This is a genomic window from Methanosarcina sp. (assembly GCF_028693135.1).
Taxonomy (GTDB): Archaea; Halobacteriota; Methanosarcinia; order Methanosarcinales; family Methanosarcinaceae; genus Methanosarcina.
Map to the genome: position 1 here is coordinate 21,296 of NZ_JAQUVZ010000011.1, position 57,671 is coordinate 78,966.

Genomic DNA, 57,671 nt, shown 5'->3' on the forward strand with positions numbered 1-57,671 from the left:
AACTACAGAAAATAAAAACTGTGAAGATGCTGCACCAAAAGCTCCAGAAGCTCCAGCAACTACAGAAAATAAAAACTGTGAAGATGCTGCACCAAAAGCTCCAGAAGCCCCAGCAACTACAGAAAATAAAAACTGTGAAGATGCTGCACCAAAAGCTCCAGAAGCTCCAGCAACTACAGAAAATAAAAACTGTGAAGATGCTGCACCAAAAGCTCCAGAAGCCCCAGCAACTACAGAAAATGAAAACTGTGAACAGTGAATATCAGGACAGGGAAGTCCTGAGAATATTATACAAGACCAGTGAATGAGTAGAGTCAATTGGCCAAAAAAATAACTTATGTGCCGGAGAGTTACACACTCTCCGCACAAAAAGTTAAAATGAAACCATTGAATACACTATTTTGCCGATAATTTTTCCAATATTTTTAAAATCGCAGATTTACCTGATTTTTGGATAATTATGTAATAATAATTCGAATTCAATATACAGCGCGCTATTTTTTAGAATATCTCTTTCCCCAGGTTCCCATGTTTTAACCAGTGGACTCTAATTCTCAAATCTATTATGTTAATTGATTGATGTCAATTGATTGCTGATTTGAGAAAAATTGGAGGGATATTAGCATCGGCCCCATGAACATTAGCCTTAAGTGAATATGCGCTACCAATTTATATTAGCTACAATTATGTATTATAGCAGATGAAACATATCGCTATTAGATATTCTTTTTAGCCATTATACTTTTGATCATTGCACTTTTGATAATTCTAGATGATCAAATTAGAATTCTACCAAAAAATATTATTACCTCGATAATATAAATACGCCAGAGAAATATGAAGGACAACAATTCAGGGAAAAATTCCCTGCTTCCGGAAAAAAAAGAAAAAGAAATCCTGGTTGACCCTTACGGACGCAAAGTAACCGGGCTCCGCATATCCATTACCGAAAGGTGTAACCTTTCCTGTATGTATTGCCATAACGAAGGAGCAGACTGTTGCACCTGTGGCCCCGTAGGGCACGAGATGAGCCCGGAACTGATCGGTGGGATTGTCCGGGAAGCAGCGAAATTAGGAGTCCGCAAAGTGAAGTTCTCGGGAGGGGAACCTCTTTTCAGAAAAGACTTTGAAGAAATCCTTGCCTGTCTCCCCCCCCTTCAAGAAGTCTCGGCAACCACAAACGGCATCCTGCTTGAAAAGCGTGCAAAAACCCTGAAAGCTGCGGGCCTGGACAGGATAAATGTGAGCCTGGATTCCCTTGTTCCCGAAAAGTATGAAGCGATTACCAGAGCCCCCAAGGGCTCTCTTGAGAAGGTCATAAAAGGCATCGACAGCGCAGTTGAAGCTGGACTGACACCGGTAAAGCTGAATATGGTGCTCCTGAAAGGTATAAACGACAATGAGATCGATGCAATGATGGACTTTATCCGGCCTTATAAAGGTAAAGTCATCCTCCAGTTGATCGAACTCATGGATATTGACCCTCAACTTTCAAAGTATACTATTGACTCAAAAGCCCTTGAAAAAAGCCTTGATGAACGGGCAAGCGAGGTAAGAGTCCGGCACCTGCACCACCGGAAAAAGTATATTATCGACGGGGTGGAAGTAGAATTTGTGCGGCCAATGGACAATTCAGAGTTCTGCGCCCACTGCAGCAGGCTCAGGATCACAGCCGATGGAAAGTTAAAACCCTGCCTGCTTGTACACGATAACCTTGTTGATGCCCGGGAAGCAAAGAGCTCCGAAGAGATCGAAAAACTACTCAGGCTTGCAGTAAGCCGGAGGAAACCTTACTGTACTCCTACAATAGAAATCGAAATAAGGAAAAAAACAAAAGAAGACATAAAAAAGTAGTCAACTACCCCTGAGCTAAAGACTCAGGGGTTTCCTGCTGAAGTTTTATGAAAGAAAAGAAGGAAACCCTGGAAAATAAGGAGGAGAAAAAGTGAAAGTAGAACTTTTAGTAGATGACAGAAAAATTCCCACGAACGAGTTTATCCAGAAAATCTTAGGAAACGTGATCAAAGCGATGGTTGAGTCACTCCACACCATTGACGACGAATGGAAGGAAATTTCCATAAAAATAGAAAAAGAATAAAACAAAAAACAAAACGGAAAAAACGGAAAAAAGAATGAAACAAAAAACAAACCGGGGAAAAAGAAGAAAATAAAAGAAAAAACAGGGTTCCCGGCTGAGATGGGAAAAACCAGTATTTTCACCGGAAAGATCTTCTCCTACTTTTTTGAAAGTTATTTTATTCTTTTTTCAGTGAGCCTGTCCTTCTATTTCAGAGACTATTAAGGGCTCAAAGGCTCAGAGATATTTTTCGATCTCCGAAAATTCTATTCTTGCCGTCGAGTCCAGGGAGATCGGAGTTATTGAAACGTACCCTTTCTGCATGATTGCGTGCACATCAGTCCCTTCCTCTTCTTCGCGGATAAGGTCCCCTGCAATCCAATAATAAGGCCTGCCCCGGGGGTCACGCCGCTCTTCCACGTCAGTTTTAAAGACCTTCCTCGCAAGGCGGGTTATCTCTATCGGAGTATCTTCTTCAGCGTGATAGGGAATATTAATGTTCAGGAGATCCACATTTTCGGGCATGCCGTACCTGAGGACGTTTCGAGCCACTCTGTTTACGATTTTGATTCCGGCTTCGAAGCGTTCCCTGTGGTAGTCCCTGGGATCGTCGAATTTCTGCCCTTCGTCAAGCACCTGCATGGAAGCGGCAATTGCCGGAACGCCATAGCTTGCAGCTTCAAGGGCTCCTCCGATAGTCCCGGAGGTGGTGATCGTATCCGTGCTGATATTCTCTCCAATGTTAAAGCCCGAGAGCACCAGGTCTGGCATTTGCTTGAGAATGGTAAAGATGCCCAGAATTACAGAATCCGTTGGAGTCCCGCCCACGGCATAAGCAGGTATGCCTCCAACGTCGGTTTTTGTAATCCGGAGAGGCTCAAAGATAGAAATCGAACGTCCGACCCCACTCTGCTGGACAGCAGGAGCCGAAATTGTAACTTCCCCCAGGTCTGAAACGCTATCAAAAGCCGCTTTCAGGCCTGTGGAATAAACACCGTCATCATTGGTAACAAGAATTTTTGGGGTCATCTGTTTTCCCATAAGTTTCAGGATGATTTAAAATTAATGGAAAAGGCTTCATGGAATGAAAAGCCGGAAGAAAAATATTATATGTCAAGAATATTATAAAAATAAGAATAATATATACGGAGCAATATATTTTAGAATAATATGTCTTCGGAGGTGGAACAAACCGGAAGGTTCCGACTCAAAAGGAATAACAAAAGGAATAAGAAAGGGCACTGTCCCTAATTGTTTTTCTTTTCATCGTATTCGCGAATCAAAAGATCCTTTACAGGGTCTTTCAGTACTGTTGATGTTTATTATATTAACGTTCGAATTAAAAAATCAGGTTTCAGAATCAGCAATAAACCGTATTCATTCAACCCGTATTCAATCAAACATTTCATTCAACCCGTATTCAATCAAACCTTATTCAAATTAAATCTGTATCAAAACGGTATGAAGAAAAAGAATGGAATTTCCATTAAAATTCCGGAGAAATCCGGGGAGTGGTATTGATGGTAGAAGCACAGGAAATGGTAACAGATATAAAGGACAAGACCGCAAATCCGACCCCTTTGGGATTTACGGGGCTCGGTCTTTCGGCAGTTCTCCTTAGCCTCAGTTATATAGGACTTTTCCCTGTTGATTCGATGATTGTGGCCATGGCAATTTTCCTTGGAGGTTTTGCCCAGGTCTTTGCAGGCTTAATGGCCTGGAAAAAAGGAAGTGTTTTTGGAGGCACCGCATTTTGCGCATTCGGACTGTTCTGGTTCTCCCTTGCAGGTCTTATACTCATGCCTGCAATTGGCTGGGTTGAAGCCCCGACTCCCATATCGCTTGCATCCTACCTCTTCCTCTGGGGAGTTTACACCTTCGTTATGCTCATAGCTACCCTGAAACTAGGCAGTAAAGCCATAATGTTCGTATTCGTGACCCTCTTCCTGCTGTTCATCCTCCTGGCTATCGTAAACGCCACGGGAAACGCAGGCCTGCTCGTCATAGCCGGTTATGATGGACTTATCATGGGTCTTGCAGCCCTGTACACCGGCCTTGGAGAAGTGCTTAATGACGCATACGGAAGGAAAGTTGTTCCTATCTGATGATAGAAAGCCTAAAAGGTGACAAAGGAAAAGAAATTAAACAAGAGCATAAAATTAAGAACAAAAATAAGAACAAAAAAATGCAACGGCACAAGTACCGAAGCAAAAAATAAATCACAGGGCTGTTTGTTTAGTATTTGCTGAGCCCTGGTTCTTTTTAATCTGAGATTCTGCTTTTTGATTTGAAAATGCTTCTTTTTGATCTGAGAATATTTCTTTTTGATTTGAGAATGCTTCCTTTTCTGGCTATTAACCGGTTATTTGAATTCCGATTAGCTTTTTTAACCTGAGGTTTTTTGAAACAGGTGGGATATTAAGAAGGGCGCTTGAGCCACCCTATTAAGATTATTTCTCCCTCAGGTGTTTTGAAGCCATGCTTGAAGCAAAACTCCCATTTCTACGGATACGAGTTTCAGTAGAGCACACCCGTATTGTAATGCACACCTGACGCAGAGATCGAGCTTTCAAAAAGTATTTATCACAATTCAAAACATTATTTTCATGAAAAACGGAACCTTTGCCCGTCCCTTTTCATTAAAAGTCTATTTGCTAATTATCTTTGCTCTTTCATGGCCTTTTCAGATTGCCTACCCATTTTTAGGGGAAGCCTTCAAACCTCTCCTTTTAGTATCAATGATCATGGTTGCTGTCGGCAGTTATATTGCCGGCAAGTTTGTATTCAGGGATGGGTTTGAAAATGCCGGTTGGCAATGGGGCAGACCCAGGCATTGTGTATATGCTTTTATACTGGCATTATTTTTGTGGGTTTTCCCGAGAGTAATTGAACAGCTGTTGGGAATATATAAAGCTCCTCAAGAAGTAAGCCCCGCAACTATTCTGGCTGGGTTTTTACTTAGCTTTACAATCACGCTTATTCCGGCTTTTGGGGAAGAGTTCGGTTGGCGTGGATATTTGCTGCCCCGCTTATTTGCTCGATACAGTACCCGCCGCGCACTACTTTTGCATGGCTTTATCACCTGGGTCTGGCACCTGCCAGTTTTAGTTGTGATGGGACTGAAAATGACGGGTAATCCTCTGGTTTCAGTGCCACTTGTTATGCTTATCAGTTTAATACCGACAGTTATGCACGCAGTTGTATTTGCCTACATCTGGTCAAGCACGCAAAGTTTAGCTGTAGCGACTGTGTATCACGCCGCATTTGATGAAGTCCGTGATACCCTTGAAGGGTCGGTTGGTTTAGGCCCGCTTTCACAAAACTGGCAAATGCTAATTCTTACTATTTTAGGAATTGCACTATTATGGAAAGCAAAATGGAAAACGAGGCAGCTTCAATAGCTGTCTCAAACCGGTCATGTCTCACACCTCAGCACGACCAGAGCGCAAAACCCCTGAAAAAACAAAAAACAGAGAAATAACCCTCTTTTTTTAGAACCAAGACACGAATCCAGCCGGATTTTTACAACTTAATTTTTATCTTTATTCCAATCTGCCAATAGAGTTGTCCTGTTAATTCATTCTGAGAACTTCTTAGTGATGACTTCTTAGTGGTAGGAAGGATTAAAAAAGTAGAAAAGTATATAATTATATTTGAAAAATATATAATCTGTTATTATAGAAAAGGTGGATATGAAACCTGAGAACCTGCTAAAAAACAGAGATGGACTTTCCCCGGTGATAGGGACTGTTCTGATGCTTTTAATTGTTATTCTTATTGGAGCTGCCCTTGCTGTTTCGTTATTAGGAGGAGAGAATGAAGAGAAATTAACTCCAGCCCCGCTTGCAAACCTCAGAGTAAGTGAATATAACAACACTACCTTGAAAATCGACCATAATGGGGGAGATGTTATCGAGTTTGATAATTCAAGAACGTCGGTAATTCTGAATGTTGCCGAAAAAAATTATCTCCTTAATGTGTCAACTCTTGGATCTTTTAGGGCAGGTGAGAATAAACTGCTGCCCCTGAAGGACAGAGAAGGAAATTCGGTTCCTACAAAGGCAGAAGATGCCGCCACTGTTAAAGTTATTGACCTTGGAACCCAAAAACCAATTTTTACCCAGGAAATAAGGTTTACGGAAGGATATGAGCCAGAAACAATAAACCAGTCTGAACCAGCAGTAGAATACCAGTCAGGAATTACTGGTTACTACTATCAAGGTGTAAGTTTTAGTGGCACTGCGATTAACCATACGGATTCAAGGCTGAAGCTTGCAGAAAATACATATGCATCCGCCAGTCTTTATGGCACAGATATCGAAAACTGGCCTTATGGGATCCTGGCTACAACAGATAGTTTCAGCGTCGTTTATGAAGGTTTAATTAAAATCGAACAGGACTCCAGCTATACATTTTATCTGACTTCAGATGATTGGGCGCAGCTTTATATTGACGGCAATCCGGTCATTACGGAATCGAGCTCTTCAGTAAGACACTCCAAAACCACAAATACAGGTACCTTATCTCTCCCTGCCGGTTATCATCAGATAAGAGTTGAAATGAAAGAATATGCGGGAACCTCAATCCTGCGCCTTGAATGGACTTCAGAGTCCTTTTCAAGATGTTTTGTTGAGAACTTTTACCACGAGGTTTCTTCCATGTAACCCGGAATAAAGACAGCCCGCTCAGATTATTACAACTTTATTTTTATTTTTCTGCCGGGCTCCCCGGAAAATCCAGCTCTATTTTTTCAACAACCCGCCTGCAAACCTCATCCATCAGTTTCCAGTAATCCTTTATTTTGCGATAGATTTCTTCCGCGACGTCCTCATGGTAAGTGTGAGATGTGAGATTTCTGTCATCCACCATTTCAAGAATTTTGACGGTTTCCTCTTCAGAAAGAAGGCCAACCTTGAAAGCTTCCTTGAAACAGGACTTGGGAGAGTTGCAGATGATTCCTTCTTGAATATCAAGGTAGCCCTTAACGACCTTCCAGAAGACCTCAGAAGTATATTCAAACCTCTGGATAGCCGCATCCCTAACTATTACTGAAAAAGGTTCTTCTGTGATAGCTTTTAAAGTTCTGAGTGCTTTTTCGGCGTATTCGATCCTGAGCTTTAACGTGTCCATACGACCCCTTCTCTTAGCGCTTTGTTTTTAAAAACTTCCGAAACCCGGGAAAGATCTACAACATCAACTGTATATGGAATATTAAGGTCCTCAATTCTTTCTTTTAAGAAAACCAATTTTCTCCGGTCAAAATGTTTCCCGGGAATGATCCCAATGTCTATATCAGAGACCCGACTAAAATCCCCCCTTGCCCTGGAACCGAAAAGTACGACAATAACATTTTCTTCTTTTAAAGTTTCAAAAACAAGGAATTTCAGATCCTTAATGCTTTTTTGATAGATAGGGGAAAGATTGCTCATCTAGTATTCATTTAAGGGTTTTCAATACTTGAATTTAATGTTAGTCACAGACAATTTTCAAGTCCAACTCAGAATGTACATAAGCGACTCGCAGACAAATCCCTCATGGACACAGAGATAGTCTTTCAGGAGCTTCCAGAAGATTTCGACGCTGCGCTGGAATCTGAGCAGAGTGGCTCACAGATAATTGGGGAGTAAGGTTCGGAGAGGATTTCGCGGAGAGAGGTCAGGGATTTTGTTGTGAGTTCGAGTTTGAGGTTCAGGTTTTGCATTAATATTTCTTGATGTTTATTTCCTTAAAAGTATCTGAACTCCCTACAATCACGGCCTAATCATCACTCTGGTTAAAGTAACCAAAAACAAACTTAGAGTCAGCCAACCCAAAAGTCGTTCAAGCATAGTCCATTTTCTGAAGTTATCTTTTGGATACCAATCATTGTTCCCAAAGGTGGTAAAGGTAATCATACTGAAATAAAAGGCTTCTGAAAAAGTTGCCTTTTGATTTGACATCTTATTATTTTTGGTGGATCGAGAAATTCCATTCCGTTTCCAATAAAACAGAGAATACAATAAAACTACTCCAGCACCTGCGAGTAACGTATTAAGTGGTTTCACACCATACCCGCATGTAAGGCACATAAATATATCCCCCAATTTCGAAAACGAAAACCAAGGCTTCAGTGCTTGACTTTCACTTCGGTACTTATAATATGCAGCATCAGCATCTTCAAACTGCTCAAGGTTTCGGAAGTTTTGTATTAATTTTACATAAATTGGTCCATCAAAGACAAGCGAACTCTCAAGGGAATCCCAATTAACCTTCATTTCTTTGAAATCAGTACCGTTTAATGAAACACTGTTGAATTTAGTGCCTGAAAAATCAACAGTATCAGTAAAAGTTGCTCCCGAGAAGGAAGTGCCATAACCAAAAGTGGAACCCTCAAAGGAGGTATATTTGCCAAAAGTGGTGATCTCTCGAAAAGGAGAGTTTGACGGCACAACATGAATATAATCTAAGATAGGGGCAAATAAGGTATAATTTCCAAAAGTGGTAAGAGTGAAGACAGTATTATCACCGAAAGTAGCACCTCCAAAATTAGTATGGTCTTTAAAAGTAGCCATACTGAAGAAAGTATTATTTGTAAACGTTGCACCAAAGAACAAAGTACCATTTCCAAAATTAGCACCAAGAAAGTCTATTTTATCACCAAAAGTAACACCCAGAAAGTTAGTACTGTCTCCAAAAGTAGCCAACTGACATGATACAGAATCACCAAAATTAGCACCTCCAAAATTAGTATGATTCCCAAAAGTAGCAATTTCAAAGTTAGTACCGTCTCCAAAAGTAGCACCCTGAAAGTTAGTATCATCTCCAAAAGTAGCACCACAAAAAACAGCTATATTTCCAAAAACAAGACCTTTAAAGGAAACTTTATTTCCTAAATTCGCACCTGCATTTCCAAAAACAGTATATTTAAAGGAAGCTTTATTTCCAAAATTAGCACCTGCAAAATTAGCAAAGGATTTGCAATTTACTTTAGTGAAGGATATCGATTTTTTAAATAGAGAATTTGAGAAATCAAGCTTATTTTCAAAAGTTGAATTATATATTGTAATGTTACTCTTAACAACTTTTAAATTTTTATTTATACGGGTTGGTTTCAAATCTTCTTCACTCACTCCTTTGTTCAAATACTCATAATACTTTGGATTTGGCACAGTTTCAAAATTAATATCATTTAAATTAAATTCTCCAATTATGCGGCAGTCTGTAAGATTTACATCTTCTCCATTCTCTATTTGTTTTAAAATTTCACTTGCCTGGATTTCTCTATATTCAGCTGCCAGACTGACCATTGACATGGAAATGAGTACTAAAAATGAAAAAAACACAAAAAAGTTGTCTTCGACGTCCCATTATCATGCCTTTTGATATAGTACCTATTAAATTTTATGAAATGATCTCATCAGGCTGTATCAAAACTACATTTGATTCTATAATTGGGCTAAAATATTCTATTTCAAGGTTAATTAACATCTGAATTTCAGAATAATTCTCTGTTTGAATTTAAACTCATTATTACTCATTATCCAATTGTAGAAATGGGTTGAGCTTTGAGACAGCCTATCATGTTGAAATTCAAAAAATTGTCGAAAATTTCGATCTTGACTTTCCCACAGATAGTATTATTTATCTCCCACCCTCCACAATCACCTTTAGAACCCCCAACCCGCCTCAGAGCAGTGCAAATTTAATATAATGATTCCCTTTATCCATCTATTATTTCTAACAAATCAAGAATTTACAATTACCCTATATCCCCCGATCAATATTACGAGGAATTATAAAATGGACAAGTACGAGAAGGTATTCGAGCTGGCAAAGCGCCGCGGCTTTTTGTGGAACTCTTTTGAGCTGTATGGCGGAAGCCGTGGGTTTTATGATTACGGGCCTCTCGGGAGCACGTTAAAGAGGCGAATTGAGCAGACCTGGAGAGAGTTTTACGTCATCCAGGAAGGGCATATGGAAATCGAATGCCCGACAATAGGGATTGAAGATGTTTTTGTCGCATCCGGGCACGTTGGAGGCTTTTCGGACCCCCTTTGCGAGTGCAAAAAATGCGGAGAGGCATTCAGGGCTGACCACCTTGTGGAAAACGTAATGAGTGCGGCAGGGACCCTGAGTGCAGAACAGCTCACACAGGTCATAAAGGAAAAGGGAATCACCTGCCCCGAATGCGGCGGAGAATTCAACGACGCCTACGAGTTTAACCTGATGTTCAAGACCACAATCGGACCCGGTACCGGAAGGCAGGGTTACCTCAGGCCGGAAACAGCGCAGGGGATGTTTGTGGACTTCCAGAGGCTGTCCCGCTTCTACAGGGATAAGCTGCCTTTTGGAGCAGTGCAGATCGGCAAGTCTTACAGGAACGAGATCGCGCCAAGGCAGGGCGTAATAAGGCTCAGGGAATTCACCCAGGCTGAGTGTGAGATCTTTGTTGACCCCAGGAATAAGAAACACCCCAACTTTGAGCGTTTTGCGGACAGGGAACTTATGCTTTATTCGCAGGAGGCACAGCAGCAGGGTGAATCTTTCAGGATGACCGTGCGGGAGGCTGTAAAGGCTGGAGTCATTGCTCATGAGGTTCTCGGCTACAACATCGCACTCACAAATGAGTTCCTGACAAAGGTAGGTATCGACCCTGCAAGGCTCAGGTTTAGACAGCACCTGAAAGACGAGATGGCACACTATGCAATCGACTGCTGGGATGCCGAGATAGAGACGGAACGCTTTGGCTGGGTAGAGATTGTGGGAATTGCAGACAGGACGGACTATGACCTCAAAGCCCATGCAAGGGTCAGCAAGACCGAGCTTGACGTTTATGTGGAATACGATGAGCCTAAAATGGTTACCCGCTTTGTCGTAAAACCAAATATGGGCAAACTCGGCCCCCTCTTCAAGGGCAAAGCAAAAGCCGTTGCAGAAGCCTTAAAACAGCTTTCAGAAGAAGAACTCTCACTCTCAAAAGATCAAATCAAAATCACCGTGGATGGGGAAGAACTGACTGTTAGCTCAGACGTGGTGGACTTTGCGGAGGAGACCGTAAAAGTCAGCGGAGAAAACGTCATTCCTCATGTGATCGAGCCTTCCTATGGTATTGACAGGATCTTTTACGGTGTAATGGAGCATGCCTTTGACGAAGAAAACGTTGCTCAGAAGGCAGCCGATTCCGGACTTAAAGGCGCAGGAGAAGCAGAAAAGACAGAAGATATAGAAAAAGGACCCGAAGTAGAAAAGGGTGAAAATGAAGGAGAAGGCGAAGAGGAAGCCCGCCTTGTAATGCACTTCCCAAGCGCAGTTGCCCCGGTACAGGTCGCAGTCCTTCCACTCATGACCCGTAAAGAGCTTGCAGACCCGGCAAAAAAGATCATTGCAAAACTCAGGGAAAAGAGCCTGCTTGTCAATTATGACGACTCAGGGACCATCGGGCGACGCTACAGGAGAAACGATGAAATCGGGACTCCTTACTCAGTTACTGTGGACTACGATACCCTTGAAGATGGGACTGTAACCATAAGGGACAGGGACGCCATGCGCCAGGTCCGGGCCCCGATCGAAGGGATTGAAAACGTGCTCTACGAACTGATCTACAGAGGCAGAAGCTTCGAATCCGCAGGCAAGCCCTTTAACTTTTAAAATAAAGGATACTGCAATTCTGCAATTCTGCAATTCTGCAATTCCTGAGCTGCGGGTTAAAAGTCCTGCAGCAAAACTTTTATTTTTTATTACAGATTAATATTACTTTTTTAGAATTGAATTAAAGCCTTGAAACAAAATAACCTTGAAACGGAATAGGCTGAAAAAAGATTTACCTGAAATAAATAAACCTGAAATAAAATAAATCTGAAATAAAATAAATCTGAAATAAAATAAATCTAAAATAAAATAAATCTAAAATAAAATAATCCTGAAGCAAAATGAACGAAAACCTTTTTCCTGAGAAACAGGTATGTATGAAGCATCCATTGATAAAGCCCGACACAGTTGAGCAGAGGCTTTACCAGCTCAACCTTGCAGGAAAAGCCCTGGAAGGATCAAGCCTGGTTGTACTCCCCACAGGACTTGGAAAAACCATTATAGCTCTTTTTGTAATTGCTTCCAGGCTCCAGCGTTTCGGGGGAAAAGCCCTGATCCTTTCTCCTACAAAACCTCTTGTAGACCAACATGCCGCTTTTTTTAAAAAGGTGATGACCCTTCCCGAAGAAGAAATTCTGGCTTTTACAGGCAGTATTGCCCCTGCTGAGCGGGAAAGGCTCTGGGCACAGGGAAAGCTGATAGTATCTACCCCCCAGGTTATTGAAAACGACCTTCTTACGAAACGGATCAGCCTTGAAGACGTAAGCCACATCACCTTTGATGAAGCCCACAGGGCAGTCGGAAATTATGCTTATACTTTTATTGCGGAAAAGTATTTTGAGAGCGCAAAAAATCCTCATGTGCTCGGAATTACTGCAAGTCCGGGCAGCTCAGACGAGAAAATCGCAGAAGTCTGTCAGGCTTTACATGTTGAAAATGTAGCTGTGAAAACCGAGAAAGACAGGGACGTTCGCCCTTATGTGCAGGAAAAAGAATTAGAGTGGCTTCAGGTCCAGCTTCCTGCCGAAATGGCTGAAATTCGGAGCTATCTGGAAAAGATCTTCGATGACCGGCTCGGAATTATAAGAGAAATGGGATTTTCTGCAGGCAGTGGAAAATACATCTCCAAAAAAGACCTCCTGCTCCTCCAGAAACAACTCCAGGATAAAATCCGTATAGGGGGAGACCCTGCGATTTTCTCTGCCATGTCTGTGGTTGCTGAGATGATGAAGGTTAACCATGCTGTGGAAATGGTGGAGACGCAGGGGCTTGAGACTCTAAGAAAGTACCTGGAAAAATTGGAGGCTGAAGCCTCTTCCAGCAGTTCGAGCAAGGCTGCAAAAAGGCTCATGGACGATATCTACATGAGAAAAGCCCTGTACAGAGTAAAGGAATGTGAGGTAGAACATCCTAAACTCGCGCTTGCACGGAAGATCGTATCCGAACAGCTGGAAGAAAACCCTGATTCCCGGGTAATTGTGTTTACCAACTACAGGGACACTGCTGAAATAGTAGCAAATGCCCTTTCTGAGGCTCCAGGAGTTATTCCGATCCGTTTTGTGGGGCAGGGTTCACGGCATAAAGACAAAGGACTTACGCAGAAACAGCAAGCTGGAATCCTCGATAAATTCAGGGCAGGGGAATACAACGTACTTGTAGCTACTTCAGTTGCTGAAGAAGGGCTTGATATCCCTTCAACGGACATGGTGTTGTTTTACGAACCTATCCCCTCGGAAATCCGCAGCATCCAGCGTAAGGGCAGGACAGGCAGACAGCAAAAAGGCAGAGTAATTGTACTTGTGACAAAGGGCACGCGGGACGAAGCCTACTACTGGAGCAGCAAAAATAAGGAAAAGAGGATGCTTAACAGCATGCACGGGCTTGAAACCATCCTTAACCCAAAGGCTTCAAAGAAGAGGGCAGAACTTTCTGATTTCGAAAGCCTATCCTGTACTTCAGACTCGAAGACGAAAATGGAAGAAATCGAGATGGAAAACGGGGATGAAAACGGGGATGAAGATGGGAATAGCTTCAATAGCAGTCCTGAAGATATTAGAAAAAACGAAGAAGATAAAGGCATATACCTGGAAACAAGCGCAGATGGTAACGGAAAGAAGGATGTAAATGAAAAAGCAGATGAAAAAGCAGATGAAAAAGCAGATGTAAACGCAAAAGAGAGGCAAAAAACCCTGGTAGACTTCGAAACTCTTTGCGGAAAGAAATCAATAAATAAACCGGAAATATCCGGAACAGAACCCGAAACCGAGCCTCTCAGAATAGTGATTGACCACAGGGAGACAAAATGCGGAGTTGCAAAAACCCTGGATAGGCTCGGGATGGAACTCAGCTTTGCGGCTCTCGAAGTAGGGGACTACGTTTTAAGTGACCGCCTTGCGGTGGAAAGAAAGCGCACGGATGACTTTGCAAGTTCTCTGATCGACGGAAAACGCAACCTTTTTGCCCAGCTCTCAGACCTTGCGCGGGTTTATGAAAAACCTGTCCTGATTATTGAAGGAGAAGACCTTTTCACTTCCAGGCAGATCAACCCTAACGCCATTTACGGCTCACTTGTATCCATTGCAATCGACTTTAGAGTAGCCATCCTTTATTCCAGGGATGAGGAAGAAACAGCTTCTATTTTGAAACTACTCGCAAAGAGAGAGCAAACAGAAAACAAACATGAAATCAATCCGCACGGGAAAAAATCTGCCAGCTCCCTTGTAGAGCAGCAAGAATACCTTATTTCTTCGATCTCGAATATCGGGCCAAAAGCCGCCAGAAACCTCCTTTTACACTTCGGCTCAGTAGAAGCTATTATGCGAGCTGATACTAAAGAGTTGAAGAAAGTAAAACTAATCGGACCTAAAGCAGCAGCCAGAATAAGAGAAGTTATCGAAAGCCCGTATAAAGGGTAACTGTACGAAAACAAAGTAAAAGAATGTAAAAGAATAAAAAATAAATTTTCCCGAGATTCAGGCTGAAAAAGATATATTATGATAATAGGAGGATATCTGGCAACAGCATTTGAGGAAAACCGCATACTAAAGCCTGAAATAACAGTGCTCAACCTGTAGTCTCCGGGAAAAAAATCGTTTTTTAATGAGGAATCCCCAGAGGAATTCCTGCGAGAAAAAAACCTGTCCTATCAATACCTTTTGACGTTGCAGAGTGTTTTTTCGAGATGCCGCCTGTGAACTGTACATTTGGGTTCAGGCAGTACACCAAGAAAGATGAAAACCCACCCTAAAGGGAAGAGAAGGATCATCGCTCCAAGCGCCCTCAAAAAGGTAATCAGACATGAAAGCAGGTCTCTGTATATATCTCGCATGCTTTCATCACCTCTCAATATACATTCATATGGTCATAAATATAAACACTCCTAAAAGAAATTTACGATAAATCATGATAGATCTGGTAAGTTTCAAAATGCCAATTTTCAAAAAAAGGGAGGAATCCTTAATGATAAATAATTATAGAAAAAACCCCATTCCAGATAACCTTGAGGAAACTAAAGAAGTTATAAATAAAAGCAGCATCATATGGCGAAAATTTCCACTTTTTTAAAATACACTTACTGTATGATTGAAATCCGAAAAGCGGTTTCCTATAATCAAAAAGTGTAAAACTATAATGAAAAATCAGGAAATATGAGCAAAATGACAGTTAATAAATATATAATTAATATATATGAAGACTATAATTAAAATAATAGTATATAAAGGGGGAAGAACCTGGAAAGATGCCACATATAGCAAAATCGACATTGTGGGAGACTTTGCCGCAGGTATGGGAAAAAAAGGTTACACCTCAAGACCAAAGTTTCCTGAGAAAAAGCTTCAGTTTTTCAGGGAAATTTCTGCCAGTCAGGGCACATCAAACTTCGTGAAGACAGAAAAGGAACAGGAAAATCCAGATTCCTCAAGCAGATCTTCATAAGAGGTGCTTTTACCATATTTTTTCCGAAAGAGCTTTTTTTGCCCTTTTTTCCCTATAAAAGCTTCATTTTCTATAACTCAGTTTTATTGTGGTCTTTTCTTCCGATTGGTATTTTATATGCAATCGTTTCTTCCTGATTTCCTCTTTCCTTTGATCTTTTTCAACAGGTCTTTAATCCTGCATATTCTTAGCAATATTTCTACCTATTGTTAATTTTAATTTATCTTACTTCTGGCTCACCCATCCCGGAATCTAACGATTTCAGCTCTGCCTGCAATTAGATTTTATACCTGCCTCAGCCGCTCTACCAGACCAATCCCTTTTTCGATCAGGTCGAACTGCTCAGCAATGCTGCGCGGGTTCTTTTCATCCTGAAGGGAAGCTGCTACACTGACCATCTTTTTAAAGAGAAGGTTTTCCAGCACTTCTCGGTCTCTATGAGCTGTAGAAACCGTGGATAGTCCCGTCCGTTTCCCTGCCCGAGCTGCGGGGACTTCAGTAACCGGTCTCCCTACCTCTTCAGCCTCATAAGGGGTCTCTGAAATCTCTTCTTCCGCAAACTGGAGAATTTCGTCTTCGCCCTCTTCAGCCTCCGGTGCTCTTTGCCCGATCCTCGATTTCGGTCTGCGTGCCTGGACTTTCTTTCTGGACTCTAAAGAGGATCTGTCTCTCTCAATAGAAGCTCTGGCTTCTGGAGCCTGGACTTCTGCCGCCGGTTCGGGAGCTGGAGTTTCTTCATTTTCTTCCCGGACATCACATATAGGGCAGATTACCGTGCCCTGGTAACGAAATTTTGGGGCTCCGCAGACTTTGCAGTGTTCGGCAAGCATTGTGCCTCCGAGTTCCAGGAAACGGGCTATTCGCTTTACTTTTTTGTCTTTGTCAGAATCCATATACCTAACCTTCCTTTTTGCACAGTTTCTCACTTATTTTATAAGATTTTTCCTGTAGCTCCCCCTATATGAAACTACCTTTGTCACGCACAAAATGTAAAACAGCCTGTACCCAGAAGCGCAAAGAGAAGACATTGACACAATCGGGCTCAAGGATCACCGATAATATTTTATATAACAAGCCTGTCTTACACTAATTTATAAGCTCTAATTTTTAATCATAATTGACTGCGAAGGTGATTCAAATGTCATCAAATGATTCAGCAGAAGTTATCAAACAATGTCTTCATGTCCTAGAAAGCATAACAAGTGACTCTTCAGTTCCAAGAAATATCAGGCGTTCCGTGAATGAAATCATAGATATCCTGAACAAAGACTCCGAACCTCTGTTCCTTAGAGCAGCATCAAGCATTTCCATTCTCGAAGATGTGAGCAACGACCCAAACCTTCCTCTGCACACAAGGACTCTGATTTGGAACCTTTCAAGCCAGCTTGAAACCATTCCAGTAGATGAGTAAAGTCAGAGAAAACAAAAGAATTGTTCTAATCCCGTAAAAAGGATTTTACCCGAGACTTCTTAAAGAAAGAATTTAGCCCTCGGGAAGAAAATACGCTCAGATTCGTTTCTTGAGACGCTTCTGTTAAAAATCCCGAACTTCATATTATTCTAAACTAAGAGCCTAAAGGAAGCGGCTTCGTAATTTATATAGTCGAATCCAACTGGTTTTAGAATAAACTTAGATAAGGGATACTGATAAGGTAAAAACCTTTTTCATTTTTTTGATATAACTGATGTGTTTTTTCGATATTGTTTCTATCTAGTCTCTACTCTATCTAGTCTCTATCTAGTCTCCATCTTTTTTCTCTGAATCGAATTTTAAAGTCATACTATGGCTATGACTTCAAAAGGGGAATAAATGTATAAAGTTTATGCGAGGAAAAAGAACCAAAAAGAGGGATAAAGATATAAATGACCTCCGAAGCATCTAATACAGACTAAAAAAATATAGAATAAAAAAATACAGAATAAAAAAATAACAAATTAAATGAGGTAACGGGTTCAGGATATAAATATAATAGAGTTAGAAGAGAATTTTGAGATAGAGGCATAAAAGCTCAAAAAAGCATATAAAAACCAAAAACACATCTAAATGCGTCAACTACCCGTCACTAAAGTGGCAGGCATGTAATAGTGCCCCGGTTGACCAGCCTGAGTCTTAATTGACTACGTTGGATATGTCATGATACATTTGGATGCTTCCTCAGTCCACTTCCCTATCGTGTAGCATTAAAAGTCCTGAGAGGTAGGGGCGGTGTGTTACACATAACAAGCATATCCAACATTGGCGAGAGGAGATACGAAAGTACGTTACCTGCGGAGGAAATTCGTTTCCAAAGCAGAGTGGAGAAATCCAAACATGAAAGGAATGCCAGAAAATTGACGGCATTCCTCTCATGACTAAAGTCAAAAGCATCCTGCCTTATTTTTTCGTGAAAAATAGAGAATAACATCAACTTCTCACGCTAAACAGGTTGTCCGACAATTCAATTTCAGGGCAAAAACATGTAAAAAATAAGGAATATAAAGCCTTTAAATCAAAAAAAAGGCATTTAGGTATTACAGAGAGTGATTGTAAGACCGCCTGTAAAGACTTGGGGGTTTTACACGTCTTTCTATAAAAATATAAAAAGCTTTCCGGGGGGCAAAAGTTATGCTGAAAGAAATTTCTATACGGATAAGGGAGAATTTCGAGGTTAAAGATAAGATCAGAGAAGAAGGACTGAAAATTTCAAGGGAAATTGTCAGGGAATGCCGGACAGCAAGCTTTGCCCTGCATGGGAAGGACTTTGAAAAAGCCGAAAACAGTATAGAGGCAGCTGGAAGAGCTTTAAAAAAGCTTGAATCCAGGTTCGAAGGACATGCTGACATTTACCACGCCGGATTTGTAGAACATGCCCAGCAGGAATATACGGAAGTTTCAATTCTCCACAGCCTTTTAAAAGACGAAGAAAAGACACAAAATATTCCGTCTCCGGATGAACTGAGAGTTGAGTATGCCGCCTATCTTAACGGGCTTGGAGATGTAGTGGGAGAACTAAGGAGGCATGTCCTTGACCTTATCAGGGAAGATTCCTTTGAAAAGGCCGAAGTATTTTTAGGGATCATGGAAAATATCCATGCAGTCCTTATGGACTTTGACTACCCTGACGCGATAACCGGCGGACTCAGGCGAAAGACCGATGTATCCCGCTCCCTTATAGAAAAAACACGTGGCGATGTGGTAAACTCAATTCAGCAGAAAAAGCTTGAGCTTGCAATGCAGAGCCTGAAATTCAGATTGTAAGACAAATTCAGATTGTAAGACAATTCTCTCCTTCAGCGTTGGCAGAGCTACAGACTGAGAAGGAGAGCTAAATAATTTTCACAATAACCACTAAAATCATTTACTATTTAGTGTAGTTACATTACAATTTAGCACTCAGATACCTGAAACCTATTATCCAATGCACTTCACCGGCCGCCAGGCAGTTCAACATGTGCATATAAACGATAAAACCTTAAGGGTCTGACAGATCCAGAATTCCAATAATCAGTTACAAGAGGATATCCATGAGATTTGATCCAGAAAAAATAAAAAAGGATGCAAAGGAGAATTTTGACCTTACCTGGAACGAGGGTAAAAAAATGGTCAAAACACCTACCCTTAACGAACGTTACCCAAGAACCACCCTGAGATACGGGAAAGCTCACCCGGTTTATGATACAATCCAGAAACTGAGGGAAGCCTATCTACGCATGGGTTTTGAAGAGATGATGAACCCTCTCATAGTTGATGAAAAAGAGGTTCACAAGCAGTTCGGAAGCGAAGCCCTCGCCGTCCTTGACCGCTGTTTCTATCTTGCAGGTCTGCCCCGCCCCAACGTAGGGATTTCTGATGAGCGGATTGCACAGGTAATAGAAATCCTTGGCGACGTAGGGGACGAAGGCATAGACAAAATCCGGAAAGTCCTGCACGCTTATAAAAAAGGGACGGTTGAAGGAGATGACCTTGTCCCAGAAATCTCAGCAGCTCTCGGAGTTTCGGATGCCCTTGTAGCCGACATGATTGAAAGGGTTTTTCCTGAATTCAAAGAGCTTATACCTCAGGCAAGCACAAAAACGCTGCGTAGCCACATGACAAGCGGCTGGTTCATTTCCCTCAGTTCCCTCCTTGAGAGAGAAGAACCACCATTCCACTTCTTCTCGATAGACCGCTGTTTCAGGCGGGAACAGCAGGAAGATGCTTCAAGGCTTATGACCTACTACTCGGCTTCCTGCGTTATCATGGACGAAGATGTGACCGTAGACCACGGAAAAGCCGTTGCTCAGGGACTCCTCTCCCAGTTCGGCTTTGAAAAGTTCCTCTTCAGGCCCGATGAAAAGCGCAGCAAGTACTATGTGCCTGACACCCAGATAGAGGTCTTTGCCTTCCACCCGAAACTGGTAGGTTCCAATTCAAAGTACTCTGACGGCTGGATCGAGGTTGCAACTTTCGGAATATACTCTCCAACAGCCCTTGCAGAATATGATATTCCATACCCTGTAATGAACCTCGGGCTTGGGGTCGAAAGGCTTGCCATGATCCTGCATGATGCCCCCGATGTACGCTCCCTTACCTATCCGCAGATTCCACAGTACAGCGAGTGGGAGATGCCTGACAGTGAACTTGCAAAGCAGGTCTTTGTAGACAGAATGCCTGAGACTCCAGAAGGGCAGGCAATTGCAGATGCCGTCGTTGCTCAGTGCGAACTGCACGGAGAAGAGCCAAGTCCCTGTGAGTTCCCTGCCTGGGAAGGGGAGGTTTGCGGGAGGAAAGTAAAAGTCTCCGTAATCGAACCAGAAGAGAATACAAAACTCTGCGGTCCTGCAGCCTTTAATGAGGTCGTTGCCTATCAGGGAGATATTCTGGGAATCCCGAATAACAAGAAATGGCAAAAAGCTTTTGAAAACCATTCTGCAAGGGCAGGCATACGTTTTATAGAGTCTTTTGCTGCCCAGGCTGCCCGGGAAATTGAAGAAGCTGCAATGTCCGGAGCAGATGAGCATATTGTCAGAGTAAGAATAGTCAAGGTTCCCTCTGAAGTCAACATTAAAATAGGCTCTACTATCCAGCGGTATATCACAGGCAAAAATAAAAAAATCGACATTAGAGGCCCGATTTTCACTTCCGTAAAAGCGAAATTCGAGTGAGATAAGCAGTGAACTACCACCAGCTAAAAAAGAGGAGAAGTTGACGGATTCATCCCACGCCTAAAAATCGTGGGTTTTCTCCTTTGTTTATCGTAAAAACAGGAATGGGCTGTATGCAAAGAAAAGAAGTACCGTTTTCAAGATACCCGGAACTTAAAAGGTTTATGGAAACTGGAGAACCTGTATGTGTAACCTTTGAGATAGAAGAAGGAAACGAAAAAGAAGAATTTCGGGGTTCAGTACCATTTCAGGATGCAGTACCATTCCGGGGAGCAGTGCCCAAAGAAAAAGTAGCCGGAAAAGGAAGTGAAGAGCTTCCTGAAAAATCCGGCTTTCTCTTTTGCGAACTTGTGCAGAAAGCGCGTATGGGAGAAAAGTTCCGAATTTCCGGACAGAGCTGTTCTCCCGGAGACTATGTCCTGGGCCTCTCTGAGAAAAGCCCTTCTGAATATTATCTTAAATCCGGAAGATACGGAAATATGCAGGCTGCAGAAAAAGCAGCCTTATCCCTTCCAAGATTTAAGAGAAAATTTTGCTCCGTAGTGATCGAACCTCTGTCCCTCAACAGAGGTAACTTTGATGTGTTGATTCTTTTCCTTAAACCTGAGAAAGCCATGCGTATTATCCAGGCAAATGCCTATTCAGAAGGAACAAGGACAGTAATAGACACAATGGGGGCAGCTTCAATCTGTGGAGATTGCACTGTACTGGCTCTTGAAAAGGGCATAGGCTTGTCTTTCGGGTGTAAGGGGTCAAGAAAACACAGCGGATATGAAGATTTTGAAGTTCCTCTTGGGATTGCTTTTGAAAAAGTCGAGGAAATTGAGGAAGGGCTTTCAAAACTTCCCGGAACAACTCATTAAGAGGCGCTGGATAAGAAATAACGAACTGAAAATTGCATACTGAAAAGTTTGGGTTGAAGAAAAAGTTAACTCTCCAGAAGGAAAAAATCAAATTCAAGGTTCAAGGTTTGCCAGGGTTCAACCTTTGCGCCTGTGCAGGTAATAAGCCAGACAAAAAACACCTAGAAAACCTGGAATACCCGGGGCTGGGGCATCCATTCCTTTCTTCTCATCCGTGATTACGGAAGATTTAACACCCTCCTGTACTCCATTGTCAACCTGCCCACTTTCAAAAGCTGATACTTTAGCAGACAGCGTATTTCCCTCAAAGAAACTATAAAAGGCAAAGATCAACAGTAAACATAAAGCAAAAATAAAAGGTTTTAGATCGGGCTTACTCATAGCCAACCCTCATTCTTGTATTTAATGGAAAGGTTTGAAAATAATTAAGGACATATTGGCATAGATAGAGATATACTTTATGGAAACAATATATTGAAGACTGGTCCGGGCAAATTACCCATAACTCTTTCCAGAGAATGTTCCGGAGAATAACTTTCAGAAAAGAGAGTAAAATAAGGCAATAAATAAGGCAATAAATAAGGCAATAAATAAGGTAATGTCTGCCGGAGATTGCATACATGCTCCGGAAACGGGTACTTGTCATCTTTTTGTTAGATTATTTTATCGAATAAGTCTACTACACTTTCCAGTCCGACAGCTTTTAATTGATCCGGAGAAACAACTGCAACGGTTCCCAGAAGAAAAATAAGGACGAGAGCAAAGACAAAAGTCTTCAGTAAAAATGATCCAGCTGAAAAACGCTTTTTATGTTTGCTGTCATCAACTTCTTCTTCCATCCCTTGATATTTTACTTTTACACTTGACCAATCAGCGATATCTTTTTTTGCTTTACCTGAAGGGTCTTCGTCCTCAGAATCCTGTTTATTTCCGGAATAAACATATTTGGACCAGTCAATAGTTTCAGATTCGGAAGAGGAATTGGGCTGGCCAGAGCTAAGGGGGTCACTGGAAGATTTGAAAGAAACAAAGGAAATAGTAGTCGATCTAAAGGGAGATTTAGAGCCTGAAGGCATATCGGGCATATCTGGAACCTGAGATTCCTGGTTAGATCCCGGAGAATTTACAGAAGTAGCAGAAAGTTCAGTTACCTTTTCCTCTGGCGGCAAGGACATATCATATTCTTTTCTTTTTAGAGGGTCTTTGAGAGTTTCGTAAGCCTCTTTGACTTTTATGAATTTTTCATGGGCATCAGGGGACTTAGCTCTGTCCGGATGATATTTTTTTGCAAAATTGTGATACTTGTCTTCTATCTCCTCAGGACTTGCACCTCGGGGGACATCAAACAACTGATAATAGTCCACTACTTTTCACCCTCTGAACCTGTCTGTCTGTTATTGAGCCGTTAACCGATTAAGCAATTAATCGTTGAGACCTTCTGGCCTTTCTATAGTAACACTTCGCATGATTCCGGTTCCAAGGTCTTTGGCTGTAGCATTTATTATTCCGTTAGCGTCAATGTCAAAAGTAACCTCTATACGCGGAACGCCCTTTGGGGCAGAGGGGATATTATCAAGAACAAGCATTCCTAAGGTAACATTTTTTGATGCAGTTCGTTCCTCTCCCTGAAGGATTTTTCCTCTAACGACCCTCTGATTATCGTAATGTGTGGTAAAGACTTTACTATTTCTTGTGGGAATTGTTGTATTCTTTGGAATTACTGGCGCCATCAAATCTCCCACGGTTTCAAACCCGAGTGTAAGAGAGGTTACGTCAAGAAGCACAAGGTTGCCCGCGTCAAGCTCTTCCCTGGTAGACTTAAGATATTCGCGTCCAAGGATTCCTGCCTGAACAGCAGCCCCCATTGCTACCACTTCGTCAGGATTAAGGTTCTGAAGAGCCTTTTTTCCCATGAACTCTTCTACAGCTTTCACTACAGCAGGTATTCTGGTAGAGCCCCCCACAAAAACAACGTCATCAATTTTTTCAGGAGTGAGCTTTGCATCCTCCAGGGTTTTTTCCATAATTGATAAAGTTTTCGTAACAAGATCCTCTGTCATTATGTCGAACTGTTCTCTTGTAATATCTATGTCCAGGGTTTTACTTTCAAAAATATAGGGCAGGTTAACATTTGAAGTTGTGAGGGTGGACAGGTCAATTTTGCAGCGTTCTGCAGCCTCCTTAATGCGCTGCATCGCCTGCGGCATATCTGAGAGGTCTTTGCCTTCAGCCTTCTGGAACTCGGCAAGTAGATATTCAACAATCCGGCTGTCGAAATCATCGCCGCCTAGTTGGGTGTCTCCGCTGGTAGCCAGTACTTCGAATATTCCGCTTTTAATCTTAAGAATTGAAACATCAAAAGTACCGCCCCCTAGATCATAAACCAGAACTTTTCGGTTATCAATCCCGTCTTTCAGACCGTAAGCGAGTGCAGCTGCGGTAGGTTCGTTTATGACTCTAAGTACTTCCAGCCCTGCAATTTCGCCTGCCTTTTTTGTTGCAAAGCGTTGAGAATCATTAAAGTAAGCAGGGACAGTAATTACCGCTTTTTCAACGGCATCCCCTAAATATTTCTCCGCGTCCTGTTTTAGTTTTAGAAGGATCTTTGCAGAAATTCCATGAGGAGTATATTGCTCATTATTCAGTGTCACCCTGTAATCGGGTTTCCCCATATGCCTCTTTATAGATTGGACAGTATTCTCATGGTTGGAAATCATCTGCCTTTTGGCAAGGTCTCCTACAAGTAACTCATTTTTCTTAGAAAAACCTACAACTGAAGGCGTAAGCCTTTTTCCTTCGGAATTGGTAATGACCTTGGGTTCACCAAGTTCAATTATCGCCATACAAGAATTGGTGGTTCCCAGATCGATGCCCAGTACTTTTCCTTTAATATTTGCCGTTGGCGCACCCCCAAATATTTCATAATGTGCCCAAGAGATATTAAGTTTGTTAACACAGTCATAATATATAGTGATTTAGATTACAGAGATAGAGAAAATATGTAAATATAATATTTAGAGAGATATAGAACAAACTCTTTCATATTATTTAGTAATACAAAGGAGATTGGATTAAAAAAAGTTTTCGCTTGAGAGAAATAATCTAGCGTCAAAATCTGAACTCATTTCAAAGAAGAAGAAGAAGCAAAGCATGAAGAAGAAGCAAAGCATTAAGAAGGACCACATAAGTCACAAAAGCATAGAAAAAATAGATGGAAGCACATTTTACCATCCCCTTCGATATTTTTTGTAGTTACCGAAAACGTAGAATTAAGTGAATTAAATATTTACACGAGATTAAATATGTATACCATGGCAAACAGTCATAGAATATGTATGAAATCGCGAGAACTAATAAATTAAAATATTTTTAAAGAAGAGTGAAGTAAGGTTGCATAAGAGTTGATGCAAAAAAGCCTAATGTTTGTGTTTGTCCAGATAGAGAAATAAATATATCTTTGCTTCCGTTTATTGTCCTTATTTATTTTTATCGTTTGGTTTTATCGTTTGGTTTTCTGCTTTATTTCCAGTTAATTTTCCGCGTTATTTGCTTCGGTAATCTGGAAAAAGATTGACTGCTAAAGTATATATTCAGTCTTTTTAACCTGGTTATCCAGTTTTTTAAATCTGGTATTTTCTGTTAAAAAAATACGGTATAAAACGAGTTCATCTCAGGCTGTTCTTTAAAGGAAACAAATACCAAAGCACACTTATTACAGAGAGACCGACGGGATGATTTTATATAGAAGTACAAACATGTAAAATGCGATTTTAATTACATAGCTATTCCAAATTCACACTAATGGAGGATTTAAATTATGGCAGGACAGCCAATATTCATTTTGAAAGAAGGAAGTAAGAGAACCAGAGGCAGAGATGCCCAGAGTAACAACATTATGGCTGCAAAGGCAGTAGCCGAAGCAGTTAGAACCACCCTTGGTCCCAAAGGTATGGACAAGATGCTCGTGGATTCCATGGGCGACGTGGTCATCACAAACGACGGGGCAACCATTCTCAAAGAGATGGACATCGAACACCCTGCAGCAAAGATGGTGGTAGAAGTAGCCAAGACCCAGGACGATGAAGTGGGAGACGGAACTACCAGTGCAGCTGTTGTCGCCGGTGAGCTCTTAAAGAAAGCTGAGGACTTAATCGAACAGGAAATTCACCCGACAATCATTGCATCCGGATACAGGCTTGCAGCCGAAAAAGCTATTGAAGTCCTTAACTCCCTGGCAATGAGTGTGGATATGTCTAACCGTAACCTGCTGGTCAGCATCGCCGAAACCGCCATGACCGGAAAAGGTGCAGAGGCCTCCAAGAGACTCCTCTCCGAAATTGCTGTAGATGCTGTTACAAGCGTTGTGGACACAAACGAAAAGAAGAAGACAGTGGACAGGGACAACATCAGCGTTGTCAAGAAAGTAGGTGGCAGAGTCGAGGATTCCGAGCTTATTAAGGGCATGATCATTGACAAGGAAAGAATCCACGCCAACATGCCTGAGAAAGTCAAGGACGCAAAGCTTCTCCTCCTTAACGCTGCAATCGAACTCAAAGACACTGAAGTAGACGCCGAAATCTCAATAACTTCTCCTGACCAGCTCCAGTCCTTCCTTGACCAGGAAGAACAGATGCTCAAAAAGATCGTCCAGAAAGTAATCGGCAGCGGTGCAAACGTTGTCTTCTGCCAGAAGGGCATTGAAGACCTTGCCCAGCACTACCTCGCAAAGGCAGGCATCTTTGCTATCCGCAGAGTCAAAAAGAGCGACATGGAAAAGCTCGCAAGAGCAACAGGCGGCAAACTCATCACCAACATGGATGAAGTCACCCCCGAAGACCTCGGATACGCAGGGCTCGTGGAAGAGAAGAAGGTTGGCGGCGACAACATGACCTTTGTCACAGGTTGCAACAACCCGAAAGCTGTTACCATCCTCCTGCGCGGCGGCACAGAACATGTGGTTGACAGCATCACCAGCGCCCTTGAAGACGCTCTCCGCGTAGTAGGCGTTGCAATCGAAGACGAAAAGCTCGTTGCAGGCGGCGGCTCCCCTGAAGTTGAGGTTGCCCTCAGACTCCAGGAATACGCAGCAACCCTCGAAGGAAGGGAACAGCTTGCGGTTAAGGCCTATGCCGAAGCCCTCGAAGTCATCCCCAGAACCCTTGCAGAAAACGCAGGTCTCGACCCCATCGACATGCTCATGGAGCTGCGCTCCCAGCACGAGAAAGGCATGAAGACCGCAGGGCTTGATGTCTATGAAGGAAAGGTCGTTGACATGTGGAAGAACTTTGTAGTCGAACCCCTCAGAGTCAAGACCCAGGTCATCAATGCAGCCACCGAGTCTGCAGTCATGATCCTCAGGATCGACGACATCATAGCTTCTACCCGTGCAGCCCCTGGACCAGAAGAAATGGGCGGAATGCCCCCAGGAATGGGCGGAATGCCCCCAGGAATGGGCGGAATGCCCCCAGGAATGATGTAAATTCCTGAAAAATAAGGTAAAACCGAAAAGTGATTGAATCAGAAAGAGGTGCAGTTTTTACTGCTCCTTTTTTAAAGTTCAATCAGGAAATATTCTAAGCCTGAAAACCTGTTTCCGGCCTCTCACCGGAAAAGCCATGTGAATCTCCGTTCACTTATTATTTTTCAGGCTTCTTTTCAGGTTTTTCAAATAATCAGACTATTTTTGCAACAAACGTCTTATAGACGAATTTATAAAAAAATTTATAAAAAAGTTTGTAAAAAAGTTTGTAAAAGAATTCGTAAAAGAATTTTTTGCGAATTAAATCTGTTTTCAGCCTTTTTTAAGGCAGTTAAGGATGTCCTCAGCCTCATATCTTGTTTTTATTATCCGTGTCCTGCCTCGTTTACCCTTTCCTGTAAAGTCAGCGTCCACATAGTTGAGAGTCTGAAGCCTGTTGACCATGCCGTAAAAACGGGTGTATCCGAGCTCTGTCAGCTCGTGGAAGGATTTGTAGAGTTCTCCGGCCTTAACATCATCTGTCCTTGCTATCAGTTCAAGCAGCTGTTTTTCAGGGCCTGAGAGGAGGCTTATACCCCTGCACAGATGGAGAAGTTTGGAAGCCTCGTAGGCTTTTTCCACATCTTCAGATAAAATCATACGGTTTCCCCTGCGTTCGGCGTTGAAACCCGAACGTCTTAGAAGATCGATTCCGACCCTCATATCTCCTGTTTTTTCCACATACGAAACAACAAGTTCCAGCACTTCGTCAGAGATTACTTTCGGGTAAAAGCCGTACCTGACCCTGTCCTTAAGGATGTCCAGAATCTCTGCCTCCCCATACCTTGGAGAGGATATTTCTTCAGGCAGGAAAACAGAGTTGACCCTTGCGTCCAGGCAATAAAGGTCAGATGCGTTGTTGACGATCCCGATAACCCCTATCTTTGCTCCGGGATACTGCTCGTGAGCCCTGAGAAGGGAATACATCACTTCATTGGCATGCCCCTCACAGCAGAGATAATTAAGGTCGTCCAGCGCCACAATCAAAACTTTTTCCGAAGAGACTAGGAAATTTACAACGGTTTCAAAGAGTTTCCGAAAAGCAATCCCGGAATTCGGAGGAGATATCCCGAAAAGCTGCCTGTAAATCCTGGAAATTACGGCAAAACGTGTGGAATCAATCTGGCAGTTGACCTTTACAGCCAAGATCCCTGAAGCATGAGCCTCAACTTCCCTGAAAACCTTCATAACCGCACTGGTCTTCCCTGTTCCTGGAGGTCCGACCAGCAAACAATTTAAAGGCCGCATGCCGCGCAGGGCCGGTTTGAGCGCAAACCTGAGCGCATTTAACTGTGAATCCCTGTGGGGGAAATATTCCGGGAGATAATCAGGCTCAAGTACCGAAAGGTCCTTAAAGAGGGTTTCGTCCCAGAGTAATATATCGTTGCCTGTCAAGGAAACTTACTCCTTTGCTATTGATGTATCCTTTATAATGTATCCTTTTGCTGCTGTATTTTTGTTACGGGATTTTTTGCAACTGCTGGATACTACTGGTTGAGTGCTGGCTTGTAAAAGTATGTTTGAATGGCTGGATCTCAATCGAATGAGGCAATAGGTCAAACTCCCGCCTTGATATAAATAAGCTAAATTTTTGGTAAATATATCGATTGCTCTGTTTAAATTTTTAATAAATATGTTTTATTACATTTTAGCTTTTTTGAATTTTTACTGGATTAATAACTACTTTTGAACCACTATTGTTTACAGTTTAAGTAATCATCCAGGAAAATTAATAATCCAGTAATATACCAACCACTCTCCGGGTAAAGAAAAAACTTATGATTTAATCCTGTTGACGGCATTTAAGATACTTTATAAAAAATCGATATAAGATTAGTTAAGGAATGATTCAAATATAATATCGAGGGGTTTTGTTGCCAAGAATGGTTATTGGGGGAAATGGAACTATAGATCAATTCCCAAACTGAAATTTAGAAGTTATATTTTTATCATTCCAAAGGAATAATTAGAGGACAACTAAAAAATATAATAGATACCTGAGTACATATTTGAATATTGGCTACATATTTGAAGAATAAGTACATATATACTTAGTATTCACAGCGGGTGGGGAGAACAAATATGGAAATAGAATCGAAATTTTTGGTCCCGGAAGAGACAGATTTTAAAGCGCTTGAAAATCTCTCCAGGCTTGCATCTTATACTATTTCTGAAGCTCGGATCCAGATAATTGAGGACACTTTTCTTGATACAGAAAATAAAGACATTATGGCTGCCGGGTATTACTTGAGAATAAGAAAAGCCGCAGGTGAAAAAGGGAAATGGGTGACAATCAAAAGCCTGGGAGGTTTTGAAGGCGGGACCCACAGGAGAGAAGAATATGTCAGTTTCTTGCCTGAAAGGCTTTCTGTGCTTGAATGTCCCAACCTCAAGATCAGAAATATGATTTTTGAGTTTACCTCAGGGCTTGACCTGTATCCACTTATTAATCTCAAACAGAAAAGGCTAATTCGCAAATTAAATCTTGAAGAAAAGCAGGTAGCTGACCTCTATCTGGACAGGGTAAATCTCAAAAGCGAAAGCAGGAAAAAACTCTACAATGAGTTTGAGGTTGAACTTAAAAGCGGAGGGACTGTAAAAGACCTCGAGACTATCCGGGATTTCCTCCTCAATAATTACAGTCTTGTAGAGAGCCCTTTTTCCAAGTTTGAAAGAGCATGTATTTTCAGAGAAAATCTTCCGGAAAAAACCTTCCTGGACCTGAAGGAAAGAGCTGTTTGCACACAGCTTGCAGATCACAAAAACATATACGGAAAGCAAGCCCAGATTCTTCTTTTAATTGACAGGGGAAGTAATCCTGCAGAACTAAGCCTTCTACTTAAAGTTCCGGAACCTGAGATCGAAGCTCTGCTCTCGAGGTTTGAAAAAGAAAGGCTTTCGGTCTTTCCATTTACAGGAACTAAAGAAAAAACCCCTGGAAAAAGCCTGGCATTTCATTTCCAGTCCGGAAGAGGGGAACCCCATAAAGGCTGGACTGAGATGGGCATCGAAGAATGGACCCCTGAAGCCCTTATGGAACTGTATGGAGTTAACAGAGAAAGAGCAGAAAATATCAGGGCAGGAACCCTCGCCCTCTTTGATGGGCTTTCTGCTTATCACGGGCTCGGAAAGGAGGAAAAGGAACTTCTCGGCCTTGCAGCCCTCATGCAAAATATCGGAAGTCCGGCTTCCGGGGAAAAAGAAACACTGATTAGCAGAGAAATTCTCCTTACCCATCCAGTTAAAGGACTGAAACTTAATGAACTGCGAATGCTTGCCCTTATAATAGAACTTCAGGACCCCGAAATAAATGAAAAAAACCTTTCATTAATCCTTGAAGAAGATAATACAGGTCTTTCTCCAGCTTTTCAGAATAAAGCCCTCATTCTTACAGCTTATCTCCGGATTGCAAACCTTTCCGACAAAGGAGCTCAGGGGTTTCTGCCCTGCCGGTTCAGGCAACTTGATGGAGCCGTCGAAATAGAACTTATGGGACCTGATGCAGAAAAAACTGCAAAAAAGGCAGAAAAAAGAAGCGAACTCTGGGAATATCTCTTCAGCACCGAACTACGGTTTACGCAGGTCAGGAAACCTCTTGAATCCGGAGACTCGGAAAGAACCTCCGAAAAAACACAAAGAGACGAAGGAAAAGGAAAAAGAGAAGAAGCTGAAGAAAAAGGAAAAAGAAAAGGAGAAGAAGCTGAAGGAAAAGGAGGGGGAAAACCCCGGGAGAAAGTTGAAGACAAAACTGAAAAAAGAATTGAGAAGAAAAAAAGAAAAGAAACTCAGAAATTCACGGTCATCCCGGAAGATTCCATGGCCTTTGTTGCGCACAGGATCTTTACATACCAGTTCTCCCAGATGCTCGCCCATGAAAAGGGAACCCGAAAAGGAGAAGACATCGAAGAGTTGCATGACATGCGCGTTGCGGTCCGCAGGATGAGGGCGTCAACACTAGTCTTTGATGAATACCTTGAATCCGAAAAACTGGAGCCCCACCTTAAAGGGCTAAGGAGAACTCTTGGTGCCCTGGGAAGAGTCAGGGATCTGGACGTTTTCCGAGAAAAAGCAGAAACTTACCTGAAAACCCTGCCTTCCGGGCGTGAACATGACCTTGACCCTCTTTTAATTACACTTGCAGAGGAGAGAGAAAAAGCCAGGAAAAATATGCTTGATTACCTTGACAGTGAAAAGTACAGCCATTTTAAGAAAGACTTTTCGGATTTTCTGGATTTCCCGGAAACCTGGGCTCTCCCCACAACTACAGAGAAACATGACTCTCTACCGCACAGGGTAAAAGATGTGCTTCCTTCGATCCTCTATGCCCGTTTAGCCGACATAAGTGCCTACTCCGAATGGGTGGAAGGGCCCTATGTTTCGGTTGAGAGGCTGCACAGGCTCAGGATTGCGGCCAAGGGGCTGCGTTATACTTTAGAGTTCTTTGAGGATGTGCTCGGAAAAGAAGTTGAGACCTTAATCAAAGATTTCAAAGTTTTGCAGGACCACCTTGGAGACCTGCATGATGCAGCCGTTGCAACCAAAATGCTGGGATATTACCTTAATACAGGGACATGGAACCTTTCAGCAAGTGAAAAAGCATCGAGTGAAACGCATATTTCCGAAAGCTGTGGCGGAGTGGAAGCTTACCTTGCGTACAGGGAAGAAGAACTCTTAACCCTGCTCAACACTTTTCCGGATACCTGGAAAAAAGTCCGGACCGAAGAATTTAGAAAGAGAATTGAAAATGCAGTCAGAAGCCTCAGTCAACTACCGCTGAGCTAAAGACTCAGGGTTTTCCTGCTGAGGATTTATAAAAGCCTCTGACGGATTTTCAGTTTATTTTTTATTTTTGAAAACCAATTTAAGTTTTGAAGAGGATTTTTTTTGAAGAAGTTTCAATTTTTGAAGAGGATTTTTTTTGAAGAAGCTTCATCCCCGAGGGACTTCCTCGACCTCAACGCTGCCCTCAAAAATTAAAGGGGCGCCCTCGGCCTGTTTTATAAGAACTTTGGACTGAAGGTTATACCCGAACATCTTTTTGAAATACTTCTTCTGTTTCTCGACCTCCCAGATTTCAAGCTGGCACTCCCGCTGGGCATGCATCTCAAGCACAAGGCCATCGGTGGAGGCAATATAAAAACGGACATGGGAGATGATTCCTGTATGGGAACGGTCAAGCCCTTCGGCAATACGGAGCAGGGCACTGAGCAACCTCACGCTTTTTACGGCTTCTTTGCTGAGCCCTGCAAGATTGGGATGCTTCTTTTTAGGGGTGTTTTTCCTGTGGAAATACGCAAGGTTTGAAATTATTTCGATTTCTTCAGGCTGGAAACCCGGGAGGCTACTTTCTCTTATGAGGTGATAGGCATGTGCCTGATGGGTATCGTATGAGAGAAATGTCCCTATGTCGTGCAGGGTTGCGCCGTATTCAAGAAGCTCTCTCTCACTCTCCTGAAATTCATAGACCCCAAGCGCCTGGATACTGTCAAAGAGTTCAAGAGCAAGCCTGGTGACGATATGGGCATGTTCTTCATCAAAGTTACAGGCAAGGCCAAGCTGCATGATGCTGCGTTTCCTTACCGACATCTGCGTGACCATGTAAGAGAATTCGCTCTTTGAGATATAGTCCACGAGTAGCCCTTCCCTGAGCCCACGCTTGCTGATCGTAATCTCTGAAAGTTCGAGTTCCTCCATAAGGGTCTCGATGATTGCAGCGCCTGCAAGGATGATGTCTGCCCTCTGGGTATTTATTCCCGGAAATTTGCGCCTCTCCTCAAGCGTCAGGGCGCACATTGCCCTGACAATTTTCTTCAGGTCTTCGTACTCCAGCTTCTCGAAACTTTCATGGGCTGTTTTATGCAGGTAAACAAAAGCGATTTTTGCAAGATTTTCGACAGTTCCCGAGCTGCCAATGGCGCAGCTTGCCCTGTACCTGGAAAGTTCTTTTGTTATATCCGTGGTCTTGCGCCGTATGTAGGCTTTGATCTGCTCATACCGCTCCTCGGAAACCGGACCTGTTTCATCCGGAAGGAACACGTTTGTCAGGCGGATTGACCCCAGGTTAAGGGAATGAAGGAAGTAACACTTGCTCTGGTCCCCTATCGACACTTCAGTACTCCCACCCCCGATATCAATAAAAAGGGCTTTTGAATAACCGAGGCGGAGCCCACTTGAGACCCCCAGATAGATCAGGCGGGCTTCTTCTGACCCTGAAATCGTGCAGACCTCAAGGTTTGCCTCTTTTTTAATCATTTCAAGAAACTGGACCCTATTGCTCGCATCCCGGGTTGCAGAGGTTGCCACAGCTATGATCTCTTCTGCCCGGTAAGCCCTTGCAAGTTCCATGAACTTTTTACAGACAACGGTTGCCCTCTCCATTGCTTTTGGCTGCAAGATCCTGTCTATAAACTCCTTATCTCCAAGCCGCACCGTTTCCTTCTGCTTGGTCAGGGGCTGGTAAGATCCATTGGAATTGATCCGGACCAGAAGAAGCCGGACCGAGTTAGTCCCTATATCAATAAACGCAACAACCCTGCCTTCGGAAATTTTCTCGGGTTCCATTCATGACCACCTGAAAGCCCTGCATTTTGTTTTTCTAGAAGGATTAAAAGAGCTCCATAAATTTCACAATGTCTGTTAACATTTTTATTCAATATGAGATTTATTTTTCGGATAGTATTTTCCTGAGTTCTATCTTTCTATATATGTGAAATTGTAAGTTCAAAAACCCTGCCCATATTAAACTCCAGAGAGTAGCATAAAAACTTCAACTAAAACTTCAAGTGGGAAAGGAAAACACAGGAACTAAAGGAAAAGAAGGAAAAATGGAAAGGAAGGAGAAGAGAGAAAACAAAAAAAAGGAGAATAAAAATTTTTATCAGCCATTTTCCGTTTTAAGCTCCCAGCTGTCTCTGTTCTCAAGCATCCAGAGCTGAGAATCCAGTTCTTCTTCGTCGGGCTGCGGGTAGATCCTTTCAGTCCTGCCGTTAGGGAGGAGAAGGCGAGCTTTTATGTTATCCTTCAGGTGGGTACCGAGGATGACATCGCGCACGATGGGAATGTAATCTAAAGATACGGGAAAGAGGACTTCGACCCGGTTGTCAAGGTTGCGGGGCATAAGGTCGGCACTGCCCATAAAAATCTCTTCTTTTCCGCCATTCCTGAAGTAGTATACTCTTGAATGTTCAAGAAAACGCCCGACTATAGAAGTGACCCTGATATTTTCGCTCAAACCGTAGATTCCGGGCCTGAGGCAACAGATGCCCCTGACAATGAGGTCTACTTTTACTCCAACCAGTGAAGCTCTGTAAAGTTCCCGGATGCACTGGTAGTCCACCAGGGAATTCATCTTGAAGAGCAGGTGACCGTTCCCAAATTTCTCGTGCAGGTCAATCTCGCGCCTGATGCGCTCAAGGATCTGATGCCTCATATTCTGCGGGGCTACGAGGAGCTTGATATAATGGTCCTTCCTTGAATAACCTGTAAGGGCATTGAAAAGATCAGAGATGTCTTTACCTATGAAAGGGTCACCTGTGAGGTAGCCGAAGTCGGTATAGAGCTTTCCTGTAACAGCGTTGTAGTTTCCAGTCCCCATATGCACATAATACCTGATACCTTCTTTTTCAGCCCTTACAATAAGGCACATCTTGGCATGGGTTTTGCGCCCGGGAAAGCCGTAGGCTACGTGAACACCCTTGCACTCGAGTTCCTTTGCCCAGCCAATGTTGTTCTCTTCGTCAAAGCGGGCTTTAAGTTCGACAAGGACTGCAACCTGCTTGTTCCGATCCGCAGCTTTCATAAGAGCCTGGATAATCCTGGAGTTGTCATCTACCCTGTATAATGTCATTTTAATTGCCAGGACATCCGGGTCATCGGCGGCTTCTTCCACCAGATCGGTTATCGATTCGAAACTGTCGTAAGGGTGATAGAGAAAGATATCCTTCTTTTTCAGGGCTGAAAAAATGTTTTCCTTATCGGCCATAAGGGAATGTTTTCTCTGCTCAAAAGGTTCATATTTAAGCTCAGGACGGTTAATTTGTGTAAGCTTCATAAGGCTTGAGAGGCCCAGAGGCGCCGCTGCCCTGAACATCAGAGGAGGGGTAAGCTCCAGGTTTTTAAGGAGAATATCAGAAACCCTTTCAGGCATAGTATAGTCAGTTTCAAGCCGGACAGCAGGCCCGAAGTAGTTTCTCCCCACCCTCTGCTTAACAGCAGTCAGAAGGTCCTTGTCTCCATCTTCATCAAAGCCAAGGTCAGCGTCTCGTGTGATCCTGAAAGGATAAGCTCCAAGAATGCGCTGTCCGGGGAACAGCAGATCGAGGTTTGCAGCAATCAGCTGTTCAAGCCACACAAAACGCCCTGATTTTAATTCTTCAAAACTGGAAGTTGTTTTTTCCTGGCCTTCTTCTGGAACAACAATCAGCCTTGTGAACATAGGAGGGATCTTGACCCTTGCAAAACGTTCCCCGTAGTCCGGGTCATCAATAAGTACGGCAAGGTTAATACTGAGATTTGAAATATGGGGGAAAGGATGCCCTGAGTCAAAACCAAGGGGAGTAAGTAGCGGAAAAATATTTCTTTCGAAGTAGTCCCTGAGTTTTTCTCTGTCTTCTCCGGAAAGTTCAAAGTAGTTAAGGACTTTAATTCCCTTTTCCCTTAGAGCCGGTTCGAGCACTTCGTTCCAGCAGCTGTCTTTTAGAGGAAGCTGTATTAGAAGTTCTTCCCGGATGACCTGCAACTGCTCCTGAGCCAGTTCATCTGTGCAGTCTTCCTTTGCTCCTTCAGCAATACGTTTCTTGATCCCGGAGACCCTGACCATAAAAAACTCATCAAGATTGCTCCCGAAAATGGAAAGAAACTTGACTCTCTCAAGCAGAGGATTACGTTCATCCAGAGCTTCTTCGAGTACCCGGTCATTGAACTGGAGCCAGCTATATTCCCGGTCCACATAAAGGCATTGGTCACTCAGGTCAGGCATGCCTGATACTTCAACCCGGACTCCGTCAACACTATCCGTAACCAATCTATCAAAATCTGCACACTGAATTGGGAAGTTACGCTCCATTCCTATCACGCGTGGCCTGAGTTTTGTGTATCTTCAGATCCATCCTCGAAAATATAAGAAGATCGGAATATAAGTTGCCTGGTTCATTATTTAACATTATCATCAGATGTTCGTTCAGTATAATTAGCAAAGTTGAAAAGAAGATAACCTCGAAGTTACTCAACAGCCAAAATAACCAGTTTTCGGAAAATTTTTCCCTGAACTGTGTATCAACTCTTCCAATAACCATTAGCCGAATGAGTTTTCGATCCCCTTATCCGAAGGAAGGCGCATCTTCATATAAAGTTATCGGAGATGCATTGACACTAAGAAGTATATAGACTTTTGGATTAACAGGAACGTAAAAACTGTCTGAAATCTTAGCCAACTCACTACTATTTACTGATATATAGTACTAAAGACTTATAACATTATCTCCTAGAAAACAGAGAAAAACAATCAAAAAAAGAATATAGAGTATATACAAAACCGAAGATAGCAAGATATTATCAGGGAAATTAGAGTATCTACAAAACCGAAGATAGAAAGATATTACCAGGGAAATCTTCAAAAATCGCCAGAAAATGCCATACGTGTTTGACATAAAGATATTTTAAAAGATTTTTAGAAATTATCCTTATAGTGGAATATAAAATATAGATTTTGACTATAAAAAATACCGCTTGACATTCAAATTGCCTTTTAATTTTGAAATTTACCCTTTAAATGGGCATAAAATTCCTGCTCTTTTCCCGTGGTCTTCCTCAGTAACCTTTCCACAATCAGCTCGGGAGTGCTTCTTGCCACGCGATTGTATACCGGGTTTCGGTTTACTATCAGTTCCAGGCTGGAATCCAGACCCTCGGCTTCTATTCCGTCCACTCTGATGTCTGTCCCGGTATTTTCAAGGATCAGTTCCGAAAGGTGTGAAACAAAAATCCCAAGGCTCTCTTCGCTCCGGGAAAGGTATTCAAGAATCCCTGCTATGATCCGGGCTGAAGCTCCGGGTTCGGTAATTGATTCCAGCTCATCGGCAAGCACAAGTTTTCCGGAAGCTTCGGAAAGCACGGAAAACTGCTTGAGGGTGGTTTCAAAGGCTCCGGCATCAAGAGTTCCTTTTGATTTTCCAAAATAATAGAATTCTTCTACAGGTCCCAGCTCAAGTTCTTTTGCAGGGACAGGAAAGCCCATGTGTCCGAGGATTACACACTGGGCAAGCAGTTCAAGTAAAGAGGTTTTGCCTCCTGAGTTCACTCCACTCAAAAGTACAACCCTGTTTTCCAGGCCTTCGGGGGAAAAGCTCGTTTTTCCGACGGAATAACTGACAGGGTCAATTTCTCCATACCTGGCTTTCAGGAAAAGGTTTTCACCTTCTTCAAAGCCAATTCCGGCATCAGGGATTGTCTCCGGCATTTTCAGCCGAAACTGCGCGGCAAAGAAGGCTATGGAAAAACCCAGGTCAAAGTCAAGGACCTCCCTGACAAGCCTTTCTACAGGCTGGCGGAAGGTTGAGATAACTTGTGCAAGCTCCCTTTTGCGGGTAAGCCTTGCTTTTTCAAGGGACATATTCAATTTTTGCCTGAAAAGCTGCAACTGAGCCTGTTCTACTCTGAGAGGATAGGAAATTTCATCGGAAAAGAGGGAATCAAGCATCAGTTTTTCCAGTTTCTGGAACTTGAGCTTTTCTGCAAGTTCCTCTTTTACGGCTTCGATCTCGCCTGTGTAGACCCTGTGGAGTTCTTTTGCAAGCAGGTCTTTAATTTCCATTCCCCCACTCACAAGCTTGATGAGTTCCTGCCCACTCAGGGTAAGGGAGCTTGCTTCGAGTGTCCGGTTCATGCGCTGGTTTGCCTCATTTAAGGCAGAAGTCAGCACAGAATCAAGATTTTTCAGGGCAGCTTCAAGCCTGTCAAGTTCGGGGTCAAAACCCTCAACAGGCTTTCCATCCTCTCCTACTTTTAGAAGGGCTGCTTTAAGGGTCTCAAGCTCCTCTTCTGAGAGTTCCTCAAAGAAATCGAAGCCTTCCGCCCGCAGAGTTGATGTGATATTCAAGCAGGCAAGGATGCAGTCCAGATTCCTTGCAAAAAAAGCCAGCTCTACTTCAGGCAGGATCTGCCAGAATTCCGCTCTTGAAAGATCCTGGAAAAACTCGGGTTCAAGCCCCTCAGGCAGGTCAAAACTGAGATAAGTATCATCAAAAAGAATCACACTCGAATAACCTCTCGCAAGATCTACGAACTCGGAAAAACTCTCCACCGCCTGAACAGGCAAAAATGCCTGGAACTTTTCCCTGGCTGAGTCCAGAGTTTTCTGGTCCCCGGAGAGGATGATCCTGTCTCTTACCCGCAGGTTTCCCGGGATCGACCTGAGCTTTTTCACGCTGGAAAGGAGGTTCAAAAACGCCTTATCCTCAGAGAGGACATCTGCCAGCTCCAGGTACGCTCCTACAAAAGCCCTCCTCTCCTGAATAAGGTCCATACGGGACGCGGGAAACGGGTAAAAGAGATCCAACTTGTCCCTCGCATGCGGTGTGTGAGCAAACGTCTTTATCAGCTCAAGCAGGCGGGAGTACAGGTCAAGGGCTTCTTTTGTCTTCAGAAAATCGGAAATTGCACATCCCTCAGCCCGGGCTCTGGCATCCCTGGCAAGGGAAAGGGCAAATGTATGGCTGACTCCGTTGACCTCGGAAAGCGAAGCTATGTCTCCTTCAAGAATTGCCTGGAGAGCTGCATCCTCACTTCCGAAATGCTCGACAAGCCTGCAGGCTACTCGCTCACCTATTCCATTAAGTTCTCGTAAGCCTGAGATTTGCTGAGAAGAAGCCATATTCAAAACACTTATAGAAAATCAATTGAACCGAACCCTATACCCGAATGTTTTTCAGTTCAGAAGGAGCGCAAGTTCTTTTTCAAGATCGGAGCGCATGGAAGCTGTGTATCCGTGCGTTTCTTCAGTAGTATTATACATTGCCTTTGGTTCTTTTGCAAGGTCAAAGGTCCTGAGTGCCAGTTCATGCGAGATTACAGTATCATTAAAAGAGTGCATCATAACCAGCCTTGAAGGCGGCAGGGCACTGAGGTAAGTGTCCGGGTCAATTGAAAGGCGGAACCTATAAACTTCAGGGTCAGTTGTGCCGGCAGGATCAAGCTCTTCAGTGCCGTACCCCGACGTACTGATCCCTATGACTCCTTTAAAGGAAGGGTCAAGGGCGCAGGCAATAATTGCAAACCTGCCGCCGTTACTTTCCCCGAGGATTGCAAGCCTTTCGGGATCTATTTCCGGCTGGACGGAAAGCACGTCTGCGGCTTTGAGGACGTCATAAACCATAAGGTATTCAACAGGTTCAAGGCCTGCCCTGAAAAGTTCAAGGTCTCTTTCAAAGTTTACTCCACCCTGATTGCGCTGGTCAAGGGTAAGGGTTGCATACCCCATTTTGGAGAGTTGCACTGCCAGTCCCTGTTCACCTTCTTTGCTAACTCCTGCTCCCGGAAGCAAAACTATACCAGCGGCAGAAGAAGGAGAGTTTGCAGGAACCCTAAGTAGCGCCTGGACTTTTTCGCCACTACTCTCAAAAGATACAAGTTTTAGAATATCCGGATCTTCAGGAGAATACAGGTCCTCAATTTCCTGAGCCGTAAACACAGGCTTTTCTCTCTGGGGAAAAGATAATGTGCCTGCCTCCGAAATATCCCACGGAAGAGTTTCCTCTATGGAATTAGCGGGGTTGTACAGAACCCCAAAGAAACCAACACCTATCAGGAGAAAGCCCAGAAGAAAAACTAAGGCTCTCGGAATTCTGACGCCTGATGAAGACTTCTTCGTTTTTTTGAGTTTTTTTTTACCAGAAATATGCCTGCTCAAGGGAACCCTGCCAGAAAACTGTAGTTACGGCCAGAAGCCATTTACAGCACTTAAGAATAGTACTACTATGCCCGCAATGGCACCGAAAATCAGAACTGTTTTGGGCTGAATGTGAACCGCGTTTTTGTCAGCTTCGTAGTAGCGCATGAGCCCTGCTGAGGACTGAAGTCCGGGACCTGATCTTTTAGCCGCCATGAGTAAAACACCTTTACAAATGATATGATATTGATTAGTTGATTAAAAGTTGCGTTTTTGATTGGAAGTTACGTTCAATTAGAAATCTAGTGAAATTTTACTGCTCATTTTGATAGTTATCAGATAATTTACAGTTCTCATATATAAATCCTGCAGAGCTATTCCGGAACAATCCTGGGCAGGAGAGGAAACATATGATTTTAAGGCCCTGAAAAATCAGAGACGCGGGGTCTCAGACGAGAACCTCATCCAGCAGGAAAGGCGGGTAAAATACGCCTTTTTCAGTGATTATAGCAGTCACATTTTCCATTGGAGTTGCATCAAAAGCCGGATTGTAAACCTCAACGTCTTTTGGGGCAAGCTGTTCGCAGCCTGAGAACCGCAGTTCATCAGGATTTCGCATTTCAATCTTTACGCTTTCTTCCCAGCCTTTGAAATCGAAAGTAGAGACAGGGGCTGCCACATAAAAGGGAATTTCATGCTCTTTTGCAAGGATAGAGTGCGTATAGGTACCTATCTTGTTAAAAACAACATCCTGGGTAATTCGGTCGGCTCCTACGAGCACGCTGTTTACAAGCCCCTGGCGCATTGCCCAGCCAGCCATAGAATCTGCAATAAGGGTTACAGGGATTTTGTCCTGCATGAGTTCCCAGGTAGTGATTCTGCTTCCCTGGTTCAAAGGCCTTGTCTCGCAGGCAATAACTTTGATATTTTTACCTGCTGCAATAGCCGAACGTACAACTCCGAGAGCTGTACCCCAGTCAACACAGGCGAGCCTTCCTGCGTTGCAGTGTGTGAGTACGGTATCTCCATCTTTCAGGAGTTTTGCCCCATGTTTTCCTATCAGCTTATTGGTTTCGATATCTTCTTCCGCAATATCCCTGGCTTCCTGAAGGGCAATATCCCGGATTCCCTGAACATCAAAGGCATCAGAAACTGCTTTTAAGACCCTGTCCACGCCCCATCCAAGATTTACGGCTGTAGGGCGGGTCGATTTAAGTGCTTTTGCCGCAACCTTGAGGTCTCTGGTTATGGCTTCGATGTCTTTTGCCCCGCTAAGAGAAGCTGCCAGGGCAATTCCAAAGCCTCCTGCAGCCCCAAGAGCAGGTGCACCTCTGATCCTGAGAGATTTTATAGCCTCACAGAGCGAACTCAGGGTTTTGCATTCTATTACCCTGTACTCCTGAGGGAGCAAGGTCTGGTCTACCAGCACTACAGAATTGGACTCTTCGTTCCAGTCAATTGTCCTCATTAAATCACTTTCCAATGTGAACATAAGGTTCTGCCAGAAAATCTTCCGACTTCCATTTCAAGCCAACCATCCGATAAAAACCTATTCGACCCTTCCTTCTACAAGGGGTGAGTATTTCGTATCCAGATAATGCCCAGGCAACCTGAAAACTTGAATAGGGGGTTCAAATTAGGAAAAAGAGATTTAATAAAAAATCTCTATCCTGGATAAAATAACATATAATTAAGCTGTTTAGAAGCCAGACATCAGATTAATAATTTTATTTCATTATAAGCCAGCAAATTTTAGAATAGATTTTAGATATACATAAACAAACATAATATTTATTTCACGAAGAGCAAAGTTAGATATAATAGATTTATAAAGTAACAGTACAAATAAGAGAAGATTTAAAATCCATAGCTGAGATACAGGAAGATTCGTAATTTCAGGAATAATAATTTCATAAATTTCATGGACCTTGAACCCGTAAATCCTTGGATCCGCAAATTTTGAAAGTGTTGAAAGTATTGAAAGTATTGAAAGTATTGAAAGTATTGAAAGTATTGAAAGTATTGAAAGTATTGAAAGTATTGAAAGTATTGAGAATCTATCGTTTCATGCAAGTTGTGGTTTATGAGAGTCAGGGTATTCATCGGAGAGTAAGCGCTTATGAAAAAAATAAAAATAGCAATTGCAGGAATCGGGAACTGTGCAAGCTCTTTGATACAGGGCATCGAGTACTATAAAGCTGAAGATAAAGATCCCATAGGACTTATGCACAGGGACATTGGAGGGTACGGGCCCAGTGATATCAAAGTTGTTGCTGCCTTCGACATTGATGCCAGGAAAGTAGGAAAAGATGTCTCTGAGGCTATTTTTGCTCCCCCGAACTGCACAGCGGCTTTTTGTCCTGACATTCCCCTCTCAGGTGTGAAGGTTAAGATGGGAAAAGTTCTTGACGGGGTTTCTGACCACATGAAGAATTATGGGGAAAATTACACGTTTGTTGTCAGCAGGGAACCTGAAACCACAAAAGAAGAAATTGTAAAAGAATTGAAGGATTCAGGCGCCGAAATGCTTCTTAATTACCTCCCTGTCGGTTCTGAAGAAGCTGTCCATTTCTATGCCGAATGCGCTCTTGAAGCCGGTGTGGCTTTTATCAACAACATGCCTGTTTTCATTGCAAGCAATCCTGAGTGGGCAAAGCGGTTTGAAGAAAAGAATATTCCTGTTATAGGCGACGATATCAAAGCCCAGCTTGGAGCAACGATCACCCACAGGATCCTGGCAGACCTATTTGAAAAACGTGGTGTAAGGCTTGAAAGGACATATCAGCTGAACACTGGCGGAAACACCGATTTCCTCAATATGCTCAATAGGGACAGGCTTGTTTCCAAACGTGAATCCAAGACCGAAGCCGTCCAGTCCGTGCTCTCGCATAGGCTTGCGGATGAAAATATCCATATCGGACCGAGCGACTACGTTGCCTGGCAGAAAGACAACAAGGTATGTTTCCTTCGAATGGAAGGCAAAATCTTTGGGGACGTGCCCATGAACCTTGAACTAAGGCTCTCGGTAGAAGATTCCCCTAACTCCGCAGGTGTGGTAATTGATGCCATTCGCTGCTGCAAACTGGCTCTTGACCGCGGGATAGGAGGAGTACTGTACTCCCCGGCTTCCTATTTCATGAAACATCCGGCTATCCAGTACCCTGATGATGAGGCATACCGCAGAACTGAAGATTTCATAGCCGGTACCCGAGAACGTTAAAGCAAGCCGGAGAAAAATTCCCGACGGAGCAAAAAAATTTTATAGAACTAAGCGTAAGGCAGTTTTGATGCCAGAAAATCCCGGAAACGTCCGGGAATTTTACGTTTTTCCTGGTCCTGAATATTTTCTACCAGGAAATTGTTCTACGGAATTTACCGCAACGTTTTTATCAGTTTTTTCACCAGTGTTCTCACAGTTTTTTTATCAGTTTAACGGATCCCTTCAGCCGTAATTTTAAACTCAGCATTTGCACATTCAGGACGGGAGCGGTGTTTGTATAGAGTGGCGCGCCTTGTCCCTTCACCTGTTTTTTCCAGCTGGATGATCGTCTTTGAGATATGTTCCAGGGAACTGCCCCCCAATGGGCGCACCCCTCCTGCAATAATATCTGAGTATACCTGATTTGTTATAATTGCAACAAAACCGTGTTTTCGAGACAGAGCATGCAGAAACCCTATCTGGCTGGCAAGTTCTCTCCGGCTTTTTATGCCGGTCTCCTCATCTTCAAGTTCAAACCTGTAGTATGAAGTTGCAGAATCCAGAACCACTAGCCCGATGTTCTCGCCAGCGATCCTCTCCACCTCTCTTACGGCCGCATACTGCTCTTCAAAACTCAGGGGTTCGTAGATAATTATGCTCCTGGCTATTTCCTTTGCATTGTCCCCTGCAATCTGCTTGAAACGAACAGGAGAAAGCCCTTCCGTATCTATGAAAATGACTTTCTGCCCCTGCTTTACACATTCAACCGCAAGCTGGATGCAGACATTTGTTTTTCCGGTTCCTGCGGCTCCGAAGACCTGAGTTACGATCCCTCTCTCGAAACCTCCTCCCAGGAGGTCATCAAGGGGTCTACAACCGGAGGGTAATAGTTTCTCTATGGTTTGACACCTCTCTTTGCACTTGACAGAGGTATGAGAGATCAATGATATAATGCTTTTTTCATATTTTTTTGAAAACAAAGACTTAGAAACCGAAGAGATCAGAGGAAGCAGAAACAGAGGACAAGTTCTCTCAGACATTTCCCTAAAACCTGGAGGGGTTCTTCACCTAATATATTATAATGTCTTCAAGGAATAAAGCCATATAGATGGTATCCATACCTATATCCATTAAAGTGTCTTCCACACCAGATAAAGCCTTCTGTACTTGAAAATATTCCCACAAACCAGGCATTTTTTAAAAAACAGATGCCCTTAAGTTTGTTACCAGATCTGATAACAAACAACGATCTTTGTATACAAAGTAAGAGGGTGATTGTATCCAAAGATGAGTTGAAAAACCATTATAAGCAAGCTCAGGCATTTAGAATAATTACCTGGAAATAAAGATAACATTCACTCAATAGAGTGAAAAAATGATATCTAAAGGGGCACTTTTTGAAAACTGCATGCCCTGTTCCGATATTGCTGACGAGTTTGGGAGAGTTATTATACAATTAATTGGGTTGGCTAAGGAATAGTTCCCATGCGGGGTTTTGTTTTATTGCTTTGATGCGCTCTGCGCCGACACACTCAAACCCTGCACAATCTGAATAAAAGAAATATGTTAGAAAGACGCATGTAAAAGACATGCAAGACATGTAATAAAAAATGTAAAAAAATACTGTACATAAATCAGAGGGGCGCAAAGTATGGCAAAAATAATAGTTTACACAACGGAACGTTGTCCAAAATGCAATAAATTAAAAGAATTTCTGAAAACAAATTCAGTACCCTTCGAAGTAGCAGATATGTCTACCCCCGAAGCTCTGACCGAACTGCGTTTCAATGGGGTTTTTACAGTTACGGCGCCTGTATTACAGATCAACAGTGAATTCCTCACGTATACCGAACTCTTCCGCGGGGAAGAAGTGAATCCGGAAAAACTCAGAGGAATTCTTTAACAACCCCGCTAAGCTTCAAACCGACTTAAATGATTTACATATCCCTCCTTAAAACAACAACTGAAGATGAGAAAATGACAGGCGATATTCTCTTAACCGATAATGAATTATCTGATAATCAGCCAGTGCAAAAGACACTTGACGGGCTCTCCACCTCTTCCCTCCCCAAAAAAGACCAGTTATCTGATAATCAGCCAGTGCAAAAAACACTTGATGGGCTGTCTGTCTCTCCCCTCCCCAAAGTCAGGACAACCGAAGGTTTCATTCTTAACTGGGACAGGAATATTATTGTAAGCCAGCTCCTGAAAGAAACAAAATTAAGTGAAATCTTCTACAACAAGCCTGCAATCACAAAAGAAGAAGCCGTTGATATTGCAAAAGAAGCGGAAAGAATTATCCGAAAGATGAATCTCAAGTTCCTTTCAGGACCTCTTATCCGGGAAATAGTCAACAATATTCTTCTTGACAGGGGACGCGTAGAATGGAGAAATATAATGACAAGGGTCGGGGCTTCGGTCTACGATGCCTACGAAATAGACTCCGGATACGGCTTTGGGGCAAACGATAATGCAAACCAGCTGAACAATGCTGAGACATCCCACAAAAGAAAAGCCGACAAAATGTCCAAAGAGCAAAATCTCCTTCTGATGCCAAAAGAGCTTGCCGACCTGCACCTGAACGGGGACTTCCATATCCATGACCTCGAATATATGGGCACAAGGCCTTTTTGCCAGGACTGGGACCTCCGCTACTTCTTTTATTATGGGCTGATGCCTGATGGATTAGGAGCACAATCAAGTGTTGCAAAACCTGCAAAGAATGCCGAAGTAGCTTTCCTTCATGCTGTAAAGGCAATGGGTTCAGCGCAGACCAACTTTGCAGGCGGACAGGGCTTTTACAATTTCCTGACCTTTATGGCCCCCTATCTGGAAGGCAAGTCAGAAGTTGAGATCAGACAGCTTATGCAGATGTTCGTCTACGAAATGATGCAGATGATGTGCGCAAGAGGCGGACAGACTGTCTTTTCATCCGTGCAGCTTTCCCCTGGGGTCCCAAAGCTCTGGAGAAACATTCCGATTGTTGCCAGGGGAAAGGTCTGGGACGGTAAGCAGGCTCCCCTCAGGACCTATGGAGAATTCGAAAAAGAGGTCCGGCTTGGGTTCAAAGCCATTATGGATGTCATGCTTGAAGGAGATGCCTGGGGCAAACCTTTCAGCTTCCCAAAGCCAGAAATCTCTCTCGAACCTGACTTCATGGAAGAAAACGAGGATTTCAACGGAGCTCACCCCGAACTTCCGACTTACAAAGAGCTTTACAGGATGACCTTTGAACTGGCTGCCAAATTCGGAACTCCCTACTTTGACAACCAGCTTCCCGAGTACAGGGGTGCAGGAGAAGGAATTTCATGCTACCAGTGCTGTGCCTACCAGTTCTCTTCAAACCCCACCGACGATAAAGACTTCGGGGACAAGCTGCATTTCAAAGATGGAAGGCATTTCTCCATGGGCTCATGGATGGTCCTATCCTTAAACTGTCCCAGGGCTGCCTACAGGGCTGAATATGATGATGAAAAACTTTTCACTGAACTCAAGACCCTGATGAACCGGGGTGTGGAAGTTTTTAAGATCAAGCGAAAATGGATGAACAGCCTGATCAAGAAAAACAGGATTCCCTTTGCATCCCAGTGTCCCAAGGACCCGACCACCGGAGAAAAAGGGGCAATAGCTGTGGACTTCGATAGCCTTGTGTATACTATTGGAGTAATAGGGATCAATGAGATGGTCCAGTACCACACAGGCTACCAGATCCACGAGTCTCCTGTTGCTTATAAGCTTGCCATCCGGGCTATGTTCGAAATGAAAATGCATGCCCAGAAGCTCTCAAAGGAAAACGGCATGGAAATTGCCCTTGCAAGGACTCCTGCGGAAACTACAGCCCAGCGTTTTGCAGTCTCAGACCTCCTGCACAGGGAATATGCCGACAAAGCCGAACTTACAATTAAAGGGGACCTGGAAACCGCAAAGAAAGAGTTCAATGAGACCCACGACCTGCCCATTTACTATACCAACGGGACCCATATTCCTCCTGGTGCCGATATCTCGCTGCCTGAAAGGATAAAGTATGAGCACACTTTCTTCCCGATCGTAGACGGCGGAAACATCATGCATATCTGGCTTGGAGAAGGAAAACCGGACCCTGACGGCCTGCAGGAACTTGCCATGCATATAGCAAAAAATACCCAGACTGGATACTTTGCCTTCACAAGGGACATGACCGTATGCACTGATGGGGGATATGTAGCCGCCGGCCTGCTTGACAAATGCCCGAAATGCAAATCTGAAAATGTGCAGCACCTCTCAAGGATTACTGGCTATCTCCAGTCCGTAGAAGGCTGGAACAGAGGCAAGCGCCAGGAACTCCAGGACAGGAAACGCTACAGCACAAGGGAACTCAAATGAGTCCCCTTAAACTTTTTTACGCAACCTAAAAATGGTAACTGCTATGAAGGTAAACTACGCAGGCACTGTCCCGATCTCAACCCTTGACTGGACAGGAAAGGCTGTGGTCACCATCTTTTTTAGGGGATGCCCTCTTCGCTGCCCTTACTGCCAGAACCATCCGTACCTTGAAGGTCCGGAGCTTGTGGAACTTGACTTTGTGAAAGAGCAGATTAAAAGCTCGAAACCTTTTGTAAGCGCGGTTGTTTTTTCGGGTGGGGAACCCCTTATGCAGGAGGCTGTTATTCCCCTTGCAGAGTTTGCAAAGAATCTCGGGCTTGCAGTAGGGGTCCACACAAATGGTTGTTACCCTGAAAGGGCAGCCGAACTGGTTGAGCGAAAACTGGTTGATAAGTTCTTTATCGATGTAAAAGCCCCTCTTGACGATCCCGAACTTTATGGAAAGGTTGCCGGATGGGAAGCTTATAAAAGGGCAGGTAGTGCCGTTAAAAAGCCTCCGGAAGAGATCACCACAGCCATTGCAAAAACGATCGAGGTTGCCGATGCCAGCGGCCTGGAACTGGAACTCCGGACAACCGCATTCAGAGGTTTTATCGGAAACGAGAAGGAAATCTCCCTGATAGCAGCCTGGATTTCGGAACATATCAAAAACAGAGAGGTTACCTATGTGCTGCAGCAGGGAATTCCGGAACACAGCCTGCAGGAGGAACTCAGGGAAATCAGGGTTCTGGAGCGGGAAGAAATTTTGGAACTTGGAAAAATAGCAAAAGGTTTCCTGGAAAAAGTAAGGATCAGGACAAAAGAAGAAGGAGAAGAAAGAGTCTGATATTATCTGGTGCCTGCTATTTACCGATATTTAGTATAATATTTACGGCATTTTACTGGCATTTTACTGGCATTTTACGGACACTTTTTTCATTTTTTGCCTGTATTCCGGAACAGATTTTGATCTATTAACCCCTTCATCTTTCCATTAATTTTTATTTTACCAGCTTTTTACAGAAAAAATATGTTTTAGGTTCAAATGAATTTGAAGTTTACAAAAGTCTTATACGTGCCAAAGCATAAAAGACACTTATCAAACCTTTGTTAAAACCCCTTAAATGGAATTCAATTATCCTGTACCCGGAAGTGCAGGTATCCCGGAAAGTTTCCCCATAGTTTCTCCGTGATATTCCCTATTGTACTCCTGACAATAATCGAAAACTCCTTTATGCACACCACCAAACTTTTGTGTAACCTCCGGGGTTACAAAAATTACATAAAGGAGAGAGACTCAGTGCATTTTAACCCGAAGAAGGATACCTATCTATAAAAAGGAAAGCAAGCAAGAAGGATAGCTAGCAAGAAGGAAAGCAAGCTATCACTTCCAGAAAAGGACCATGAAAGAAACAAAAGTATCTTCAATCGGAGAGCGCGCTTTAATCTCCCGCTTATCTGAGATTTTCAATGCCCCTGAAGGAAAGGAAAGAGGACAGGAAGGAATCCTTATAGGTGCCGGTTCCGATGACTGTGCCGTCCTTGACCTGAAAGGTGAAGGCTGTCTGGTTATTACGACTGATATGCTGCACAGGACCACGGACTTTCCGACAGAGATGACCCCATGGCAGATGGGCTGGATGTCCGCCGCTGTAAACCTGAGCGATATCGCAGCCATGGGGGCAGAACCAGCAGGGATCCTTATGGCAATAGGCATGCCTGCAGACACTGAAATTGCTTTTGTAGAGGAACTTGCAAAAGGCATACAGGCATGCGCTGAGTTCTGCGGGACTACTGTTATCGGAGGCGACCTCGATACCCATGCAGAACTGACAATTACAGGTACGGCTCTGGGAAGAGTCAAAAAAAGCCAGCTCCTCCTGCGAAAAGGGGCAAAGCCCGGAGACCTTGTCTGTGTTACAGGATATACAGGGTCAGCCGGAGCCGCCCTTAAAGCGATCCAGTCAAAAAAACCTGTTAGTGAAACCGTCCTGAAGGCTCTTTTTGAACCCGTCCCCCGCACCAGAGAAGCCCGGAAACTGGCTGAGTCGGGTGCAATCACATCCATGATGGATACAAGCGACGGACTTGCTATGTCTCTTTACGACCTTGCCAGGCAGAGTAAAGTAGGTTTCAGGGTCCGGGAAGATGCCCTTCCTATCCTCCCGGAAGTCAGAGAGTTTGCCTCAGATCCCGGGGAACTGCTGGAACTTGCCCTTTACACAGGTGGAGACTTCGAACTCATTTTCACAGTCGACCCTGGACGGCTGAAAAAAGTACAAAATATATGTAACTTGACTATCATAGGGGAATGCACAAAGTACGAAGCGGATATTGTACTCGAATCCCCGGAATGCAGGCTGACAGCTATAGAGCAGCGGGGATACCAGCAGCTAAAAGCCGAACCGACTGATTAACCTTCCTGAATAAACTGATGTTAACCCCCCATAAATAAAAGCCTGGAGTGAGATTAAAAAAAATTAAAAATTATTTGCTGATTAAAGTTCACACAACCACAAAAAGAGAGGAAACTTCAGGCTAAACTAACTAAATTAGTAACTATAAAATTCATAACTATACAAATTATGCACAAGGTTTAGAAGGATAGAATATGAAAAAAGCTAGTTTACAAATATTTACAGCAATTCTGGTGCTGGGGCTATTCTGTGGGACTGCAACTGCAGTTCCTGTTATATCAGGAGATGTCACCCCCTCCCAGAATTCTACCGTTACTGGGACGGTGGGTGCACCTCAAGTGTTCACCGTTCCTTTAAACGAAACAGCTAATGTTATATGGACTGAAAATGGTACGGCCACAACAATAACAACTGATGCAAGCAATATTTCAACTCTCAGTCACGTCATACAGTTGGGTTCGTACCAGGTAATAGCAGCAGTAGAAGGCACAGGAGAAACAGTAACCTGGAATGTAGCAGGTACAGCAGGAGTTCCTGTGATCACTTTATCTGACCCTTCTTCTTCAAGCGTTAGCAATAACGTAGGAGAATCAAGGACATTCACCGCGACTGTGAGCCAGACATCGAATATGACATGGGCTCTTGACGGCGTTACTCTTTACACAAACTCGTCTGTAGATTCGTCTTCATATACAAATAGTTCGGCAGTAGCAGGCACACATACAATCAAAGTGGATGCGTCGAATGTTAACGGAAATGCAGAATCAAAATCCTGGACATGGACAGTAGGAACAACCGGCGTACCTGTTACTGTTGATCCCTCAGAAGGGACAATTGAGGTAGCTCAGGGAGGGTCCAAGACTTTCTATGTCAATTCTACAAACGGCCAGAATGTCAACGTAGATTGGCGTGTCAATGACGTGTCGACGAAAACCGAAACAGGTGTAACTTCCTCTTCATACGAGTTTAAAGGAGATACTACCGGCGAATACAATCTAAAAGCAGTGATCACCGACCCCAACGGCGTTTATGCTTCATCGACAAAAACATGGACTGTTAAAGTCCAGTCCAAATACTATTCAAGTGGGAACAGGATCTGGGATGAAAGCCTTGGGATGGCCACTACATACACATGGACTGCCCAGAGTTACTCAGGCTTCTATTATGACCTTGATACCGGCGTGTCTTCTGAAGAGATGACCATCACGGACATCGGCAGAAACATAAATGACGGAGATATCGAGTACAGCACAAAACCTACTGAGACTGAATTTGAATACGGGACGTGGGGCTCGTACCAGGTCATAGGGTTCATGGCGGATAAATACTTCGCAGGCTACAGTGATAACACCTCAGTTAGCGGTGTAGACGATGTAAGCCTGATATCCGACGGTATACTTGCCAAGATCCTGATAGACAATGATGATAAAGAGTCCGCCTATTCGGGAGACGCCCTTGTACTTGAAGATGGTTATTCCCTGAACATTGTGGAAGTAGATGTTAATGGAAACACCGTCTGGGTCCAGCTTGAAAAGGACGGAGATGTGGTGGACGATGATTTCATCACCTCCGGACAGGACTACACATATGAAACCGAACTCGGAGAAGCAGAAGACGTACCTATAATCATTGCCCATTTCGGCACGGTTTTTGCAGGCGCTGAGACCTCGGCTGTCTTCATACAGGGCCTCTTCCAGGTCTCGGACAACTATGTAGAACTTTCAAATGGAGATTCCTACGGGGAAATGGAAGTAACATCCCTCAGCAGCAGTGAAATAAAAATGAAGAATGAGGACGATATAAGCCTTGATAAAGGTGACACAATCGACCTTATGGGTAAAATACAGATTCAGGTGGCTGATGACAACACACTGCGCTTTGCTCCGGTCCTTGATACCACAGAAGAAGGAACCTACGAACTGCGCGGAACGGTCTACGATGAAGATGACGACGGGGACTCTCTTCCAACCTGGACGCCCTTCAACTTTGAAGGTTTCTATTACAACATAGATGAGGGAATAGGGACCGAACAGCTGAAAATAGAGGAATTAAATGACCGGGAAATCCCCTCAGGAAAATTAGTCTACCAGTCCTCACCCCAACCTGTTGAGTTCGAACATGACGAGTGGGGCAATTTCACAGTTGTCGGGTTCATGGCAGAAAAATACTTTGCAGGATATCCAGATGATACCGCCGACGGAAAAATTAACGATGTGAGCGTTCTTTCGGATAATGTCCTTGCCAAAGTCCTTACAGACAGCGATGACAAGGAATCCATGTACTCGGGTTCTGCCCTTGTGCTTGAAGAAGGCTATTCCCTGAACATCCTGGAAGTCGATGTTAATGGAGAAACTGTCTGGGTCCAGCTTGAAAAAGACGGAGACGTGGTAGACGATGATTTCATTACCTCTGGGCAGGACTACATCTATGAAACCGAACTCGGAGAAGCAGAAGACGTACCCATAATTATTGTCCATTTCGGTACGGTTTTTGCAGGTGCTGAGACCTCTGCTGTCTTTACACAGGGCATCTTCCAGATCTCGGATGATTACATTGAAATTAATAATGGAGATGTCTTCGACGAGATGGAGATCTCAACCGTCTCAGAAAGCGGCATCACAATGAAGAACGATGATGACATCGGACTTGGTGATGACGATACCATTGACATTATGGGTGACATCAAATTCAAGACGGCTGATTCCAACACTCTCAGGTTCTACCCCTTTGTTGAAGTCGACAGTGAAGGTGGAGCCAGCAAGGCACTCAAGATAAATTTGCCTGATGAGATTATTGTAGGCGACACTTTTGAGATCGAGGTTACTGCAGGTAACGAATCGATAGAAGGCGTCACCGTAAATTTCAACGCAGTCAGCGCAGGCAAAACCGATGCAGATGGGATTATTGAGTACACTGCCGAAGAGGAAGGAACCTTCAAGGTAACCGCAGAAAAGGACGGGTATACCACTGCAAACACGAACGCAAAAGTTATTCCTCCGAAAGAGAAGATGAGCCTCAATATCTCTCCTGAAACCGTGTATGTGGGAGATACGATTACCATAGAGACCTTAAAAACAATCGGAGGAGACCCGATTGAAGGTGCAAACATCTCAATCGATAGTAAAGCCCTGGGAAAAACCAACTCCAATGGAACGATTACGTTCACCACGGAAGAAATCGGAAAAATCAAAATAAGCGCTACCTTAGAGGGCTTCCTTGACAAGAGCGTTGACGTCAATGTGAAGGACTATGAAGCTATCTTCGAGTTCTCCAACCTGGTAATTGACCCGATAGAGGTCAGAGCCGAAAAGGAAGCAACAATTACCATTGATGCCGAAAACACAGGTAATGCTGCAGGGAATTACAGCGTGGAACTGGTTGTGAACGGAAGTTCAGTTGATTCACAGCAGATTTCCCTTGACGTAGGAGAAAGCACGACAGTAACCTTCGAACACAGTGAAGAGGTACCAGGAACCTATACTGTCGAAGTAGGAGGACAGGAAGCCACCTATACGGTAAAAGAAAAGTCTTCTCTGCTGATTTATGCCCTGATAACTATTATCCTGTTATTGGGCGGCGGGATAGCTTACATGTTTACCAAAGGCGGCTGGACTATGGCAATGTTGCAGGCAAAGGTAGATGAACTTATCAAATCAGCAAACCTGAAAAAGTAAAAGTAATAGAAAAGCTGAAAAAAAGGAAGTTCAAAGAAAAACGAATTTAAATTCCCGCGTTAACTGAAAAACGCGGGTTTTTTTCTATTTTTAAAAAAGAGATTCGATTATTCTGTACTCGATTATTCTGTACTTATCCTAAATCTTTAGGTTTTGCAGGTAGTTCACTCCATCTTCTTGATCGCACGTTCGATGGCATCTATCAGGCTGTTCTTCGGGGCGATGGTTGTAACGGGGATGTTCAGGATTTTTTCCACTGTTGGACCCACAATTGGAGCACATACCAGGGCTTTTGCTCCATCCCTTTCGGCATTTACGGCTGAGATAATTGCTTCTTCCATAGATGTTGCCGAGTATTCCCTGATGGTGACAAGCTTGCCACCGATCTTTTTCTTTGTCTCAACGATGTTATCGAGCACCGAGCGGGCAGCAATTACGGCGATAAAGTCTCCACTGTTGGACTCCTTTATTTCACGGATCGTTTTTACTATCTGGCGGAGAGTTTTTATGTTAGGGTCCCGATTACCTGATAGGATCTTATAAAGGGTACTCGGAGGGATGCTTGCCTTTTTCGCAAAATCCACAGCAGTCAGATTAAGGTCCTCCTTAATTACAGTGGAAAGTGTTTTCTGAAACACTTCATCGGACTCGAATGCGGATTTGATGACCTTGTCTGCAACGTTCATTAAAATTCAACCTCTAATCCTGTAAAAATTTTCAATCGATATAAAGGACTTACGTTTTACAGGAATTTTGTTCCTGAATGAGAAATATCTCCAGATGTATTAATACATTTGGGACATAATAGAAAGGCATTTGAGAAACTATATATAGCAAATTTCAAAGAATATTAATTCGTAAGAAACTACGATTTATTTTCACGGGAATTGTTCTTTCAAGCAAAAAGTCAACTAACCCATGAACTAAAGACTCAGGGGTTTCCTGATGAGGTTTTATGAAAGAATGGGATGGAACGGGGGGACGGGACCGGATGGCTTTTCAACAAATTTATAAAAAGTTAACGAAAAATGGTGTAAAAACTTTCAGCTTTTTCCGAAGAAAACCCGATCCCAGTAGATCTTATTTAGCAGGCAAGATCTATTAGTGCTATATTAGTGTTATTAGTTTTAGAAGAGGCAATTATTGAGGTGAAGTTTTTTGAGAAAATCAAGCATACTTATCCTTGCTTTACTGCTGGTCGTATCGATCTTTGTATCCGGTTGTGTATCCGAAGATACAGATAAAAACGCAACTGAAAACGCCCCTGCAATTACTGAAATTAACTTCGGCTACCAGCCGAGTACCCACCAGATTGCATATATGACTGCCTATGAAAAAGGATGGTGGCAGGAAGATCTTGCACCTTACGGAATTGAAAAAATAAATGAAAACCAGTTTCCGACAGGTGCCCCGGAAATGCAGTATATGATGACCGGACGCCTGGATGTAGCTTATGTTGGAGCAGCTCCTGCTATTACAGCCCTCAGCCAGGGCCTTGATGCTAAAATCGTTGCGCCTGTGCAGATAAATGGTTCAAGTCTTGTTCTCAGTACTGAGAAAGCCTCCCAGTACAAAAGCCCTGAAGACCTGAAAGGACTCACAATCGCTACCTTCCCAACAGGAACAATTCAGGATACCCTGCTCAGAGAATGGCTCAAAGAAAACGGACTTGACCCTGAGAAAGATGTGGAAATCAAAGGAATGACTCCGGGAGATGCTATTACCTCTATTTCAGCCGGACAGGTTGATGCCGTATTCCTGCCTCATCCCTCCCCTGCAATTATTGAAAAAGAAGGTAATGGACGTACTATCGTACAATCTGGAGAGATGAGTCCGAATCATGCCTGCTGTGTGCTTCTGGTTAGTGGAAAACTTATAAGAGAACACCCTGACCTTGTGGAGCAGATTGTAAAGACCCATATTAAGGCAACCGAATACAACACGGAACACATCGATGAAGCCGCCCAGATATATTCAAATAAGACCGGAACAGATCTTGAAACTGTAAAGCTATCTCTAAATGAATGGGATGGAGCCTGGATTACAGATCCTGCACTGATTGAAAACTCAACTGTCGACTATGCCAGAATCCAGTATGAACTCGGATACATCCAGAAACCTCTGACAAAGGAAGAAATCTTTGACACAAGCTTCTATGAAGCAGCCACCCGTGAAGAGTAAGAAAAAATTAATACTGAAAAGAGATGAAATGTTCAACTGTCCTCTTAATAAAGGGCAGTTTGAACCCAATTTTCTCTGAAAAACAAAACGTGCCGGAAAGATAAAAAACTAAGAATCCTTTTAATAAAACATGAAAATTAATTTCAGAAAAACAGTCGAAGAAAAAGGCATTGAGACATTGTCTTTCGTCTTCGTAATTACTCTGTGGCAGCTTTTAGCAAACAGAGTTGTACAGAACAAATTGCTTCTGCCGAGTTTTTATGATGTGGTACTCGCTTTTTCCGTAATTGTCAAAACTGGACTAATTTATACGGATACCATGACAAGTTTACTTCATTTTTCAATTGGCATTGCTGCTGCACTCATACTCGGAATCCCTCTGGGAATAGCCATGGGATGGTTCAAAGCAGCAAACAGGGCACTCGACCCTATAATCGAAATCCTGCGTCCGATTCCTCCTCTTGCCTGGATCCCTTTTGCAATAATATGGTTCGGGCTCACCCATCAAGCAGCAGGTTTTGTTGTGTTTGTAGGAATGATCTTTCCTATTATCATCAATACCTATACGGGTTTCAAAAATGTACCGAGGGTTTATGTTGAGGCAGCAAAGGTTCTCGGTTGTAACCGGAACATAGACCTCATCCGCTTTGTTGCGCTTCCCTCAGCTATTCCCACTATTGCTGCAGGAATCAGGATTGCAATGGGCGTAGGCTGGATGTGCCTTGTAGGTGCAGAGATGTTTGGAGTCAGCAATAATGGGCTCGGATACCAGATATGGCACAATTACTACCTGCACAGGATGGATTTCGTACTCGTCTATATGCTCCTGCTGGGGTTCATAGGTCTTTTGATAGACCGCTTCTTCAGATACTACGTGGATGAAAAACTGCTCAGATGGAAGTCCGGGACTGTGGTATAAAATGGGAAGAGTAAGTGTAAAAAACGTTTCGCGTGTATTTAGCAAAAAAGAAGATAATTCCGGGACCGAAGCTCTGCATAATATAAGTTTTGATGTACAGGATGGAGAGTTTATCTGCCTCCTCGGCCCTTCAGGCTGCGGAAAGACAACGCTGCTCCGGATAACTGCAGGGCTTGAGACCCTGACCTCAGGAGAGATCACACTCAATGGAGTTCCTATAACAGGCCCTGACCCCAAAAGAGGCATGGTTTTCCAGCAGTATTCCCTCTTTCCCTGGAGGACCGTGATAGACAACATCACCTTTGGGCTGGAAATGCAGGGAATCAAAAAGAAGGAAGCCCGGAAACAAGTGGAAAAGTATCTGGAACTTGTTGGCCTGGGGCAGTTCAAAAACAGCTATCCGCACGAGCTTTCAGGAGGCATGCAGCAGAGAGCAGCCATTGCAAGAGCCCTCTCTAATGAGCCAGAGGTCCTCCTTATGGACGAACCCTTCGGAGCTCTTGATGCCCAGACTCGAAATGTACTCCAGGATGAACTCCTGAAGATATGGGAACAAAAACATGTAACATTCCTTTTTGTAACACACAGCGTGGATGAAGCTGTCGTCCTCTCTGACAGGATAGTGGTTATGACCTCCAGACCAGGAAGGATAAAGGAGATTATAAAAGTGGAACTCCCACGTCCGCGAAGCCGCACAAGTCCGGAAGTAAACAATTTAAGGGACCATGTCCTCAAACTTCTGGAAGAGGAACGGTTCAGTAAGTAAATTGTTAAAAAAGTGCAAAGAAGTCATGAACTAACAGAAGATCATTGTTCGGCACGAATAATTACTTTTGTTAGCGGTTCCACTCTTTTCACGACAACCTTTCCCACAAGCTCAAGAGTCCCTCCCGCCTTTACTGAACCTAGAGAGCAGCCAGGTCTTACACGGATGTCCCCCTCACAGGCTGCAACATTTACCTTTGCTCCGTC

General features: G+C 43.4%; 44 protein-coding genes (1 of these 44 cut by a window edge). 23 read left to right on the top strand and 21 right to left on the bottom strand.

Translation table 11 applies throughout. The features are described 5' to 3' along the window. The coding region (locus PHF18_RS07360) for a hypothetical protein (RefSeq protein WP_300100492.1) at positions 1-318 on the bottom strand (318 nt) is incomplete at its 3' end. A 519-nt stretch (positions 319-837) separates the two neighbouring features. Between PHF18_RS07360 and moaA the strand changes: the two genes are divergently transcribed. Beyond that, positions 838-1,854, top strand: coding sequence for a GTP 3',8-cyclase MoaA (moaA, locus tag PHF18_RS07365; protein ID WP_300100495.1), 1,017 nt, complete (start codon positions 838-840; stop codon positions 1,852-1,854). A gap of 91 nt (positions 1,855-1,945) precedes the next feature. Further along, complete coding sequence (locus PHF18_RS07370) at positions 1,946-2,098, top strand: hypothetical protein (RefSeq protein ID WP_300100498.1); 153 nt, start codon at positions 1,946-1,948, stop codon at positions 2,096-2,098. A 216-nt stretch (positions 2,099-2,314) separates the two neighbouring features. Here PHF18_RS07370 and surE read toward each other — a convergent pair whose 3' ends face one another. Then, a complete protein-coding gene (surE, locus tag PHF18_RS07375) occupies positions 2,315-3,118 on the bottom strand; it encodes a 5'/3'-nucleotidase SurE (protein WP_300100501.1) in 804 nt (267 codons plus the stop codon). 479 nt (positions 3,119-3,597) lie between these two features. On the opposite strand from surE, the gene PHF18_RS07380 reads away from it, so the two are divergent. The 3 genes from PHF18_RS07380 to PHF18_RS07390 all read left to right on the top strand — a co-directional run bounded on the left by PHF18_RS07380 (position 3,598) and on the right by PHF18_RS07390 (position 6,741). After that, entirely contained in the window at positions 3,598-4,182 is a 585-nt protein-coding gene (locus tag PHF18_RS07380) for an acetate uptake transporter (RefSeq protein ID WP_300100504.1), read from the top strand. A 501-nt stretch (positions 4,183-4,683) separates the two neighbouring features. Next, complete coding sequence (locus PHF18_RS07385) at positions 4,684-5,478, top strand: CPBP family intramembrane glutamic endopeptidase (RefSeq protein WP_300100507.1); 795 nt, start codon at positions 4,684-4,686, stop codon at positions 5,476-5,478. Between the two features lie 291 nt (positions 5,479-5,769). Next, positions 5,770-6,741 (top strand): PA14 domain-containing protein, encoded by a 972-nt coding sequence (locus PHF18_RS07390; RefSeq protein ID WP_300100510.1) that lies wholly within the window; start codon positions 5,770-5,772, stop codon positions 6,739-6,741. A gap of 43 nt (positions 6,742-6,784) precedes the next feature. Here PHF18_RS07390 and PHF18_RS07395 read toward each other — a convergent pair whose 3' ends face one another. From PHF18_RS07395 to PHF18_RS07410, 4 genes are all read right to left on the bottom strand, one after another. After that, the gene (locus PHF18_RS07395; RefSeq protein ID WP_300100513.1) at positions 6,785-7,207 is read right to left on the bottom strand and encodes an HI0074 family nucleotidyltransferase substrate-binding subunit; all 423 of its coding nucleotides are present in this window, start codon (positions 7,205-7,207) and stop codon (positions 6,785-6,787) included. Then, entirely contained in the window at positions 7,195-7,506 is a 312-nt protein-coding gene (locus tag PHF18_RS07400) for a nucleotidyltransferase family protein (RefSeq protein WP_048130051.1), read from the bottom strand. Before PHF18_RS07400 ends, PHF18_RS07395 begins: the two co-directional genes overlap by 13 nt. 125 nt (positions 7,507-7,631) lie before the next feature. Continuing rightward, the gene (locus tag PHF18_RS07405) at positions 7,632-7,778 is read right to left on the bottom strand and encodes a hypothetical protein (RefSeq protein WP_300100520.1); all 147 of its coding nucleotides are present in this window, start codon (positions 7,776-7,778) and stop codon (positions 7,632-7,634) included. A gap of 49 nt (positions 7,779-7,827) precedes the next feature. After that, entirely contained in the window at positions 7,828-9,369 is a 1,542-nt protein-coding gene (locus PHF18_RS07410; RefSeq protein ID WP_300100523.1) for a pentapeptide repeat-containing protein, read from the bottom strand. Between the two features lie 487 nt (positions 9,370-9,856). Between PHF18_RS07410 and glyS the strand changes: the two genes are divergently transcribed. Both glyS and PHF18_RS07420 read left to right on the top strand, forming a co-directional pair. Further along, entirely contained in the window at positions 9,857-11,704 is a 1,848-nt protein-coding gene (gene glyS, locus PHF18_RS07415) for a glycine--tRNA ligase (RefSeq protein ID WP_300100525.1), read from the top strand. Between the two features lie 281 nt (positions 11,705-11,985). After that, the gene (locus PHF18_RS07420) at positions 11,986-14,559 is read left to right on the top strand and encodes a DEAD/DEAH box helicase (protein ID WP_300100528.1); all 2,574 of its coding nucleotides are present in this window, start codon (positions 11,986-11,988) and stop codon (positions 14,557-14,559) included. 230 nt (positions 14,560-14,789) lie between these two features. Here the strand turns inward: PHF18_RS07420 and PHF18_RS07425 are convergent, their stop codons facing one another. Continuing rightward, entirely contained in the window at positions 14,790-14,972 is a 183-nt protein-coding gene (locus PHF18_RS07425; protein ID WP_300100530.1) for a hypothetical protein, read from the bottom strand. A gap of 359 nt (positions 14,973-15,331) precedes the next feature. On the opposite strand from PHF18_RS07425, the gene PHF18_RS07430 reads away from it, so the two are divergent. Then, on the top strand, positions 15,332-15,580 hold the full coding sequence (locus tag PHF18_RS07430) for a hypothetical protein (protein ID WP_300100533.1): 249 nt from the start codon (positions 15,332-15,334) through the stop codon (positions 15,578-15,580). A gap of 284 nt (positions 15,581-15,864) precedes the next feature. On the opposite strand, the gene PHF18_RS07435 is transcribed toward PHF18_RS07430, so the two are convergent. Beyond that, on the bottom strand, positions 15,865-16,473 hold the full coding sequence (locus PHF18_RS07435) for an Sjogren's syndrome/scleroderma autoantigen 1 family protein (RefSeq protein WP_300100535.1): 609 nt from the start codon (positions 16,471-16,473) through the stop codon (positions 15,865-15,867). 245 nt (positions 16,474-16,718) lie between these two features. Here PHF18_RS07435 and PHF18_RS07440 point away from each other — a divergent pair, with 245 nt between their 5' ends. From PHF18_RS07440 to PHF18_RS07455, 4 genes are all read left to right on the top strand, one after another. Continuing rightward, on the top strand, positions 16,719-16,991 hold the full coding sequence (locus PHF18_RS07440) for a UPF0147 family protein (RefSeq protein ID WP_048135465.1): 273 nt from the start codon (positions 16,719-16,721) through the stop codon (positions 16,989-16,991). Between the two features lie 1,194 nt (positions 16,992-18,185). Next, positions 18,186-18,818 carry a haloacid dehalogenase gene (locus PHF18_RS07445; RefSeq protein WP_300100547.1) on the top strand — a complete coding sequence of 211 codons (633 nt, stop codon included), beginning with the start codon at positions 18,186-18,188 and terminating at the stop codon, positions 18,816-18,818. A gap of 266 nt (positions 18,819-19,084) precedes the next feature. Beyond that, positions 19,085-20,704, top strand: a complete 1,620-nt coding sequence (gene sepS / locus PHF18_RS07450) for an O-phosphoserine--tRNA ligase (RefSeq protein WP_300100550.1) — start codon at positions 19,085-19,087, stop codon at positions 20,702-20,704. Positions 20,705-20,787: 83 nt separating this feature from the next. After that, the gene (locus PHF18_RS07455) at positions 20,788-21,567 is read left to right on the top strand and encodes a DUF169 domain-containing protein (protein WP_300100552.1); all 780 of its coding nucleotides are present in this window, start codon (positions 20,788-20,790) and stop codon (positions 21,565-21,567) included. Between the two features lie 117 nt (positions 21,568-21,684). Here PHF18_RS07455 and PHF18_RS07460 read toward each other — a convergent pair whose 3' ends face one another. From PHF18_RS07460 to dnaK, 3 genes are all read right to left on the bottom strand, one after another. Then, positions 21,685-21,948 carry a hypothetical protein gene (locus PHF18_RS07460; RefSeq protein ID WP_300100555.1) on the bottom strand — a complete coding sequence of 88 codons (264 nt, stop codon included), beginning with the start codon at positions 21,946-21,948 and terminating at the stop codon, positions 21,685-21,687. A 272-nt stretch (positions 21,949-22,220) separates the two neighbouring features. Then, positions 22,221-22,931, bottom strand: coding sequence for a DnaJ domain-containing protein (locus tag PHF18_RS07465; RefSeq protein WP_300100557.1), 711 nt, complete (start codon positions 22,929-22,931; stop codon positions 22,221-22,223). Positions 22,932-22,988: 57 nt separating this feature from the next. Then, positions 22,989-24,506 carry a molecular chaperone DnaK gene (dnaK, locus tag PHF18_RS07470; protein WP_367279166.1) on the bottom strand — a complete coding sequence of 506 codons (1,518 nt, stop codon included), beginning with the start codon at positions 24,504-24,506 and terminating at the stop codon, positions 22,989-22,991. 878 nt (positions 24,507-25,384) lie between these two features. Here dnaK and thsA point away from each other — a divergent pair. Then, positions 25,385-27,046 (top strand): thermosome subunit alpha, encoded by a 1,662-nt coding sequence (gene thsA / locus PHF18_RS07475; protein ID WP_300100560.1) that lies wholly within the window; start codon positions 25,385-25,387, stop codon positions 27,044-27,046. A gap of 312 nt (positions 27,047-27,358) precedes the next feature. Here the strand turns inward: thsA and PHF18_RS07480 are convergent, their stop codons facing one another. Next, the gene (locus tag PHF18_RS07480) at positions 27,359-28,480 is read right to left on the bottom strand and encodes an ORC1-type DNA replication protein (RefSeq protein ID WP_300100562.1); all 1,122 of its coding nucleotides are present in this window, start codon (positions 28,478-28,480) and stop codon (positions 27,359-27,361) included. Between the two features lie 687 nt (positions 28,481-29,167). On the opposite strand from PHF18_RS07480, the gene PHF18_RS07485 reads away from it, so the two are divergent. Next, positions 29,168-31,867, top strand: coding sequence for a CHAD domain-containing protein (locus tag PHF18_RS07485; RefSeq protein WP_300100565.1), 2,700 nt, complete (start codon positions 29,168-29,170; stop codon positions 31,865-31,867). Positions 31,868-32,014: 147 nt separating this feature from the next. On the opposite strand, the gene PHF18_RS07490 is transcribed toward PHF18_RS07485, so the two are convergent. The 6 genes from PHF18_RS07490 to PHF18_RS07515 form a co-directional block, all read right to left on the bottom strand. Beyond that, positions 32,015-33,646, bottom strand: a complete 1,632-nt coding sequence (locus PHF18_RS07490) for a Ppx/GppA phosphatase family protein (RefSeq protein WP_300100568.1) — start codon at positions 33,644-33,646, stop codon at positions 32,015-32,017. A gap of 316 nt (positions 33,647-33,962) precedes the next feature. After that, positions 33,963-36,149 carry a polyphosphate kinase 1 gene (ppk1, locus tag PHF18_RS07495; RefSeq protein WP_300100685.1) on the bottom strand — a complete coding sequence of 729 codons (2,187 nt, stop codon included), beginning with the start codon at positions 36,147-36,149 and terminating at the stop codon, positions 33,963-33,965. Positions 36,150-36,830: 681 nt separating this feature from the next. After that, the gene (locus tag PHF18_RS07500; protein WP_300100571.1) at positions 36,831-38,954 is read right to left on the bottom strand and encodes an endonuclease MutS2; all 2,124 of its coding nucleotides are present in this window, start codon (positions 38,952-38,954) and stop codon (positions 36,831-36,833) included. Between the two features lie 54 nt (positions 38,955-39,008). After that, positions 39,009-39,989, bottom strand: coding sequence for an alpha/beta hydrolase (locus tag PHF18_RS07505; protein WP_300100573.1), 981 nt, complete (start codon positions 39,987-39,989; stop codon positions 39,009-39,011). Between the two features lie 24 nt (positions 39,990-40,013). After that, entirely contained in the window at positions 40,014-40,184 is a 171-nt protein-coding gene (locus PHF18_RS07510; protein WP_300100576.1) for a preprotein translocase subunit Sec61beta, read from the bottom strand. Between the two features lie 232 nt (positions 40,185-40,416). Then, positions 40,417-41,460, bottom strand: coding sequence for an S-methyl-5-thioribose-1-phosphate isomerase (locus tag PHF18_RS07515; protein ID WP_300100579.1), 1,044 nt, complete (start codon positions 41,458-41,460; stop codon positions 40,417-40,419). A gap of 627 nt (positions 41,461-42,087) precedes the next feature. Here PHF18_RS07515 and PHF18_RS07520 point away from each other — a divergent pair. Beyond that, positions 42,088-43,188: an inositol-3-phosphate synthase gene (locus PHF18_RS07520; RefSeq protein ID WP_300100582.1), complete on the top strand. Its 1,101-nt coding sequence runs from the start codon at positions 42,088-42,090 to the stop codon at positions 43,186-43,188. A gap of 209 nt (positions 43,189-43,397) precedes the next feature. On the opposite strand, the gene radB is transcribed toward PHF18_RS07520, so the two are convergent. Next, positions 43,398-44,108, bottom strand: a complete 711-nt coding sequence (gene radB / locus PHF18_RS07525; protein ID WP_300100688.1) for a DNA repair and recombination protein RadB — start codon at positions 44,106-44,108, stop codon at positions 43,398-43,400. Positions 44,109-44,818: 710 nt separating this feature from the next. On the opposite strand from radB, the gene PHF18_RS07530 reads away from it, so the two are divergent. The 5 genes from PHF18_RS07530 (at position 44,819) to PHF18_RS07550 (ending at position 53,599) form a co-directional block, all read left to right on the top strand. Beyond that, a complete protein-coding gene (locus PHF18_RS07530) occupies positions 44,819-45,070 on the top strand; it encodes a glutaredoxin domain-containing protein (protein ID WP_300100585.1) in 252 nt (83 codons plus the stop codon). Between the two features lie 74 nt (positions 45,071-45,144). Further along, positions 45,145-47,529, top strand: a complete 2,385-nt coding sequence (gene nrdD, locus PHF18_RS07535; RefSeq protein WP_300100691.1) for an anaerobic ribonucleoside-triphosphate reductase — start codon at positions 45,145-45,147, stop codon at positions 47,527-47,529. Between the two features lie 43 nt (positions 47,530-47,572). Beyond that, a complete protein-coding gene (locus PHF18_RS07540; protein WP_300100588.1) occupies positions 47,573-48,355 on the top strand; it encodes an anaerobic ribonucleoside-triphosphate reductase activating protein in 783 nt (260 codons plus the stop codon). Between the two features lie 556 nt (positions 48,356-48,911). Beyond that, positions 48,912-49,925 carry a thiamine-phosphate kinase gene (thiL, locus tag PHF18_RS07545; protein WP_300100590.1) on the top strand — a complete coding sequence of 338 codons (1,014 nt, stop codon included), beginning with the start codon at positions 48,912-48,914 and terminating at the stop codon, positions 49,923-49,925. A gap of 194 nt (positions 49,926-50,119) precedes the next feature. Beyond that, complete coding sequence (locus tag PHF18_RS07550) at positions 50,120-53,599, top strand: S-layer protein domain-containing protein (protein WP_300100592.1); 3,480 nt, start codon at positions 50,120-50,122, stop codon at positions 53,597-53,599. Positions 53,600-53,763: 164 nt separating this feature from the next. Here the strand turns inward: PHF18_RS07550 and PHF18_RS07555 are convergent, their stop codons facing one another. Beyond that, a complete protein-coding gene (locus PHF18_RS07555) occupies positions 53,764-54,285 on the bottom strand; it encodes a helix-turn-helix domain-containing protein (RefSeq protein ID WP_300100595.1) in 522 nt (173 codons plus the stop codon). Between the two features lie 472 nt (positions 54,286-54,757). Between PHF18_RS07555 and PHF18_RS07560 the strand changes: the two genes are divergently transcribed. The 3 genes from PHF18_RS07560 (at position 54,758) to PHF18_RS07570 (ending at position 57,465) form a co-directional block, all read left to right on the top strand. Beyond that, positions 54,758-55,780: an ABC transporter substrate-binding protein gene (locus PHF18_RS07560; RefSeq protein ID WP_300100597.1), complete on the top strand. Its 1,023-nt coding sequence runs from the start codon at positions 54,758-54,760 to the stop codon at positions 55,778-55,780. A gap of 130 nt (positions 55,781-55,910) precedes the next feature. Next, positions 55,911-56,699, top strand: a complete 789-nt coding sequence (locus tag PHF18_RS07565; RefSeq protein ID WP_300100600.1) for an ABC transporter permease — start codon at positions 55,911-55,913, stop codon at positions 56,697-56,699. 1 nt (position 56,700) lies between these two features. Beyond that, positions 56,701-57,465 carry an ABC transporter ATP-binding protein gene (locus PHF18_RS07570; RefSeq protein WP_300100603.1) on the top strand — a complete coding sequence of 255 codons (765 nt, stop codon included), beginning with the start codon at positions 56,701-56,703 and terminating at the stop codon, positions 57,463-57,465. Between the two features lie 41 nt (positions 57,466-57,506). On the opposite strand, the gene PHF18_RS07575 is transcribed toward PHF18_RS07570, so the two are convergent. After that, positions 57,507-57,671: the 3' end of a polymer-forming cytoskeletal protein gene (locus PHF18_RS07575; protein ID WP_300100606.1), read on the bottom strand. 264 nt of this gene lie beyond the right edge of the window; only the last 165 of its 429 coding nucleotides appear in the window; its start codon lies beyond the right edge, outside the window; it ends in the stop codon at positions 57,507-57,509.

Excerpts from the sequence above, each read along its gene's own strand:
- moaA (WP_300100495.1), top strand. The coding sequence starts at position 838 with ATGAAGGACAACAATTCAGGGAAAAATTCCCTGCTTCCGGAAAAAAAA.
- surE (WP_300100501.1), bottom strand. The coding sequence starts at position 3,118 with ATGGGAAAACAGATGACCCCAAAAATTCTTGTTACCAATGATGACGGT.
- PHF18_RS07380 (WP_300100504.1), top strand. The coding sequence starts at position 3,598 with ATGGTAGAAGCACAGGAAATGGTAACAGATATAAAGGACAAGACCGCA.
- PHF18_RS07385 (WP_300100507.1), top strand. The coding sequence starts at position 4,684 with ATGAAAAACGGAACCTTTGCCCGTCCCTTTTCATTAAAAGTCTATTTG.
- PHF18_RS07390 (WP_300100510.1), top strand. The coding sequence starts at position 5,770 with ATGAAACCTGAGAACCTGCTAAAAAACAGAGATGGACTTTCCCCGGTG.
- PHF18_RS07395 (WP_300100513.1), bottom strand. The coding sequence starts at position 7,207 with ATGGACACGTTAAAGCTCAGGATCGAATACGCCGAAAAAGCACTCAGA.
- PHF18_RS07400 (WP_048130051.1), bottom strand. The coding sequence starts at position 7,506 with ATGAGCAATCTTTCCCCTATCTATCAAAAAAGCATTAAGGATCTGAAA.
- PHF18_RS07405 (WP_300100520.1), bottom strand. The coding sequence starts at position 7,778 with ATGCAAAACCTGAACCTCAAACTCGAACTCACAACAAAATCCCTGACC.
- PHF18_RS07410 (WP_300100523.1), bottom strand. The coding sequence starts at position 9,369 with ATGTCAATGGTCAGTCTGGCAGCTGAATATAGAGAAATCCAGGCAAGT.
- glyS (WP_300100525.1), top strand. The coding sequence starts at position 9,857 with ATGGACAAGTACGAGAAGGTATTCGAGCTGGCAAAGCGCCGCGGCTTT.
- PHF18_RS07420 (WP_300100528.1), top strand. The coding sequence starts at position 11,986 with ATGAACGAAAACCTTTTTCCTGAGAAACAGGTATGTATGAAGCATCCA.
- PHF18_RS07425 (WP_300100530.1), bottom strand. The coding sequence starts at position 14,972 with ATGCGAGATATATACAGAGACCTGCTTTCATGTCTGATTACCTTTTTG.
- PHF18_RS07430 (WP_300100533.1), top strand. The coding sequence starts at position 15,332 with ATGAAGACTATAATTAAAATAATAGTATATAAAGGGGGAAGAACCTGG.
- PHF18_RS07435 (WP_300100535.1), bottom strand. The coding sequence starts at position 16,473 with ATGGATTCTGACAAAGACAAAAAAGTAAAGCGAATAGCCCGTTTCCTG.
- PHF18_RS07440 (WP_048135465.1), top strand. The coding sequence starts at position 16,719 with ATGTCATCAAATGATTCAGCAGAAGTTATCAAACAATGTCTTCATGTC.
- PHF18_RS07445 (WP_300100547.1), top strand. The coding sequence starts at position 18,186 with ATGCTGAAAGAAATTTCTATACGGATAAGGGAGAATTTCGAGGTTAAA.
- sepS (WP_300100550.1), top strand. The coding sequence starts at position 19,085 with ATGAGATTTGATCCAGAAAAAATAAAAAAGGATGCAAAGGAGAATTTT.
- PHF18_RS07460 (WP_300100555.1), bottom strand. The coding sequence starts at position 21,948 with ATGAGTAAGCCCGATCTAAAACCTTTTATTTTTGCTTTATGTTTACTG.
- thsA (WP_300100560.1), top strand. The coding sequence starts at position 25,385 with ATGGCAGGACAGCCAATATTCATTTTGAAAGAAGGAAGTAAGAGAACC.
- PHF18_RS07485 (WP_300100565.1), top strand. The coding sequence starts at position 29,168 with ATGGAAATAGAATCGAAATTTTTGGTCCCGGAAGAGACAGATTTTAAA.
- PHF18_RS07490 (WP_300100568.1), bottom strand. The coding sequence starts at position 33,646 with ATGGAACCCGAGAAAATTTCCGAAGGCAGGGTTGTTGCGTTTATTGAT.
- ppk1 (WP_300100685.1), bottom strand. The coding sequence starts at position 36,149 with ATGGAGCGTAACTTCCCAATTCAGTGTGCAGATTTTGATAGATTGGTT.
- PHF18_RS07500 (WP_300100571.1), bottom strand. The coding sequence starts at position 38,954 with ATGGCTTCTTCTCAGCAAATCTCAGGCTTACGAGAACTTAATGGAATA.
- PHF18_RS07510 (WP_300100576.1), bottom strand. The coding sequence starts at position 40,184 with ATGGCGGCTAAAAGATCAGGTCCCGGACTTCAGTCCTCAGCAGGGCTC.
- PHF18_RS07515 (WP_300100579.1), bottom strand. The coding sequence starts at position 41,460 with ATGTTCACATTGGAAAGTGATTTAATGAGGACAATTGACTGGAACGAA.
- PHF18_RS07520 (WP_300100582.1), top strand. The coding sequence starts at position 42,088 with ATGAAAAAAATAAAAATAGCAATTGCAGGAATCGGGAACTGTGCAAGC.
- PHF18_RS07530 (WP_300100585.1), top strand. The coding sequence starts at position 44,819 with ATGGCAAAAATAATAGTTTACACAACGGAACGTTGTCCAAAATGCAAT.
- nrdD (WP_300100691.1), top strand. The coding sequence starts at position 45,145 with ATGACAGGCGATATTCTCTTAACCGATAATGAATTATCTGATAATCAG.
- PHF18_RS07540 (WP_300100588.1), top strand. The coding sequence starts at position 47,573 with ATGAAGGTAAACTACGCAGGCACTGTCCCGATCTCAACCCTTGACTGG.
- thiL (WP_300100590.1), top strand. The coding sequence starts at position 48,912 with ATGAAAGAAACAAAAGTATCTTCAATCGGAGAGCGCGCTTTAATCTCC.
- PHF18_RS07550 (WP_300100592.1), top strand. The coding sequence starts at position 50,120 with ATGAAAAAAGCTAGTTTACAAATATTTACAGCAATTCTGGTGCTGGGG.
- PHF18_RS07555 (WP_300100595.1), bottom strand. The coding sequence starts at position 54,285 with ATGAACGTTGCAGACAAGGTCATCAAATCCGCATTCGAGTCCGATGAA.
- PHF18_RS07565 (WP_300100600.1), top strand. The coding sequence starts at position 55,911 with ATGAAAATTAATTTCAGAAAAACAGTCGAAGAAAAAGGCATTGAGACA.
- PHF18_RS07570 (WP_300100603.1), top strand. The coding sequence starts at position 56,701 with ATGGGAAGAGTAAGTGTAAAAAACGTTTCGCGTGTATTTAGCAAAAAA.